General features: G+C 62.0%; 60 protein-coding genes (2 of these 60 running past the window's edge). 22 read left to right on the plus strand and 38 right to left on the minus strand.

The window, feature by feature from the left end; genetic code table 11:
* Positions 1–222, plus strand: partial view of a hypothetical protein gene (locus AAXE93_RS08570; RefSeq protein WP_390129961.1) — the 3' portion only. It extends 210 nt beyond the left edge of the window; the window shows 222 of its 432 coding nt (coding positions 211–432); the start codon falls outside the window, past its left edge; its stop codon occupies positions 220–222.
* Positions 223–682: 460 nt separating this feature from the next.
* On the opposite strand, the gene AAXE93_RS08575 is transcribed toward AAXE93_RS08570, so the two are convergent.
* A complete protein-coding gene (locus AAXE93_RS08575; RefSeq protein WP_390129963.1) occupies positions 683–1,105 on the minus strand; it encodes a glycine zipper 2TM domain-containing protein in 423 nt (140 codons plus the stop codon).
* A 173-nt stretch (positions 1,106–1,278) separates the two neighbouring features.
* The gene (locus tag AAXE93_RS08580; protein WP_390129965.1) at positions 1,279–1,521 is read right to left on the minus strand and encodes a hypothetical protein; all 243 of its coding nucleotides are present in this window, start codon (positions 1,519–1,521) and stop codon (positions 1,279–1,281) included.
* 529 nt (positions 1,522–2,050) lie between these two features.
* On the opposite strand from AAXE93_RS08580, the gene AAXE93_RS08585 reads away from it, so the two are divergent.
* Both AAXE93_RS08585 and AAXE93_RS08590 read left to right on the plus strand, forming a co-directional pair.
* Complete coding sequence (locus AAXE93_RS08585; RefSeq protein ID WP_390129967.1) at positions 2,051–2,710, plus strand: hypothetical protein; 660 nt, start codon at positions 2,051–2,053, stop codon at positions 2,708–2,710.
* Between the two features lie 449 nt (positions 2,711–3,159).
* Complete coding sequence (locus AAXE93_RS08590) at positions 3,160–3,309, plus strand: hypothetical protein (RefSeq protein WP_390129969.1); 150 nt, start codon at positions 3,160–3,162, stop codon at positions 3,307–3,309.
* Positions 3,310–3,812: 503 nt separating this feature from the next.
* Here AAXE93_RS08590 and AAXE93_RS08595 read toward each other — a convergent pair.
* Positions 3,813–4,979 (minus strand): hypothetical protein, encoded by a 1,167-nt coding sequence (locus tag AAXE93_RS08595; protein ID WP_390129971.1) that lies wholly within the window; start codon positions 4,977–4,979, stop codon positions 3,813–3,815.
* Between the two features lie 71 nt (positions 4,980–5,050).
* On the opposite strand from AAXE93_RS08595, the gene AAXE93_RS08600 reads away from it, so the two are divergent.
* Complete coding sequence (locus AAXE93_RS08600; protein WP_390129973.1) at positions 5,051–6,232, plus strand: aminotransferase class V-fold PLP-dependent enzyme; 1,182 nt, start codon at positions 5,051–5,053, stop codon at positions 6,230–6,232.
* 34 nt (positions 6,233–6,266) lie between these two features.
* Here the strand turns inward: AAXE93_RS08600 and AAXE93_RS08605 are convergent, their stop codons facing one another.
* The 3 genes from AAXE93_RS08605 to yidD are packed head-to-tail and all read right to left on the minus strand — an operon-like array spanning position 6,267 to position 8,359.
* A complete protein-coding gene (locus tag AAXE93_RS08605) occupies positions 6,267–7,772 on the minus strand; it encodes a UDP-N-acetylmuramoyl-L-alanyl-D-glutamate--2,6-diaminopimelate ligase (protein WP_390129975.1) in 1,506 nt (501 codons plus the stop codon).
* 36 nt (positions 7,773–7,808) lie between these two features.
* Positions 7,809–8,081, minus strand: a complete 273-nt coding sequence (locus AAXE93_RS08610; protein ID WP_390129977.1) for a glutaredoxin family protein — start codon at positions 8,079–8,081, stop codon at positions 7,809–7,811.
* Complete coding sequence (gene yidD, locus AAXE93_RS08615) at positions 8,081–8,359, minus strand: membrane protein insertion efficiency factor YidD (RefSeq protein WP_390129979.1); 279 nt, start codon at positions 8,357–8,359, stop codon at positions 8,081–8,083. Before yidD ends, AAXE93_RS08610 begins: the two co-directional genes overlap by 1 nt.
* 76 nt (positions 8,360–8,435) lie before the next feature.
* On the opposite strand from yidD, the gene rpsD reads away from it, so the two are divergent.
* Together rpsD and AAXE93_RS08625 are read left to right on the plus strand one after the other, a co-directional pair.
* Complete coding sequence (gene rpsD / locus AAXE93_RS08620) at positions 8,436–9,044, plus strand: 30S ribosomal protein S4 (protein WP_011363781.1); 609 nt, start codon at positions 8,436–8,438, stop codon at positions 9,042–9,044.
* A gap of 61 nt (positions 9,045–9,105) precedes the next feature.
* Positions 9,106–9,726 carry a DUF4079 domain-containing protein gene (locus AAXE93_RS08625; RefSeq protein ID WP_390129981.1) on the plus strand — a complete coding sequence of 207 codons (621 nt, stop codon included), beginning with the start codon at positions 9,106–9,108 and terminating at the stop codon, positions 9,724–9,726.
* Here AAXE93_RS08625 and AAXE93_RS08630 read toward each other — a convergent pair.
* The gene (locus AAXE93_RS08630; protein ID WP_390129984.1) at positions 9,723–10,289 is read right to left on the minus strand and encodes a Maf family protein; all 567 of its coding nucleotides are present in this window, start codon (positions 10,287–10,289) and stop codon (positions 9,723–9,725) included. The genes AAXE93_RS08625 and AAXE93_RS08630 overlap by 4 nt on opposite strands.
* On the opposite strand from AAXE93_RS08630, the gene AAXE93_RS08635 reads away from it, so the two are divergent.
* From AAXE93_RS08635 to AAXE93_RS08650, 4 genes are read left to right on the plus strand one after another with little or no spacing between them, the layout of a single operon-like run.
* Positions 10,288–10,731, plus strand: coding sequence for an Npun_F0494 family protein (locus AAXE93_RS08635; protein ID WP_115008711.1), 444 nt, complete (start codon positions 10,288–10,290; stop codon positions 10,729–10,731). The two genes, AAXE93_RS08630 and AAXE93_RS08635, sit on opposite strands and share 2 nt — an antisense overlap.
* Positions 10,732–10,754: 23 nt before the next feature.
* On the plus strand, positions 10,755–12,224 hold the full coding sequence (locus AAXE93_RS08640; RefSeq protein WP_390130247.1) for a cobyric acid synthase: 1,470 nt from the start codon (positions 10,755–10,757) through the stop codon (positions 12,222–12,224).
* Complete coding sequence (locus AAXE93_RS08645) at positions 12,221–12,460, plus strand: 2Fe-2S iron-sulfur cluster binding domain-containing protein (RefSeq protein WP_115132844.1); 240 nt, start codon at positions 12,221–12,223, stop codon at positions 12,458–12,460. The genes AAXE93_RS08640 and AAXE93_RS08645 overlap by 4 nt, the downstream gene beginning before the upstream one ends.
* Positions 12,457–13,683 (plus strand): chloride channel protein, encoded by a 1,227-nt coding sequence (locus AAXE93_RS08650; RefSeq protein ID WP_390129988.1) that lies wholly within the window; start codon positions 12,457–12,459, stop codon positions 13,681–13,683. Before AAXE93_RS08645 ends, AAXE93_RS08650 begins: the two co-directional genes overlap by 4 nt.
* Here the strand turns inward: AAXE93_RS08650 and cbbX are convergent.
* The 13 genes from cbbX to AAXE93_RS08715 form a co-directional block, all read right to left on the minus strand.
* Positions 13,637–14,542, minus strand: a complete 906-nt coding sequence (cbbX, locus tag AAXE93_RS08655) for a CbbX protein (protein WP_390129990.1) — start codon at positions 14,540–14,542, stop codon at positions 13,637–13,639. The two genes, AAXE93_RS08650 and cbbX, sit on opposite strands and share 47 nt — an antisense overlap.
* Positions 14,526–14,777 carry a 4a-hydroxytetrahydrobiopterin dehydratase gene (locus AAXE93_RS08660; RefSeq protein ID WP_115008707.1) on the minus strand — a complete coding sequence of 84 codons (252 nt, stop codon included), beginning with the start codon at positions 14,775–14,777 and terminating at the stop codon, positions 14,526–14,528. Before AAXE93_RS08660 ends, cbbX begins: the two co-directional genes overlap by 17 nt.
* 34 nt (positions 14,778–14,811) lie before the next feature.
* Positions 14,812–15,951, minus strand: coding sequence for a CO2 hydration protein (locus AAXE93_RS08665; RefSeq protein ID WP_390129993.1), 1,140 nt, complete (start codon positions 15,949–15,951; stop codon positions 14,812–14,814).
* Complete coding sequence (locus AAXE93_RS08670; protein WP_115008705.1) at positions 15,948–17,438, minus strand: NADH-quinone oxidoreductase subunit M; 1,491 nt, start codon at positions 17,436–17,438, stop codon at positions 15,948–15,950. The genes AAXE93_RS08665 and AAXE93_RS08670 overlap by 4 nt, the downstream gene beginning before the upstream one ends.
* Before the next feature lie 10 nt (positions 17,439–17,448).
* On the minus strand, positions 17,449–19,293 hold the full coding sequence (locus AAXE93_RS08675) for an NAD(P)H-quinone oxidoreductase subunit F (RefSeq protein WP_390129995.1): 1,845 nt from the start codon (positions 19,291–19,293) through the stop codon (positions 17,449–17,451).
* A gap of 111 nt (positions 19,294–19,404) precedes the next feature.
* Positions 19,405–19,941: a BMC domain-containing protein gene (locus tag AAXE93_RS08680; protein WP_114988511.1), complete on the minus strand. Its 537-nt coding sequence runs from the start codon at positions 19,939–19,941 to the stop codon at positions 19,405–19,407.
* 53 nt (positions 19,942–19,994) lie between these two features.
* Complete coding sequence (locus tag AAXE93_RS08685) at positions 19,995–20,246, minus strand: carboxysome peptide B (RefSeq protein ID WP_011363752.1); 252 nt, start codon at positions 20,244–20,246, stop codon at positions 19,995–19,997.
* A complete protein-coding gene (locus AAXE93_RS08690; protein WP_006850911.1) occupies positions 20,246–20,557 on the minus strand; it encodes a carboxysome peptide A in 312 nt (103 codons plus the stop codon). The genes AAXE93_RS08685 and AAXE93_RS08690 overlap by 1 nt, the downstream gene beginning before the upstream one ends.
* 2 nt (positions 20,558–20,559) lie before the next feature.
* Positions 20,560–22,305, minus strand: coding sequence for a carboxysome shell carbonic anhydrase (locus AAXE93_RS08695; protein ID WP_390129999.1), 1,746 nt, complete (start codon positions 22,303–22,305; stop codon positions 20,560–20,562).
* 7 nt (positions 22,306–22,312) lie between these two features.
* Entirely contained in the window at positions 22,313–24,673 is a 2,361-nt protein-coding gene (locus AAXE93_RS08700) for a CsoS2 family carboxysome shell protein (RefSeq protein ID WP_390130001.1), read from the minus strand.
* 101 nt (positions 24,674–24,774) lie between these two features.
* A complete protein-coding gene (locus tag AAXE93_RS08705) occupies positions 24,775–25,116 on the minus strand; it encodes a ribulose bisphosphate carboxylase small subunit (RefSeq protein WP_006043651.1) in 342 nt (113 codons plus the stop codon).
* Positions 25,117–25,175: 59 nt separating this feature from the next.
* A complete protein-coding gene (locus AAXE93_RS08710) occupies positions 25,176–26,591 on the minus strand; it encodes a form I ribulose bisphosphate carboxylase large subunit (RefSeq protein ID WP_011363747.1) in 1,416 nt (471 codons plus the stop codon).
* A gap of 71 nt (positions 26,592–26,662) precedes the next feature.
* Entirely contained in the window at positions 26,663–26,974 is a 312-nt protein-coding gene (locus AAXE93_RS08715; RefSeq protein WP_006169870.1) for a BMC domain-containing protein, read from the minus strand.
* A 356-nt stretch (positions 26,975–27,330) separates the two neighbouring features.
* Between AAXE93_RS08715 and AAXE93_RS08720 the strand changes: the two genes are divergently transcribed.
* Positions 27,331–27,912 (plus strand): non-canonical purine NTP pyrophosphatase, encoded by a 582-nt coding sequence (locus AAXE93_RS08720; protein ID WP_390130006.1) that lies wholly within the window; start codon positions 27,331–27,333, stop codon positions 27,910–27,912.
* A gap of 19 nt (positions 27,913–27,931) precedes the next feature.
* Here the strand turns inward: AAXE93_RS08720 and AAXE93_RS08725 are convergent, their stop codons facing one another.
* On the minus strand, positions 27,932–28,717 hold the full coding sequence (locus AAXE93_RS08725) for a BMC domain-containing protein (RefSeq protein ID WP_115008700.1): 786 nt from the start codon (positions 28,715–28,717) through the stop codon (positions 27,932–27,934).
* 118 nt (positions 28,718–28,835) lie between these two features.
* On the opposite strand from AAXE93_RS08725, the gene AAXE93_RS08730 reads away from it, so the two are divergent.
* From AAXE93_RS08730 to bchL, 4 genes are all read left to right on the plus strand, one after another.
* On the plus strand, positions 28,836–29,213 hold the full coding sequence (locus tag AAXE93_RS08730; RefSeq protein ID WP_390130009.1) for a hypothetical protein: 378 nt from the start codon (positions 28,836–28,838) through the stop codon (positions 29,211–29,213).
* 112 nt (positions 29,214–29,325) lie between these two features.
* Positions 29,326–30,603 carry a ferredoxin:protochlorophyllide reductase (ATP-dependent) subunit N gene (locus AAXE93_RS08735; protein WP_114988516.1) on the plus strand — a complete coding sequence of 426 codons (1,278 nt, stop codon included), beginning with the start codon at positions 29,326–29,328 and terminating at the stop codon, positions 30,601–30,603.
* Positions 30,604–30,607: 4 nt separating this feature from the next.
* Complete coding sequence (locus AAXE93_RS08740; RefSeq protein ID WP_390130012.1) at positions 30,608–32,182, plus strand: ferredoxin:protochlorophyllide reductase (ATP-dependent) subunit B; 1,575 nt, start codon at positions 30,608–30,610, stop codon at positions 32,180–32,182.
* A 150-nt stretch (positions 32,183–32,332) separates the two neighbouring features.
* Positions 32,333–33,223: a ferredoxin:protochlorophyllide reductase (ATP-dependent) iron-sulfur ATP-binding protein gene (gene bchL / locus AAXE93_RS08745; protein ID WP_390130014.1), complete on the plus strand. Its 891-nt coding sequence runs from the start codon at positions 32,333–32,335 to the stop codon at positions 33,221–33,223.
* A 74-nt stretch (positions 33,224–33,297) separates the two neighbouring features.
* On the opposite strand, the gene AAXE93_RS08750 is transcribed toward bchL, so the two are convergent.
* The 3 genes from AAXE93_RS08750 to psaM form a co-directional block, all read right to left on the minus strand.
* Positions 33,298–34,248 (minus strand): protochlorophyllide reductase, encoded by a 951-nt coding sequence (locus AAXE93_RS08750; RefSeq protein ID WP_390130017.1) that lies wholly within the window; start codon positions 34,246–34,248, stop codon positions 33,298–33,300.
* Between the two features lie 69 nt (positions 34,249–34,317).
* Positions 34,318–34,620 (minus strand): hypothetical protein, encoded by a 303-nt coding sequence (locus tag AAXE93_RS08755; RefSeq protein WP_115161474.1) that lies wholly within the window; start codon positions 34,618–34,620, stop codon positions 34,318–34,320.
* Positions 34,621–34,759: 139 nt separating this feature from the next.
* Complete coding sequence (psaM, locus tag AAXE93_RS08760; protein ID WP_025362433.1) at positions 34,760–34,864, minus strand: photosystem I reaction center subunit XII; 105 nt, start codon at positions 34,862–34,864, stop codon at positions 34,760–34,762.
* 83 nt (positions 34,865–34,947) lie between these two features.
* On the opposite strand from psaM, the gene AAXE93_RS08765 reads away from it, so the two are divergent.
* Positions 34,948–35,418 carry a CRR6 family NdhI maturation factor gene (locus tag AAXE93_RS08765; protein ID WP_390130020.1) on the plus strand — a complete coding sequence of 157 codons (471 nt, stop codon included), beginning with the start codon at positions 34,948–34,950 and terminating at the stop codon, positions 35,416–35,418.
* A 4-nt stretch (positions 35,419–35,422) separates the two neighbouring features.
* On the opposite strand, the gene AAXE93_RS08770 is transcribed toward AAXE93_RS08765, so the two are convergent.
* A complete protein-coding gene (locus AAXE93_RS08770; RefSeq protein WP_115161370.1) occupies positions 35,423–36,190 on the minus strand; it encodes a sulfite exporter TauE/SafE family protein in 768 nt (255 codons plus the stop codon).
* A gap of 27 nt (positions 36,191–36,217) precedes the next feature.
* On the opposite strand from AAXE93_RS08770, the gene AAXE93_RS08775 reads away from it, so the two are divergent.
* Positions 36,218–36,934: a lipoate--protein ligase family protein gene (locus AAXE93_RS08775; protein WP_390130023.1), complete on the plus strand. Its 717-nt coding sequence runs from the start codon at positions 36,218–36,220 to the stop codon at positions 36,932–36,934.
* On the opposite strand, the gene AAXE93_RS08780 is transcribed toward AAXE93_RS08775, so the two are convergent.
* Entirely contained in the window at positions 36,892–38,142 is a 1,251-nt protein-coding gene (locus AAXE93_RS08780) for a site-2 protease family protein (protein ID WP_390130249.1), read from the minus strand. The two genes, AAXE93_RS08775 and AAXE93_RS08780, sit on opposite strands and share 43 nt — an antisense overlap.
* A gap of 62 nt (positions 38,143–38,204) precedes the next feature.
* Between AAXE93_RS08780 and AAXE93_RS08785 the strand changes: the two genes are divergently transcribed.
* The gene (locus tag AAXE93_RS08785) at positions 38,205–38,879 is read left to right on the plus strand and encodes a phosphoribosylanthranilate isomerase (protein ID WP_390130026.1); all 675 of its coding nucleotides are present in this window, start codon (positions 38,205–38,207) and stop codon (positions 38,877–38,879) included.
* 36 nt (positions 38,880–38,915) lie between these two features.
* On the opposite strand, the gene folE is transcribed toward AAXE93_RS08785, so the two are convergent.
* The 6 genes from folE to AAXE93_RS08815 form a co-directional block, all read right to left on the minus strand.
* Positions 38,916–39,665: a GTP cyclohydrolase I gene (gene folE, locus AAXE93_RS08790; protein ID WP_011363732.1), complete on the minus strand. Its 750-nt coding sequence runs from the start codon at positions 39,663–39,665 to the stop codon at positions 38,916–38,918.
* A gap of 9 nt (positions 39,666–39,674) precedes the next feature.
* Positions 39,675–40,382 carry an SDR family oxidoreductase gene (locus AAXE93_RS08795; protein WP_390130028.1) on the minus strand — a complete coding sequence of 236 codons (708 nt, stop codon included), beginning with the start codon at positions 40,380–40,382 and terminating at the stop codon, positions 39,675–39,677.
* Between the two features lie 24 nt (positions 40,383–40,406).
* Positions 40,407–41,396 carry an acetyl-CoA carboxylase carboxyltransferase subunit alpha gene (locus AAXE93_RS08800; protein ID WP_390130031.1) on the minus strand — a complete coding sequence of 330 codons (990 nt, stop codon included), beginning with the start codon at positions 41,394–41,396 and terminating at the stop codon, positions 40,407–40,409.
* Positions 41,397–41,415: 19 nt separating this feature from the next.
* Entirely contained in the window at positions 41,416–42,456 is a 1,041-nt protein-coding gene (locus tag AAXE93_RS08805) for a long-chain acyl-[acyl-carrier-protein] reductase (protein WP_006850195.1), read from the minus strand.
* A 114-nt stretch (positions 42,457–42,570) separates the two neighbouring features.
* The gene (locus AAXE93_RS08810; RefSeq protein WP_114988527.1) at positions 42,571–43,290 is read right to left on the minus strand and encodes an aldehyde oxygenase (deformylating); all 720 of its coding nucleotides are present in this window, start codon (positions 43,288–43,290) and stop codon (positions 42,571–42,573) included.
* Between the two features lie 76 nt (positions 43,291–43,366).
* Positions 43,367–44,209, minus strand: a complete 843-nt coding sequence (locus tag AAXE93_RS08815; protein WP_390130034.1) for a creatininase family protein — start codon at positions 44,207–44,209, stop codon at positions 43,367–43,369.
* Between the two features lie 74 nt (positions 44,210–44,283).
* Here AAXE93_RS08815 and AAXE93_RS08820 point away from each other — a divergent pair, with 74 nt between their 5' ends.
* The 3 genes from AAXE93_RS08820 to pgeF are packed head-to-tail and all read left to right on the plus strand — an operon-like array spanning position 44,284 to position 47,218.
* Entirely contained in the window at positions 44,284–45,531 is a 1,248-nt protein-coding gene (locus tag AAXE93_RS08820; protein ID WP_390130036.1) for a S1 RNA-binding domain-containing protein, read from the plus strand.
* On the plus strand, positions 45,528–46,412 hold the full coding sequence (locus AAXE93_RS08825) for a Tab2/Atab2 family RNA-binding protein (protein WP_115080706.1): 885 nt from the start codon (positions 45,528–45,530) through the stop codon (positions 46,410–46,412). The genes AAXE93_RS08820 and AAXE93_RS08825 overlap by 4 nt, the downstream gene beginning before the upstream one ends.
* 11 nt (positions 46,413–46,423) lie before the next feature.
* Positions 46,424–47,218 carry a peptidoglycan editing factor PgeF gene (gene pgeF / locus AAXE93_RS08830; protein ID WP_390130038.1) on the plus strand — a complete coding sequence of 265 codons (795 nt, stop codon included), beginning with the start codon at positions 46,424–46,426 and terminating at the stop codon, positions 47,216–47,218.
* A gap of 3 nt (positions 47,219–47,221) precedes the next feature.
* Here pgeF and AAXE93_RS08835 read toward each other — a convergent pair whose 3' ends face one another.
* Genes AAXE93_RS08835 through hemH form a run of 6 tightly spaced genes read right to left on the minus strand, consistent with a single transcriptional unit; the run spans position 47,222 to position 52,776 of the window.
* Entirely contained in the window at positions 47,222–48,883 is a 1,662-nt protein-coding gene (locus AAXE93_RS08835) for an NAD(P)/FAD-dependent oxidoreductase (RefSeq protein WP_390130040.1), read from the minus strand.
* A 22-nt stretch (positions 48,884–48,905) separates the two neighbouring features.
* On the minus strand, positions 48,906–49,136 hold the full coding sequence (locus tag AAXE93_RS08840; RefSeq protein WP_390130042.1) for a hypothetical protein: 231 nt from the start codon (positions 49,134–49,136) through the stop codon (positions 48,906–48,908).
* 47 nt (positions 49,137–49,183) lie between these two features.
* The gene (locus tag AAXE93_RS08845) at positions 49,184–49,420 is read right to left on the minus strand and encodes a GIVxVP protein (RefSeq protein ID WP_390130045.1); all 237 of its coding nucleotides are present in this window, start codon (positions 49,418–49,420) and stop codon (positions 49,184–49,186) included.
* Positions 49,413–49,760, minus strand: coding sequence for a nuclease (locus AAXE93_RS08850; RefSeq protein WP_390130047.1), 348 nt, complete (start codon positions 49,758–49,760; stop codon positions 49,413–49,415). Before AAXE93_RS08850 ends, AAXE93_RS08845 begins: the two co-directional genes overlap by 8 nt.
* On the minus strand, positions 49,757–51,544 hold the full coding sequence (gene ilvB / locus AAXE93_RS08855; protein ID WP_390130049.1) for a biosynthetic-type acetolactate synthase large subunit: 1,788 nt from the start codon (positions 51,542–51,544) through the stop codon (positions 49,757–49,759). The genes AAXE93_RS08850 and ilvB overlap by 4 nt, the downstream gene beginning before the upstream one ends.
* Positions 51,545–51,600: 56 nt before the next feature.
* Positions 51,601–52,776 carry a ferrochelatase gene (gene hemH / locus AAXE93_RS08860; protein ID WP_390130052.1) on the minus strand — a complete coding sequence of 392 codons (1,176 nt, stop codon included), beginning with the start codon at positions 52,774–52,776 and terminating at the stop codon, positions 51,601–51,603.
* A gap of 72 nt (positions 52,777–52,848) precedes the next feature.
* On the opposite strand from hemH, the gene AAXE93_RS08865 reads away from it, so the two are divergent.
* Positions 52,849–53,670: the 5' portion of a site-specific integrase gene (locus tag AAXE93_RS08865; protein ID WP_390130054.1), read on the plus strand. 333 nt of this gene lie beyond the right edge of the window; 822 of the gene's 1,155 nt are visible here — the first part of the coding sequence; it begins with the start codon at positions 52,849–52,851; its stop codon lies off the right edge, out of view.

Below are 53,670 nucleotides of genomic sequence, written 5' to 3' on the forward strand. Positions count from 1 at the left end.
CTTGTCGCATACAATGTCGAGATGGATTCATGGGATCCAGGAATTGATTGGAAAGGTCAAAGCTTGGGCAGCTCTTTTGTGGCTTCTTTTCGCAAAGAGCTTGATAGGGCTGGATGCGCATCTCTGAATGCTCCTAACTATCTTTTTGCTACTGATGGGGACAGCAATGCAGTCACTAAATCTATTCAAAAATCAGTTAAAAGACGTGCTGAAGGCTTCTAAGGGGTCCTTTGCATAGAAATACTTTCGGGTCACCCGAAGTCGCGTTATTTGGCTAGGCACGACCGTTTGAAATTTGTTTGGTCGGGATTAGTGGCTTTTACGCGGTGCTACCTCTACCCCATTCACTTAAGCGGTCATTGAGAAGAGCAAAACTCAATTTAAGTAGCAAGTGATACACAGGGTGCTGGGTCTCCAAAGTTATGACTTCGGTGCTCCAGTTGATTTGCACCTCTGAGAGCGGCGATATCACCTCTGTGTAGGCGGTGGTTTCGCTTGTCAAAAGCTGTGATTCAACATGCAGTGGGTGACGCTGCGGCACGTGATTGAACTGGCTGAGGACAGCTAACGCCCGCGTCGCGCTTTGGCTTTTAAGGCTCGCTTGTTGCGCCATACGGCGAGATAACCACCGAGGCCTAATCCAACCAGCAGGAGAAAAGGACTCATGCGTGTTCAGAGAGCATTAACCACCATCTACCTGACAGCCGACCATTGCTCCTGCTGCAGCTCCAACAGGGACTCCCACCCAACGGCCTTTGTCCCTGGACAGAGCCGCGCCTAATCCTGCTCCAAGCAATCCACCAATCACACTCCCTTGGCTGCAGTCGTTGTTGTCGATATCGACTTCTTGGGATTTCTGCGTAGAGGCCTGAGTCGAGCTGCCAGAGCAGGCAATCTCTACCTTTTCAGTCCAATTCCGTACGTATCCAGGCCTGTCTTTTGTACCAGGTACGTATTCCTCCCTGTACTCGTCCCGAAAACACTTCGTACTACGCGAATAACCAGGCTGGGAAACGGTTTGGGCTTCTGCGCCTACAACGCCAACGAGCGGCGTAGCCGCTGTGCCAATCAGCAGGGACACAAGGAAAGGTTGGAGCGAGGGCATCGTGATTGTTCCTCTACAGAAAAGCTACTCCCATAGAGACGCCAAGCTCAGCTGATTGGAAGACACCGAAATGGGAAGTTATGGAACGCCAATGAGCCAAGTGAAGAAAGCTGCCGAGCGCCTTTCTCATCAACCTTCAGATCTCGACTACTAAACCCAAACGGGATTAAATATTATTTCACCAAATCACTCAAGTGATGTTGCTGGGCTGGCGAACTGCAGCGCTGATGCGCCAAAGACTTGTAGGCGCTCTTCTCAACCCTGCTCAATGATCTCCATCTCCCCTGGTCTAACCATTCTCTTAAAGCCACATCGACGCAGTTTTTATATCCTTCGTCGCGGTCAAACCTCTCCCAAGCAAAAGCAGAGGGAACCAAAACGAGCAGAACGTAAAAGAGCACCAGCAGTCGTTTCACGTAAAGACCTCTGTTCACAGCTCAATGTGGCTACTAATAGCCTAGTCCGAAAAGGGCCACAACTTAGACGAAGCGCCAGAAAACCAGAGGAGAAAAGAATGGCTGAACTCCGAGTAGCAGAAAAAGCTATGTCACTTCAAGTCGAACACAGCAACGGTGCACTAGTAATGGGTAGACATTAGGGACTGCAGCTAGGTTCTGTCCCGCACAATTCACGTCAAGGTGATCCGCTGCAGCTCATAGAGCAGATCACCTGAGCCAAGACCGCCATTTTCCTGGCCATCTCGTCTCACTTACTTTCCTAGCAACGGATCGTGAATCGCGTCTACAACACTGGCCGCAGACGTAGCTCTGCAACCGCAAGCCAGAGAAGATCAATCACTGGATGGAGCAATGGGCGCTACTACTCGAGCACATTGATCCTGCTGAACAAGAGGAGGTCCAGAATGGGTGAAAACAAAGTGATCCGAAAACGCCGATGACGAGTAGTAGGGCCAAAAAATGGGACTGGCGAACGAACAGCAAAGAAATGCTGTCCTGGATTGCCGAGGCTGTCGTTGGTAGTTCATCAGCGTGGGACGAAACTGATGACGACGAGATCGACCCCATCGCAGTTATGGGGAGAACGGATACTCGGTCTGACTGGGTTGGTGCAACTACACAAAAAGGTAACGGTGGGACGAGATCGCCCCACCGTCCCGATCTGGCACGGCGGTACTTCATCAGCCGTGAACAATCGCCTGTAGGCAATTTCTTCGAGAAAAAGAAACCAGAGTGGACGCGCGAACAGCAGATTGATGCATACCGCGACTACGTCTGGGATGAGTGGCTCCAGAAAGGGAACATGCCCGACGGGGCTGACCGTTGGTTACGTGCGCGTGCTGCAGAGGTAATTGCAGGCAAAACCATCGACTTGATTTCCGACTCCCGCGAGTTCAGCCGAAAAAATGGAGGGGGCTTCATCGGAGAAGGAGCTCCTTATGACTGCCACGGCCATGTCGTCCGAGCCTTAATCCTGATCAAGGCAGGACGGATCACGAAAGAGGATTACTTCGCTAGCCAGGCTGAATATCTCCTGAAGATGGAAGGCGATCCGATTGGATTGGCCTGGAAGCAGGAGGCCAAGGAAATCATCGCGGCACGTGAGGCGGCCCAAGAGGAATCCAAATCGGACCCATGGTCTGAGTAAAGCTGCTCTCAAATGATCTTTGTCGGGGCTTACTCGATACGGTTGAGCCCGTTAAGCCGTCCAAGGTTTTGTGACGAACCGAACGTTCTGTCTCGGTCTACTCAGTCAAGACTAATCCTGCTGCCTAGTTATTGGGTCAGCTGGAACCCATGACATGAGAGCAACCAAACTCACCACCGCTCCACAAGGCTTCGAGTACTACAGGGTCTGCGACAAAGAAGGTGTATGCCGCGTAGTCCGTGGGGTGTGGGCAGCCCAGCACCTCATAGAGGACATGCCTCACTTAACCGCCACCAAGACAAAACTCTTTCCAGTGGACTGGAGTTAGCGCTCAAGCAAAGCAACGTGGCATTAGCTAGTGGGTAGAGGCCGTTGCATCCAAAGCCAATTCCCCTTAAAAAGTGATCCACAGCTTCTGAGTCGCAATGGCCCGGGTCAGGTGGGACCAGATGACTGACGAAAGTCAGGCCATGGTTAAGAAGGTCGGACTGATCAGCCTTGGTGGAGTCATCCTGTTGGCCTTCAGCAAGATGATTTTTCCCCTAGTCCTGCTTGGTGGCGGCAGCTATGTCGTCTGGCGAGCCCTATTCAAGAAGTAGGTCATGGCTGATTCCCTGACCTGCTTGCTGAGGGACTGAGCCAAATTTCTTGCATTATACAAATAGCAATTACATATTCACTTAGATTCGGTTTGGGAGTTGTTGCCGCAGGCTCCGCCTGTAGCACTTACTCCGCAAACACGAATCCAATGAATACCTCAAAGAGGACGATTTCACTTGAGTTCATGGTGGTGCCGCTGTGTTAGGGCGTCACGCTGACGGGATCAGATAACGGGTACTACTACAAGCTGCCTGAAGGCTTGTTCTCCCTGGCGTCTGATAACGCGGATGACGACTTACTCCCGAAGGCATTCAGAGTCACCCATTTCTTTTACGTGGCTTCCAAACCACGGGTTTTTTGATCATCTTTTCTTTGATGATAGTGGAAAGCTTTTGGCTTTTCCCTTGTTTTAGGGTCCTATTGCTCAGAGCCGCCCAGAAGAGCCCTCAAGAAGAGATAAGTGTTGTGTGATGGATTAATCGTTCAACCATAAATAGAGGACTTAGAGGAGCTTTACGGCGCGTTTCAGCTCACTCCATGGTACAGCGCCATATGACATTGAAATTGAATTGGGTGTATGCCCAAGCAATGAAACGACAACAGCTTCATTCATATTATTGGACCGCAATACTGTTGCAGCACGGTCTCTAAAACCTTTAGGAGTAATTCCAACTATTTTTCTACATGGCTTTGAAAGGTTGACACCCCAACGCTTGTTTGTTTCCTGATACTGACCTGGCCATAAAAGCCCTTTCTTCGTTCGTAACTCTAGAGCCAAAGCCTCGAGCCTTGGATGAATCGGAATAGACCGTTCAGAGGAAAGGGTTTTAAGAGGCCTCAACTCATTGGGTCGAATAAGAATCCGGTCTTCCAGCAAGTCTTCTGCATGCAAGCCAGCAATCTCGGCAAGACGAGCACCCGTGAAAAACAGGAAATGAAAAATCTCCATCTGATCTCCCGCCACCTCCCACTGCGATGGATCGGTGATGGTGATGTCAGACTTTCTGGACTTGACGACCTTGATTCGTTTATTCAGTCCTCGAAAGACATGCGTGGAATCAGGCCGCAACTCACAAAGAACTGACCAAAGACCGCCCAAAAAAGCGAGTTGCGTTTTGACAGTTGAAGGATTGAGGCGTTCCAACAACCAGGATCGATAAGCAATGGCGTGTTGCTTTGTGGCAGCAGTTGGGTGCGTGATCCCCGCATGCTCCAAGAACCCATCAAGGGCACTCTTCCAACTCATCTCGGTCCGCGCTGCAGGCGACTTAAGGGCCTTGGCCTGCTGGATCAACTCGTCCTTCGAGAGATGTTGTCGAGGCGGCTCCTCTCCCCTCAGAACAGCTCTGTACCTGCTCTCTTGCTGGGGAGTGATCAGACCTTCCTCGACGGCGACACCAGAGCCTTCAAGCAACAGATCGACAATTTCAAAATTTTTGAGGTCAAACCGTTGAGGCAGCGAATCAATCAGCTCCTCCCCCGTGAGCAACACCTCATTTCGAGCCTCAGCAATGAGCCGGTCGGTCTTGGCCGCAAAAGCTGGCGAGAGACGCTGGGCGACCCGATAGGTCGACCCCGCAGCCTCAACCCAAATCGTTTTGCCTATGACTGGCTGAACGTCCTTCGGGACGCCACGCTGCAGCTGGTACCCATTGCGTGCTTTACGCACGTATGTCGGATGCTTCCGGAAGGGCACCTTTAGTCACAGCTTTAGTCACACCCTAGTCAGCCAAAAGCCAGATGGGCACAAACGAGTTGCGATCACTGTGTCCTGCCCTGCAAAACAAGACCTACTTCAATTACGGCGGCCAAGGGCCTTTGCCCAATCCATCCCTGGAGGCGATCACCGCAAGCTGGGCGCGGATTCAGGAGCTTGGGCCGTTCACTGCAGACGTTTGGCCCTACATCGCCAAAGAGGTGAGCAGCACCCGCCGCCTTCTGGCCCAGGGCTGCGGCGTTCCGCCCCACCGGCTTGCCCTCACCGAAAACGTCACCAGCGGCTGCGTGCTGCCGCTCTGGGGGTTGCCGTTTACCGAAGGGGACCGGCTGCTGATCGGCGACTGCGAACACCCCGGCGTTGTGAGTGCCTGCGTGGAACTGGCGCGACGCCAGAACCTGGCCATTGACGTGCTCCCCGTGAAGCACTTGCGGGGTGATCAGACCCAATGCGATGCCGCCGTGGTCGAGGCGATTGAGCGAACCCTCACCCCCCGCACCCGGCTGGTGGTGCTGAGCCATCTGCTCTGGAACACCGGCCAGGTGATGCCGATTGCCGCCGTCGCCAAGCAGCTCAATCAGCACCCCCAACAACCTTTTCTGTTGGTGGATGCAGCCCAAAGCTTCGGACAGATCCCCGTCAAAGACGCCGCTGCTGCTGCAGACATTTACGCCTTCACCGGGCACAAGTGGGCCTGTGGACCAGAAGGCCTGGGGGGCGTGGCGCTTTCAGAGCGTGTGGTGGCCGAGGCGTCTCCAACCGTGATCGGTTGGCGCAGCCTGCGTGATGAAAGCAAGGTGGATCTGAGCAGCACTGATCTGTTTCATCACGACAGCCGCCGCTTGGAAGTAGCCACCAGCTGCGTTCCCCTGATGGCCGGCCTGCGCTGTTCAATGCAACTGCTGGAGAAAGCAGGATCAGCCCAGCAACGCTGGAACCACATCCGAGCCCTCAGCGGCAAGCTCTGGCGGGCACTCCAGGGGCTGGAGGCCGTCAAGCCCCTGCTGGAAGTGCCGCCCGCCAGCGGACTGGTGAGCTTTCAGATCATTGGCGATGTGCCCCCTGGAGAGCATGTGAAGCAGCTGGGGGCACAGGGGCTCTGGATTCGCGATCTGGCAGACCCCAGTTGCTTGAGGGCCTGCACCCATATCACCACCACAGACGACGACATCAACGCTTTGGTGGCCGCGATCAGCGCCCTTTGATCGGCTCAGATCAACCGCCTCAGAGCCACTTGTTTCAAGACAACCTCAAACGCAGGGCGCGTTCCGCCTCCTCGCGATCATCGAAATGCACCTTTTCGGTGCCGAGAATCTGGTAGTCCTCGTGCCCCTTGCCAGCCACCAACACCAGGTCGTTCGGCTCTGCTTCGGCAATGGCTGAGGCAATCGCCTTGGCTCGATCAGCCTCCACAAGCAAATCGCTATCGGCCGGGATCCCCGCCACCACGTCATCCAGGATCTGCTGAGGATCCTCGGTGCGGGGGTTGTCTGAGGTGACCACCACGCGGTCCGCCAGGCGTGCCGCAATCGCCGCCATCTGCGGACGCTTGCCCCGATCCCGATCACCACCGCAACCGAACACGCAGATCAGCCGCCCGGTGCAGAACGGACGCGCTGCTGAAAGCGCATTGTCCAGACCATCGGGAGTGTGGGCGTAATCCACCAGCACCGGCGGCAAATTCGCTTCATCCACCCCGTTCAGGATCACCCGCTCCATGCGGCCGGGCACGCCACCGAAACGGCCGATAGCCTCCAGCAGCACCGGCAAGGGCAGCTGCTGCTGAAGCAGCACCCCCACCGCCTGAAGCAGGTTCATCAGGTTGAAGCGACCCAACAGGGGCGAACGGAAACGACCCTCGCCCACAGGACTGATCAAGCGACCCTCCACCCCAGCAGCCGTCATCTGCAGGTCGCTCATGTACAACTCGGCCGAGGGATCCTCGAGGGAGCTGCGCCAACAGGCGGCCCCAAGCCGTTCGGCCAGGCGCGCCCCCCAGGGGTCATCGCTGTTGACCACCGATCGCACGCCGTCGGCCAGCAGCAAAGGATCTGAAAACAGCGACGCCTTGGCCTCGAAGTAGTCCTCCATCGAGGCGTGGTAATCAAGGTGGTCCTGGGTGAGGTTGGTGAACACGGCGCCCGCGAAGCGGCAGCCCGCCACCCGCTGCTGCGCCAGGGCGTGGGAACTCACCTCCATCGCCGCCAGGCCGCAACCTGCGGAGGCAGCCTCGGCGAGTTGCTCCTGCAGGCGGTCGGCAAAGGCCGTTGTGTGGGAGGCCGTGATGCTGTGGCCCGGCCAGCGGTTCACCAACGTGCCGAACAAGCCCACCGATTGGCCGGCCGAAGCAGCCAGATGCTCGATCAAATGGGTGGTGGTGGTTTTGCCATTGGTGCCGGTCACACCAATCAGGGCCATGCGCCTGCAGGGGTGATCCCAGTACGCCGCGGCGATCTCACCAATCCGACGCGCCACCGGCTCTTGGATCACCACCACGGGGTCGTCAGCAGCTGGCGGTTGCGCAGCAGCGGCTTCAGCTCCAATCACGGCAGCGGCGGCCCCGGCCTCAAGGGCTTGGGCCCAGAAGCTGCCTCCATCCACCCGTTCGCCCGGGAGACCGAGAAACAAAGTTCCAGGGCCGACGCGTCGGGAATCGGTGGTGATGGCCTCCAACCCAGGGTTCACCAGCCCCGGCGGGACTGCGATGCCTGCATCACTCAACAGGGCATGCAACACCTGCGTCATCCCATCTCCCCTGTGCTTGGGGGAGTTTTAAGCCGTTCAGAGAGCCGTGGACAGACAGCGTTGCAACCAATTCAACAGTCCCTCACCCGTGAGCCGCGGGGAAACCCGGGGAAGCTCAGACCCATCGAGCGCGAGCACAGGCACCTCAAGGTCGTAGCGGGCCTTCAGCTCCTGGGGGGTGCCGGGCGCATCGATATCGATCACGGTCAGCTCGATCGAGAGCCCCAGGAGATCGAGGTCGCGCAAGCGGGATTCCAGGCCTTCGCAGAGGCAGCAACCGGTACGGCTGAAGAGGGTGAGCTGCTTCATCAATCGGGCACCGGGTCACAGCCGCAGGGCGTGAAGGGATGACAGCGCAGCAGCCGTTTCACGGTGAGCCAGCCCCCCTTCCACGGTCCATGCTTCTGGATGGCCTCCAGGCCATAGGCGCTGCAGGTGGGCGTGAAGCGGCAGCGAGGCCCGATCATCGGGGAGATGAAGCGCCGATAAAACCCAATCCCTGCCAGGAGAACAGCCGCAAGAGCCTGGTTCAGTGCCTGTCGCAGGTTGGCCATCGGGCCGCCAGATACAGTTGCAGATTCGTGCATCGCGGCAGATGCCTGGAGCTGTTTCGGTTCCAGCATGCCCAACAACCGCACGAACTCAACACACACCTTCCCACCTATGTCTCGTTACCGCGGCCCTCGCCTGAGGATCACGCGGCGCTTGGGAGACCTCCCCGGTCTCACCCGGAAGGCCGCCAAACGGTCCTATCCCCCCGGTCAGCACGGCCAAGCCCGTCGCAAGCGCTCTGAATACGCGATCCGTCTCGAAGAGAAGCAGAAGCTTCGCTTCAACTACGGCGTCTCCGAGCGTCAGCTCGTGCGCTACGTGAAGAAAGCGCGCGCCCAGGAAGGTTCCACCGGAACCAACCTGCTCAAGCTGCTCGAGAACCGTCTCGACAATGTTTGTTTCCGCCTCGGCTTCGGTCCCACCGTGCCCGGCGCCCGTCAACTGGTGAACCACGGCCACGTCACCGTGAACGGTCGTGTGACCGACATCGCCAGCTACCAGTGCAAGCCCGGCGATGTGATCGCCATCCGCGAGCGCAAGTGCAGCAAGAAGCTGGCTGAAGCCAACCTCGAGTTCCCCGGTCTGGCCAACGTGCCCAGCCACCTCGAGCTGGACAAGTCCAAGCTGAGCGCCAAGGTCACCGCCCGTTGCGAACGCGAGTGGGTTGCCCTGGAGATCAACGAACTGCTGGTGGTGGAGTACTACTCCCGCAAGGTCTGATCCAGATCCGCAGTTCACAACCCCACGATGCGCAACCCTGGGTTCAGGGTTGCGTTTTTTTTTGGCTGATCCCCAGGCACTGCAGTCGCTCACCGGCCACGACTGGCTGGGATTGATCCACCCCGTGCTGATGATCCTGTTCGTCTACCCGGTGGTGGGCGCCACGATCCGGCTGGGAATCCTGGCGCGGGAAAAGCGGCTCAAGATCAACCCAATCGCCGACACGGTGCCGGTGGAGCATGCGCAGCATGGGGCCTGGGTGACCGGCGGAGTGCTGGTGGCGGTGCTGATCGGCCTGGGCCACAGTCTCTGGAGCAGTCACCCCCTGGGTCTGATCGTCACCGGCAGCGCTGTGCTGTTCAGCTTCGGGCGCCTGCTAACGACCCGGCTGGTCTGGCAGCGCTTTCTCTGGGCTATAGCCAGTGCAGGCGGCTTGCTTCTGCTGGGGCTGCATCCGGCCGTGGAGCGGTTCAGCGATGTTCCCTGGAGCCCCCTGTTCTGGCAGTCCCATTTCTGGATGGGAATGTTGCTCACCGCCCTGTTGCTGAGCTCAACGGCGCTGCAGCCCTTGATTGGTCATTCCGTGCAGGCCAGGCGCATTCACATCAGCAGCAATCTGCTGGTGGCTTTGCTGCTGGCCATGCAAGCGATCTCGGGAACGCGAAATCTGCTGCTGCACTAAGCCAACGCTGAAAGCTGCTGACGCAACCAGGGAAGGCTCAGGCCGATCACGTTGGAATAACAGCCATCCAAGCCATCGATGCAGAGGCCGCCGCGGCCCTCGAGGGCAAAACCACCAGCGCACTGCAGCGGTTCTCCACTGGCCACATAGGCCTCGATCTCGGCCTGGCTGAGCGGAGCAAAGCGCACCACCGTTTCCACGCAAGCCAACAGCTCAGGTTGTCCGCGACGGATCAGGCAATGGCCCGTCAGCAGAGATCCGCAGCCGCCAGCCATCCGCTGCCAACGCTCGATCGCTTCGCCTGGCCCTGAGGGCTTGCCGAACACCTGCCCTTCAAAACTGAGCACCGAATCACAGCCCAGCACAGCAGTGATCTCGGCATCGCCCACCGGGTCAAGCGTCTGGGCGACAGCTGTGGCCTTGGCCTGAGCCAGCAGTTTCACCAGCTCTGCGGGCTCCGCATGCTGGATCTGGTCTTCATCCACACCGCTGACGCGCACCTGATGCGGGATTCCCGCTTGCTCCAGCAAACGGCGACGCGCCGGCGAGGCGGAAGCAAGCATGAGCACGGGAACACACCGCAGAACAACGCTCCGTAGGCTGCCAGGGACGGAAGGCTTCGCCATCGCTCACCCCACCGACCTGCTGGATCGACGCAGCCGTGACCGGGCCTGCCGGGCCATGGGATGCCTGCCCTTCTCTGAAGCGCTCTATCGGGATCTTCAGCAGCAAGGCTTGGATGCCGGCGACCTCTGGAGCGAACCCAGCCGCTACGGCCGCAAAACACGCTGGTTCCGCAACAGCGAAGCCCTCGAAGACGACCTGCGTTGGCTGATCAGCGTGGGCGTGCTGCGCCGGGAAGTGGATGGGCAAGGGCTGACCAGCCGTTTCAGGCTCACGCCCCTGGGTCGCCAGCTGCTCGATGACGACCCCGCACTCCTGCAGCGTTCGATTCCGGTGTTGGAGCGTCTGCGTCACGGCCTGCGTCGGCACTGGCCGCTGTGACCGGCACCACGCCGCGGCCCCTGATGGTGCTGGGCACCTCCAGCGGTGCCGGCAAATCGCTGATGACGGCGGCGCTGTGCCGGGTGCTCCAACGCCGTGGGGAACAGGCGCTGCCCTTCAAGGGGCAGAACATGAGCAACAACGCCTGGGTGGATGCCGATGGCGGGGAGATGGCCTACTCCCAGGCCATGCAGGCCTGGGCGGCGGGCCTTGAGCCCTGCTGCGCCATGAATCCCGTGCTGCTGAAACCACGGGGAGACAGCACCAGTGAGGTGATCCATGGGGGCCAGAGCGTGGGGATCGCCCGCGCCGAGCACTACTACCGCGACTGGTTCCGCCCCGGTTGGCAGGCGATCCGCACCGGCCTGATGCAGCTCCAGCAGCAATGGCCCCAAGGCCGGCTGGTGCTGGAGGGGGCTGGAAGCCCGGTGGAAGTGAACCTGCAACGCCGCGACCTCACCAACCTGCGCCTGGCCCAGTACCTGCGGGCCAACTGCCTGCTGGTGGCCGACATTGAGCGCGGCGGTGTCTTCGCCCAGATCGTTGGGACGCTCGCTTTGCTGCGCCCGGTGGAGCGCCCGCTGATCAAAGGCATCCTGATCAACCGCTTCCGCGGCCGTCGGGAGCTGTTTGATGAGGGTCGCCAATGGCTGGAAGCCAACACCGGGGTACCGGTGTTGGGGGTGATGCCCTGGCTCAACGAGCTGTTTCCACCCGAAGATTCCCTCGATCTTCTGGAACGCAAACCCACCCGCGGGGCCACCGATCTGGAGATCGCTGTGCTGCGGTTGCCCTCCTTGAGCAACTTCTCCGATCTCGATCCGCTCGAAGCCGAAGCCAGCCTGAAGCTGCGCTGGATTCAACCCGGGGAACCCCTGGGTGAGCCGGATGCGGTGATTCTTCCGGGAAGCAAGCAGACGCTGCGGGATCTCGAAGCGTTGAACAGCTGTGGACTGGCCGATCAACTCAGGGCCTACGCCCAGGCTGGGGGGTCCGTCCTGGGCATCTGCGGCGGCATGCAGATGCTGGGCAAAACGTTGGACGATCCGGAGGGACTGGAGGGCAACGATCAGCGGGGACCCCAGAGCGGCTTGGGCCTCCTGCCCCTGGACACCACCTTCAGCGGCACGAAACGGCTGAGCCAGCGCAGCATCGATGGCCTCTGGCCCATGGAAACACCGCTGAACGGTTTTGAACTGCACTACGGCACCACCACCCCAGGTCCCGGTCTTCAGCCGCTAAGCAGCGACCCTGGTTTGGGGTGGTGGGCTCCCGGGCCCAAGGGTTCGAGCGTGGTGGGCACCTACCTGCACGGCTTGCTCGACAACGGCCCCTGGCGACGGGCCTGGCTCAACCGGCTTCGCGAGCAACGGGGATTGCAACCGCTGGCCAACGATCCCAAGAACCACAGCGCCCACCGTGATCTGTTGCTCGATCGCCTCGCCGATGCCTTCGAGCAACATGTGAACCTTGCTCCATTGCTCCAGCCATGACGTCGATTCCTGTGCGCTGGCCCGATGGGCGCATCACCCACGAAACCATCGGCGAGGACTGGTTGGTGGCCGCCAGTGGAGCGGGCATCAGCATTCCCACCGGTTGCCTGGGGGGCAGCTGCGGGGCCTGCGAGATCGACGTCAACGGCAAGACGGTGCGCGCCTGCATCAGCACCGTTCCGGCGTCGAAATCAGCGAAACTCAGGGTTGAATTCGCCACCGACCCGCACTGGTGACTCGCCTTCGCCTCAGCCTGATGGCCCTGCTCACCGGCACCCTGAGCGGCGCCGGTGTGGCGGTTGTGATGGGCTGGATCGGTGGCTTAAGCCAGCGGCTCTGGGGAGATCCGGTACTCGAGGGCTTGGATCGCAGCCTTCCCCTGGGCTGGTCGCTGCTGATCTGCGGCGGCAGCGGCTTGATCCTCTCGCTTCTGCATCGCCCCGGCCCCACCACATTGCTACCGGAGCTGCTGGACACCCTGAGTGATCTGCGTGATCCCGACCAGGCACCGAAGCGCGATGAAGCTCGCGGTCTCCTCGGAGCGGCGCTGGCCCAGGTTGGGGGAGGTTGCATCGGACCTGAGGCCCTGATGAGCCGCATGGCCGCCCTGGTCAGTCAACAGATCTGGCGTGGTCGTGACCAGAAGCTTCAGGAAGCAACAGTGGCAGGCAGCCTCGCCTTTTTCGGAGCTCCACTGCTGGGGGGTGCTGTGGTGGGCGAGGTCACTCACCCCAAAAACCGCAAGCAGGCCTACCTCGACCGCTGGTTGCCGGGCAGCCTCGGCGGTGTTGCCGGTTTTGCCGCCCTCAATGGCATGGGAACCGCTAGCGGTGGATCGCTGCAACGGCTTCCCTACATCTGGCCCAGCAACCTGGGGGAAGATCTCGGCAGCCTCAGCGCAGGCCTGTTGGGGGGACTCATCGGTTGCGGCCTGGGTTTGTTGTTTCTGCAGTGGCGAGGCTGGCTGGAGCAGCGCCAACTCCTGGCCCAATGGCCCTGGTGGCCGCTGCTGAGCGGCCTGCTGTTGGGGGCCTGCATGCACTGGTTGCCGTTGGTTCCCTTCGCCGGAGAAGAGCAGCTGCGGCCCCTGCTGGAAGGCCAGAACTCAAGTGGGGCCTTGGTTCTGCTCCTCTCCTCGATCGTGAAACTGCTGATGCTTGGCCTTTGCCTGGAAACAGGCTGGCGCGGAGGGGTGTTCTTCCCCTTGTTCCTGGTGGCCTGCGCACTTGGCATGGGACTCCACCTGCTGCTGCCCGATCTGGGCAGCCTGGGCAGCTGGTGCGGCGCCCTCACAGGTGCGTTGTACCGCTGTGTGCTTCCTGCACCCTTGGCGGTTCTGGTGCTCGGGGTTGCCCTCCTGCAGGGTCACGGCACAGCCGGCCTTCTGGTGGGCCTCGGCATGGCGCAGCTGATCAGGCGCCGAGCTGAGCGGGATGGTGGCCCTCCACTTCGCCCTTAAACACACGGCTGGCCCGGATGTCGGCCTCCTCAATCGTGATGAGATCCTGCTTGGTGAGGGCTTCTCCCATCCGCGAAAACAACCGGTTGGCCTGGCGCAGACGGGCCCGATCCAAGGCATTGCGAACCGAGCGCGCGTTGGCGAAGAAAGGCAGCTGACGCCGACGCGAGACGTAGTCGGAGAACGCCGTCTCGGCCTCGGCACTGAACTGGTAGTGCTGGGCCTCGAGGAGCAGGCCTGCAATCGCCATCAGCTCGTCGTCGCTGTAGTCGGGGAAATCGAGATGGTGCGCCACCCTTGAAGAGAGGCCTGGATTGGAGCTGTAGAAGGTCTCCATCCGATCCCTGTAGCCCGCAAAGATCACCACAACGTCGCTGCGCCGGCTCTCCATCTCCTGCAGGAGAATCTCAATCGCTTCGGCGCCGTAATCGCGTTCGTTGTCTGGCTTGTAGAGGTAATAGGCCTCATCGATAAACAGCACGCCACCCTGGGCACGCTTGAGCATCTCCTTGGTTTTTGGGGCGGTGTGACCCACGTACTGACCCACGAGATCGTCGCGGGTGGCCGTCACCACATGACCCTTGCGGAGGTAACCCAGGCGATGCAGGATTTGCGACATCCGCTGCGCCACGGTGGTCTTGCCCGTTCCGGGATGGCCGGTGAACGACATGTGCAAACTGGGCGCGGTGCTGGGCAGCTCCAGTTGCTGCCGCGCCTGATCCACCAGCAGCAGCGCTGCGATCTCCCGAATCCGCGTCTTCACCGGCGCCAGGCCGATCAGTTCACGGTCCAGTTGGTCCAACACCTCAGCCACACCGGAATCGGCGTAAGCCGAAGCCAGATCAACTGAGGAGGGCATCGATCTCTGCGGCAAAGGCACGATCGGCTTCGCTCAGCTGGGCCTCGGGGCCGTCATCCTCGGGCCGGATCGTGATGTTCACGTAGGTGCGCCCAAAGCTGATGTCGGGGAAGCGCTGGGTGGCCTCGCTGTGATCGCCGAGTTTGTCGAGAAAATCCCTGGTGGCGTCGTAGCTCTCAAACTCGAAACGACACTCGAGGCATACGGGTCGTTTCCGCTCCTGCCACTGATTCATCAGAGTCCCCGTTCAGCCTGAACCTGCTGGAAACCTAGAGGAGCGCCACCCGCTGGCAGCCCATCAAGCGCCCAGACCAGGACTCGGCGTAGGCCCGATTGGCGGCCTGCTGCTCGGGGTCATCGGTGTCCAGCGGATGCGGCATCGTGCCGGCGATGGCGGCATTGGTGACGCAGAACATCGACTTCTGGAAGCTGACGCAGATCTGCACGTGCACATCCGTTTGGCCTCGACCGTTGTCGTCGTACCAGAGGCTCAGTTCCTCGGGCAGGTGGCGGTACATGTCCTGCATGCAGAGGCTGGGGGGAATGCCCGCACCCATGCTCGGAATCGGGTCGGCGTAAAGGGCGCCGTACTTGAAATCACTGATGTCCGGTGAAATCTGCCGGGCCTGGGCGTTGTACGACACCGTTCCAAGGAAGGGCATGCCGCGGAAGAAAACGGCCTCCACGTAGGGCACCGCAACATCCACCAGAAAGGTGAGACCCGCCTCAGGGGGAAGCACCCAGATCTCTTCACCACCGATCGTCACCTTGTATTCAATCGGGCTTCCGGCCGCCGCCACCAGGCCATCGCGGATGTGATGCACCACATCGTTGACGCAGGTGACTTCCTTGATCGCGTAGCGACGGGCCAGGTCGACAAAGATGTCGCTCATCACGCGCCAGAACAGACCGAGGCAATAAATCGTGGTGAGCGAACGGATGGCCTCGGGGGCGAAATCGGGATAGAGGCGGTTGTTGAGGGCCAGCAGAGGGTCGCGCGCCGACTTGCGCTTGATGATCCGCTGGCAGGCCTCGGCGAACTCAGGCGTGTCGAGGTAGGCATCCAACCCGCCGGTGCCATGCCAGAACATCGCCTTCTGGCAGTACTCGGCGTACTCAAAGTTGATGCGATCCCCCATCAGATGGGTCCAGAGGCGCTTGAGGTTGAACCCCTCATGGAAGAAGCGGAACATCGGGAAGGGATTGAGCATCTGCTGCTCGCCCTGATCCACCAGGTTCTTGCTGTAGGCATCGAGAACAAGCCCATAGCTCTCGAGCACATTCACCACCTGCAGCAGATGGTCGGGGGTGTCCTTGAGCAGCGGCGTGTCGCTGAGCAAACGACGGATCAACTCCTCCTGATCAGGAAGCACTGGAGGTTGAACAGGGGATGCGGATGTCGGGGTCATGACAGATCTCCAGTGATCAGGCTGAGGCCCGTGGTGGCCGCCTCACTGAGGTTCGACAGCAACTCCGGAGCAAGGCCAAGCACCAGCACACCGAGGCTGAGGGCGATGGCCGGGGCCTGCTCCCGCAGCGCCACGCGGTTGAGGATACGGGGATTCACCACCTCGCCGGGGGCTATCGCCAGGCGACCGAAGAAGGCGCGATTCACCAACAGCAGGAAATACACCGCCGTCAGTCCCGATCCCACCATGGAAAGCAGCGTGGCCAAGGGGAAGGGCTGAAGGCTGCCGCGGAAGATCAGGAATTCGGAAATGAAGCCGGCCATACCGGGGATTCCGGCACTGGCCATCACCCCGATGATCATCAGAGATCCAGTGAGCGGCAGGCCGCGCTGGGGGTTGAGCAGGCCACGCAAGACGTTGAGATCGCGGGTGCCGGTCTGGGCATAAACGACACCCACCACCAGGAACAGCACGCCAGAGATCAGGCCGTGGCTCACCATCTGGAACAGGGCCCCCATCAACCCGAGCGGCGTGGCGGCGGCGGCGGCCAGCAGCACGTAGCCCATGTGGCCCACCGAGCTGTAAGCCACCATGCGCTTCATGTCGGTCTGGGCAATCGCCGCAAGGGATCCGTAGAGCACTGAGATCGCAGCCCAGCCGGCCAGCCAGGGAGCAGCCACCTGCCAGGCGTCGGGGAACAAGCCAAGGCAGAAACGCAGCAGGCCGTAGGTGCCCAACTTGAGCAGCACACCTGCCAAAAGAACCGACACCGGTGTGGAAGCCTCGGTGTGGGCATCCGGCAGCCAGGTGTGGAAGGGGAAGAGGGGGATCTTGATGCCGAAGCCGATCAACAGAGCACCCATCAGCAGCAGCTGGGCGGTCATGCCCAGTTCACCGGAAAGGATCGGCCGCAGACTGAAATCCATGGTTCCTGTGACCAGAGCAATGCCGAGGAAGGCACCCAGGATCAGCACGCCTGAGACGGCGGTGACGATCAGAAACTTCGTGGCGGCGTAGGCCCGGTTGGCACCACCCCATACAGCGATCAGCATCCAGAGGGGGATGAGTTCCAGTTCGTAGAACAGGAAGAAGAGCAGAAGGTTCTGGGCCAGGAAGGCACCATTCACCGCTCCGGAAATCACCAGCAACAGGGCGAAGTAGACCCGGGGGCGGTTTTCGATCGTGCGCGACGCGATCGCCGCCACCAGGCAGAGCACCCCATTCATCAACACCAGCGGCAACGACAAACCGTCCAGCGCCAAGGCGTAATCCAGCCCGATGGCATGCACCCAGCGGGCCTGTTCCACCAACTGCAAACCTGCGTCGGCGGCATCGAAGGGAAGCAGCAGGGCGAAGCTCGCCAAGCACTGCACCACCAGAAGCACGATGGACACATCGCGCAGGCGTGCACTGGACGGGGATCCCGGCCAGAGGATCAGAGCCAGAGCCCCGAGGAAGGGAATCAGAAGCAGGAGGGAAAGAAGCATCTCGGGGCGATCAGGTGAGGAACCAGCTCACCGCGGTGAGGAAAAGAACGATGGCCAGGAGCACCGTCAGCACGTATGTCTGGCTCTGGCCGCTGACGCTGAGCTTGAGGCTGTCGGCACTGGCCAGGGAGAAGCGAGCCACCCCATTGAGAAGACCATCCACCACATTTCGGTCGAACCAGGAGGCCAGGCGAGAGAAGCCAGCCACCACGTTGACGATGGTGAGGCGATAGAAGCGCTCGGTGTAGAAGTCGTAGGCCAGCAGGTCCTGCCACCAGCGCAGCACAGGATTCAGCGAGCGGGACCAGGCCTTGCTCAGGGGAAGAACAGCACCAGCGAGCAGGCCCAGCAGTCCGCTTCCCACCACCAGAGCTGCTGCCCAGAGGGGGAAGGCCAACAAACCATCGAGCGACTCAAGCCGCACCAGCAACAGCGGGGTGATCAGCACGATCACGGTGAGCGCCACCATTGGGAACGCCATCTGCCAGTTCACCTCGGCAGCCCGGCGGGACTTGATCAGGGAATCCCCCATGAACACATGGCGGAACACCCGCACCAGACCCATGGCAGTGAGTGCGTTGGTGAGAAGGAACACCGCCATGAACGGAACCGAGCGCACGCTCAGCAGCTCAATCGATTGGGCCAGGGCCAGGAAGCCACCCAGGGGCAGGAATCCCACGAGACCAGCACCACCCACCAGAAACGCCGTGGTGGTAGCCGGCATGCGGCTGCCCAATCCCCCCAGCTCGGTGATGTCCTGACAGTTGGTGGAGGCAATCACGCCGCCAATGCTCATCGACAGCAGCGCCTTGGACACGGCATGGGTGAACAGCAGCAACAAGGCCAGAACAGGGATCTGCAGCGCAATGGCAATGAAGACAAGGCCCATGTGGGCCGTTGTGGAATACGACAGCGTGCGTTTGATGTCCACCTGAGCCAGGGCCACCAAAGAGCCACCGATCGCACTGATGCTTCCGATCACGAGCATCACGCCGATGGCGATGGGAGAGAGCTGAAGGATGGGCATCACCTTCAGCAGCACGATGGCGCCGCAGGTCACCACCACCGAGTTCCGCAGAATCGAAGCGGGGTTCGGACCCTCCATGGCTTCGTCCAGCCAGAGGTGCATGGGGAACTGGGCGCATTTGCCCGTTGGGCCAGCAACCAGGCCCAAACCCAACAGCGTTGCCGCCAAGGGAGAGAGGGTGTCTTGAGCGGCCCAGGCGTAAAGGTCGTTGAACCCCATCACGCCGGAATAGCTGCAGAGCGCCACCACACCCATCAGCAGCAGCACATCACCAACGCGCTTGGTGAGGAAGGCATCCCGGGCTGCTGTGACCACCAGGGGTTGGGCGTACCAGAAACCCACCAACAAATAAGTGGAGAGCGTCAGCATCTCCAGCAGGAAATAGCTCTGGAACAGGGAGTCGCTGAGCACGACACCACTCATCGCACCCTCGAAAAAACCAAGCAGGGCAAAGAAGCGGGCCAACGCCCATTCCTTGTCCATGTAGCCCAAGGAATACACCTGCGACAGCAAGCTGAGGCCCGTGATCAGTTCCAGGGCCACCAGGTTGGTGAGCGACAGGCTGAAGCTGATGTTCAGCTCCAGATCAGCCACGCTGAGCCAGGGGAAGGCCAGATCCACCGGCCCTGATTGGTACACCTCCTGCAGGATCAGGCTTCCGTGGGCGAAGGCCAGCAGGGTGAGAAGAATGTTGAGGTAGGCCGCCGGTCGATGGGCATCTCGGCGGAACCAGCCACAGGCCCAAGGGAGAGAAACCAGCATCCCGATGAACCCATAGAGCGGGATCAACCAGGCGGTCTGGATGGGAAGCGAAAGCTCCGGGGTCAAAACGGCGAGCGGGATGGTGATCGAGCTGGTCGCTGGTGGGCCGGCGAATCTAGGAGCCGGTCAGGAGCAAAAGGGCTCTTTGTGAACGGCTGTGAGGAGGCTTTTGTGCAATCAGCTGCGGCGAGCTGCACCACTGCCGGCCAACACCGGCTCCACCTCTTTATGAGGACGGGCAATGATGTGAGCTGCGACAAGGCCGTCGCCCACGCGCTCGCAGGCATCGGCACCGGCACGCACAGCGGCATTCACTGCACCGGTTTCGCCACGCACCATCACCGTGACGTAGCCACCACCCACGTACTCACGGCAGATCAGGCTCACCTCAGCAGCCTTGGTCATCGCATCGGCTGCCTCAATGGCAGGAACCATGCCGCGGGTTTCGATCATGCCCAGTGCCACACCGGGAACGATGGGGGAAGGGGTGGCAGCGGGCTTGGTCACGGCTGAGCCGCCTCCGGATCCGGTGTTGGAAGCGCTGCTGCGACGCGTTGTGGTGGACGCGCGACGGGTGGTTGAAGCAGGAGCTGCCTTGGCGGGAGTCGACGCGGGAGCAGGAGTGCTGGCTACAGGCTTCACGTCCACAGTCTTGTTCGCCGCGGCGGTGCTGCGGGTGGTGCGACGACGGGGGGTGGGGGAAGGAGTGGCCATGGATTGGTAGGTGTGGAAGCGGAACGGAAACGGCGGAGGGAAGTGAAGGATCCCTATCCGTCCGGATTCCAGAAATCGATGATGCCACCGATGGTGAGATCGGTGAGAACGGTGTTATCAGGGCAGGCATGCCGGGCAGCCGAACCGCTGGCGGTGAAGACCCAGTTGCCCTCACGGGCACCCACGGGATCAACCGCCACCAGCTTCTTGCCCTTGTTGTTCTTGAGAATGCGCAGGTGCATGTGATCCAGACCGGCAACCCGGTAGGAGCAGACCAGCGTTCCCATCACCTGCATGATCTCCATCAGCTGGCCTTGCCTCCCGCAGGTTTGCTGGGGCTGGGGGACGGAGAGGGAGCGGAGGTCTTCGGGGGGTCGGGTTCCCAGTGGTCAATGATCCCCACAATCGTGAGGTCACTGGGATACGACTTGCTGCCGGCAGCTTCACGGGCGGCCGAGCTGCTGACGCAGATCACCCAGTCCCCAGGTTTTGCACCCACCGCATCGACGGCCACCTTCTTGGTGCTGCCATCCAGCACCACCTGGAGGTGCTTGTGCTCGAAATCGGGAATCCGGTTGGTGGAAACGAGCGGCTTGACGACCTTGACGATGAGCATGATCAGTGAGCCTCCGGAAGTTGCGGGTCGAGCGTGGAACCGACGACCTCGGCCGGAGCCGTCTGGTTGCGGTCGCGAATGGTGAGACAAGTGTGGAGCAGACCCTCATCAACGAGAGCTGCGTAGCGATCGGCGATGGCCTGGTTCACCCGTTGGCAATCAGCGATGGCCCGTTCCCGAGCACCGGGCACACGGCCGGAATAGTCGAAACGCACGACAACCGGAATCGGCAGATCCCGGGACACATTCAGACCCTTGAAAATTTTCACGCCCACATCGAGATCGGGGGCGCCCTCCTCGACCGTGTCGAGGTGGGCGAAATAAGTGAGGTTGCGCAGATGCACCTCTTTAAAACCAATGCCAACGCCAATGAAACGCTCTGCATGCCCGGCATCCGGGTAGGTGCCCCCGTGAAGATCCTGCACGTAGTCGATCTGGGAGAAGTTATTGGCGAGCAAACGGGTCAGGAACGACACCATCCCGGCATCCATGGGGCCAGGAGCAGAGCTCTCAACGGCTTCAGCAATCTGTGCCATCGCTTGATCGGCACTCATCGATGCCGTGGCGGCATGCAGTTCCCTGGCGCAGAGCCAACGGTCGAGCACCATTTCGCTGTCACGGCTTGGGGGATGCACTCGGACTGCATCGGTGTCGGTGTCGAGGCCGATCAGCAGAAGATCAACGGAGGCACCGCAACAGAAGCTGTTTTCAACCGACTCACGGAAATCGAGCAGGCGTTGATGACCCGCCGATGCCGCCAGTTCGTCATTGCTGCCATGGGCAGCGCAGCCCTGATGGGAGGGATCGAGAGAACTGAAGTGGTACGTCACCACCTTCAGGTAACGGGTCGGTTCCGTGGAGGGATTGGGTGAACCTTCGCGGTAGCGACGGTGCTCGGTTTTGACCCAGCGGTTCACCGTGTTCTCCACGTCGAACATGGCGCCAGCGTGGGAACGGCGACGCACAGCGCTGAAGGGAATGCGTAGGGCATAGGCCACGGTGTGAGCCAACCGACCATCGGCACAGGGCGTCAGGTCGAGCAGATGGATCCCACAGTCGAGCAGGAACTGTTCGAACTCCCGGGAGGCAGCACTGCCCGTACCGGCATCCAGGGGATCGTCCTGGAAGAAGCGGTCACTGAACAGCCGGTGGCTTTCGAACACGCACCAGGCGAACAAGGCGCGCATGTCGAGGGGGCGAACCCAGGCCCGCTGCAGGATGTGATCCGGCAGATCAAAGCCGAGTTCGGCCCGGCACAACCGCTGGGCCTGGGGAATGAAATCGGTTTCGTGCTGAAGCGCTGAAACCTGCTGCAGCAGGGGAACGATCCGATCAAAGCGGCCCTTGATCTCCTGCTCGTAGGCCTGGAGACGGGCATTTGCCGCTGCATCCGTCAACGGATGATGCCGGTGGGTGATCGGCAGAGAGCTGCGGCTCAGATTGAAAGGAACCGACCGAGTGGCTGCCTTTTCACGGCGGACCCAGCCTGGCTGAGTGGGTGCGGGACGCTGAACGTCCTTGCTGGAGCGAATCCGACCACCACCAACCGGGGAGCCGCCCAGTTGAGCGGCCTTGCCCGCAGTGGTGAGGGCATGGCGCCGATCCAGAGCGGCCTTGCGGGTGGAGGACTCCACGTCAGACGAGGTCTGAACCGAATCAGAGGTTGTGGCCAGCTGTTGAAGCTGACGTCGGGTGGGTGCCGAGGGGGCCTGAGGTCGCCCGCCACGGAGAGGCTTGGAGCGAACCATCAATGAATCAGCCCCGTGCGCCGCCGGAGACGGTGATCAGGGAACCCTTCTCAGTGTTGCCACTGGAACCGGTCACGCGGCTCACAGGCCATTCGTTCTCCTCGTTGCGCTTGCGCTCGAAGGGAGACATGGCACTCATCGGGCCGGGACGGCTGGGATTACGACGGCGGGCCGAAGCACCCTCAGTACCGGTCACGTGCTCACCACGATCCCAGTCATCACCAGTGATCTTGGTGGAGGAACCCTCGCCGGTCACCCGGGATGCAGGCTTCTCGGAAGGCTCGCTGACCACAGCCACGGTGGGCTGGAACTGGCGCTGCTGACGATTCTGGAACTCTCGGTTGTCGAAGCGGAACTGCTCGGTACCGGTCACCTTGCCACCAGCCATGTCAAAAGGGCCGGTGATGCGATTCCCCTGCTCATAGGAGGTACCCGTCACGCCAGAGGCGGCCTCACGTTGCTGCTGGGCAGCACGGGCGGGAGACACCACGCTGAAGCGGGTCCAGGCAGCACCCTCAGGAGCTTGGCCGTGGGTGTCGGTGCCAGCAGGAGCGTCAGCGCCGCAGGCAGCGGCCAGCTGATCAGCACCCACGTAAGGCGTGCCGGTGACGGCTTCACAAGCACCACGCTTGTCGCCGGTCATAACACCACCCACACCAGGCTGGATGCCGGTCATGGCAGCGGAGGGGGTGCCGACACGCACAGGCGTGCGCTCACGGATGGCCTGAACTGCAGGGGTGCCGCAGTGCTGGCCGGCCTGCTCAAGACCTGCATAGGGGGTGCCGGTGACGGCCTGGCAGCTGCCGGGCTCGTCGCCAGTGACGTTCTCCGAACGGCCCGTACGGGTGCCGCTCACCACCTGGTTGCGGTTGGTGATGCTGAAGCCAACCTTGGCGGCCTCGGGCTCGGGCTTGCCGCCACAGAACGCATTCACCTGCTCAGCACTCACGTACTGATCACCCGTCACGCGGTGGCAGGAGCCGAACTCATCGCCGGTCACCTGAGCGGAACGGCCGACCAAGGTGCCGGTCACGCCAGTGCCGGAGAGGGTTCCGGAGAGACCCACCTTGGCGGCAGGGCGACCTTCGGGCAGAGGATCTGAACCGAGGTACTGATCGCCGGTGAGGCTGCGGTTGGCACCCGCTTCATCACCGGTGACGCTGGCGGAGCGACCCACCATCACACCACTCACAGGACGACCCTGTTCGGTGAGGCTGTGGCCCACCTTGCGAGGGGAAGTCACGCCACCACCGCAGTAGGCAGCGGACTGGTTAGCGGAGATGTACTCGGTGCCGGTCACGCTCTTGCAGGTGCCGGGCTCATCGCCGGTGACCTTTTCGGAACGGCCGACTTCATTACCGGTGACGCGGTTGCCATGGCTGGTGGCGGTGACGCGCACCTTGGCCGGAGTGGTGGCAGCGGGAGCGGTCTGACAGAAGGTCTGGAAGACCTCGGCGCCCAGGTACTCGGTACCGGTGATCGAACGGCAGGTGCTGGCCTCGTTACCGGTGGTTTTCACCGAGCGGTTGGCCTGGGTGCCGGTCACGGTCTGGCCACCGGTGGTGGTGCTTTCACCCACCTTCCAGTGGGCATCAGCGGCAGCGGCTTGCTTGGCGCCGTGGCGGTTGGGACCAGTGGGGCGGGTCACACCAGCGCTTTGCTTGTTGCGGGCACCGGCCTTGGTGCGCAGCTCACGCACATGTTGTGCGAGCTCACGGCTGGTGAGGTCAGGGTTGGCCTGACGGGCAACGGCTGCTGCACTGGTGGGTTGCTTGCCAGCGGTTTTGCCGTGCTTCGACATGGCTTCACGACGGGCCAGCACCAGCGCGCGGCTGGGGTTCTCGATGGCACGACGCTTGGGAGTGGCCGAACGGCGCTCTGTGCGGGCGGACAATTTGGGAGCCGGTGCACTGAGGGAAGCCTTTTCAGCGGCACGCTTGCCACCGCAACCACAGCTCTTGGTGGTTTCAGCGGGTGCAGCAGCAGGAGCGGCTGCCTTGGTTTGACGGGCCACATCAGCGCGGTTGCGATCGCGGCTGGTGTCGGCGGTCTTACCGCGGCGGGACAGGGCATCACGACGGGCGAGCACCAGCTCGCGGCTGGGATCGCGATGGGGCTTGACCTGGGAGCTGAGGTTTGCTGGAGCAGCTGTGAAGGAGGTGGTCCGCTGCGGAGCTACAGCAGCGGGGGTGGCAGGTGCAGAGGCAGGCTCAGCAGCTGCGGCCGCGTTGGTGCGGGTGGGACGGGCATCAGCAACGGTGCGGACACGGTTGGCGCCATCACCAGCCGCTACCGAGGACTTCTTACCGGAAGTGGTCAGCGCCTTGCGGCGTTCAAGTGCGAGTTCGCGACTGGAGAGTCTTGCCATGTCCGCCCGAGGATGTCGTCGTGAAGTGGAAGGGCACTTGCCCCTCCGGAAAAAGCTGGAGCCCTGATCAGGTCAGGGCTCGGAACCAAGGGTTCGAAGGATCAGCGTCCTTCGAAGACCACGAAGCAGGCACCCTGGCTCTGGGTGTAGGCGTCGTAACCGACGATGCGCACGTGGTGGTCGGGGTATGCGCGGTGGCAAGCCTCGAGCTCACTGACAACGACGTTCAGATCCTTCTCACCGAAGAAGGGGAGCTTCCAATACGACCAGTAGGTGGCCATGGAGTTGCTGGGGTGGACGTGCTCGACGAGCGGGCTCCAACCCTGGGCAATGATGTAGGCGATCTGGTCGTAGATCTCGTCCTGGGTCATCGGCGGGAGGAAGCCGAAGGTCTCCAGGGTGGCGACTGTTTGATAGTCACCCACGGTGCTCTGGAAAGGCATGGGGATCCTGGGTGTAAGAAAAAAGGGTGGCCGGTTGCATCAACCGGCCGTTGAGACCATCAGTTCTGGACGTCGAGCTTGTCGACGGTGTCGAACTCGAACTTGATCTCCTTCCAGGTCTCGAGGGCGATGGCCAGCTCGGGGCTGTGCTTCGCGGCTTCCGTGAGGATGTCGCGGCTCTCTTTCTCGAGATGACGGCCGGCGTTGCGTGCCTTGACGCAGGCCTCGAGGGCCACACGGTTGGCAGCAGCACCTGCAGCGGAGCCCCAGGGGTGACCGTGGGTACCACCACCGAACTGAAGAACGGAGTCGTCGCCGAAGATGGTGACCAGGGCGGGCATGTGCCACACGTGGATACCGCCGGAAGCAACGGCGAACACGCCAGGCATGGAACCCCAGTCCTGATCGAAGAAGTTGCCGCGGCTGCGGTCTTCGGGCACGAAGGATTCGCGCAGCTGGTCGATGTAGCCGAGGGTGGTCTGACGATCACCTTCCAGCTTGCCGACCACGGTGCCGGTGTGGAGCTGGTCACCACCGGACAGACGCAGACACTTGGCGAGAACGCGGAAGTGGATGCCGTGCTTGGGGTGACGGTCGATCACCGCGTGCATGGCGCGGTGGATGTGCAGCAACATGCCGTTCTTGCGGCACCACTTCGACAGACCGGTGTTGGCCGTGAAGCCACCGGTGATGAAGTCGTGCATGATGATCGGCATGCCGAGTTCCTTGGCGAACTCAGCGCGCTCGTACATCTCCTCGGGAGTGTTGGCGGTCACGTTGAGGTAGTGACCCTTGCGCTCGCCGGTCTCCTGCTCGGACAGCTTGATGGCTTCCGCAACGAATTCGAAGCGGTTCTGCCAACGCTGGAAGGGCTGGGAGTTGATGTTCTCGTCGTCCTTGGTGAAGTCCAGACCGCCGCGCAGGCACTCATACACAACACGGCCGTAGTTCTTACCGCTCAGGCCGAGCTTCGGCTTGATGGTGCAACCCAGCAGAGGACGGCCGTACTTGTTCATCCGGTCGCGCTCGACCTGGATGCCGTTCGGCGGGCCGTAGCAGCTCTTGATGAACGCCATCGGGAAGCGGATATCTTCCAGACGGAGGTGGCGCAGAGCCTTAAAACCGAACACGTTGCCGACCAGGGAGGTCAGAACGTTGGTGATGGAACCCTCTTCGAACAGGTCGAGGGGGTAGGCGATGAAGGCATAGAAAGACTCCTTGTCACCAGGGACGTCTTCGATGCGGTAGCAACGGCCCTTGTAGAAGTCGAGATCGGTGAGGAGCTCGGACCACACAGTGGACCAGGTGCCGGTGGAGGATTCAGCAGCCACAGCAGCGGCAACTTCTTCCTTGGGCACACCTTCTTGGCCGGTGCACTTGAAGCAGGCCAGCAGGTCGGTGTCGAGGGGGACGTAATCAGGAGTCCAGTAAGTATCCCTGTACTCCTTGACCCCAGCGTCGTACTTCTTGCTCATGGGAAAACTCCGTTAGGTCGGTGAAGAGGTTGAGACGTTCGCGTGCCTCGTCAGAGGCTCAGCGGAAGATCTCAGTCCTTCTGACCCAGGAAGTTGCCGTTGCCCAGAGCAGGCTCCACTTCGCGGTGGGGGCGGGCAATGATGTGAGCGGCGACCAGGCCGTCACCGACGCGCTCGCAAGCGTCAGCGCCAGCGCGCACAGCAGCGTTGACAGCGCCAGTTTCGCCGCGAACCAGAACGGTGACGTAGCCGCCGCCGACGAACTCACGACCGATCAGGCGCACTTCGGCAGCCTTGGTCATGGCATCAGCTGCCTCGATGGCGGGGACCAGACCGCGGGTCTCGATCATGCCGAGGGCGATGCCCATGGTTTCGTTAGCCATTGCCTACCGGGAGAAGGGGTGGAATGTTCGCTGGGGACATTGCTCCGCCAGAACCCTTCCCGTCAAGCGATTTGGACGACTTTCTCGATCACTGTCCATAGTGAACCAAATAAGCCGGGCTTATCACCCTGTGCCTCACTGTTCCGGTCTGCTGTGGTGGTTCGTGTGATCACATCCCCACAAGTCGTTGTCGGCGCTGGTGAAGCTCCATAGGTTCACGTTGCGTCACCTTCCCAAAGCCTTGCTGCGGGGTGGAATGTTCAACCCAAACAGGTGTCGCTGGGTCGAATCCAGAGATTATTAGCTCCTAGTCCCAACCAGCCCGCACAATGGAGGCCCTCTTTTGACGGCCCTCCTTGGCGCTTGAGCTCACCATTGCCACGGGCAACCCGATCAAGGTTGCTGAAATCGAGGCCATGCTGGGACCTCTTCCTCTCGACGTGCAGCGTCAACCTGCCGATCTGGACGTTGAAGAGACGGGGAGCACCTACCGCGAGAACGCTGAGCTGAAAGCCAGCGCTGCCGCCCTGCGCACAGGCAACTGGGCCTTGGCTGACGATTCAGGGCTTGAAGTGGATGCGCTCCAAGGGGCACCGGGTCTGTATTCGGCCCGCTACGCCGAGGGAAACGACGCCAAGGTGCAGCGGATCCTGGAGGAACTGGTGGGATCGCCTTATCGGAGTGCCTGTTTCCGCAGCACGATGGTGTTGTGTGATCCCTCAGGCAACTGTCGTGCCGCGGCTGAGGGAATCTGCTGGGGCGAACTCCTGAGTGCCCCGGCCTACGCCGGCGGCGGATTCGAATCCCTGCTTTGGGTGCGGGAAGCCCGTTGCAGCTATGGCGAACTGAATGCGGCTCAGCTCAGCCGCCTGGGCAGCCGCGGGAAAGCGGCACGAGCTCTGGCTCCACAACTGCGTGAGCTGCTGCACCTGAGCTGATCCGAGCTGGTCTGAGTGCTCAGCGCAGCCTTGCGTTGCTGTTGATGTGGTCGATGGCGCGCATCGCCGCCGCGGCCGCCTCCTCCACATCACCCTCCCGTCCCGCGAGGGTGAGACGTCCGAAGGCACCCACCGCTTTCACGTCCACCAAGGTGATGTTGGAGGCTTTTTCAGCTTCGTTGGCAGCGATCAAAACGTATCCGGCCGGCTCCGTCTCCAGGATGAACATGCTCATCCCGGCTTCGATCATTGAGCCGCGTCGGTTCTGCCGGTTGATCAGCACGGCATGGTCGGGGGTGATCGCCCGGATCACTTCAGTCCAGCTCACATCGGCTGGAGAACGCTGATCGATGGTGCTCCCGATCGCTTCCAGCACCACATCTCCGGAATGGAGCACCGTGCTCTGGTCGCGGTGATAGAGGGCCATCGAGCCGAACGCCCGCTCCACCACCATCTGGCCGAGACGGACGTTGCTGGCCTTCAGGGCGATGTCTGTCACCCGGTGCACCGCCATGCCCGGTGACACCTCCATCCAGAGGCAGGCATCTCCGGGGATGGGCAGAAATCCCTGGCTCACAGAACCCATGTAGGCCGCCAGTTGCGGCTGCAGCGAATCGATGAAGACGTGGGTGCGCAGTTCGATCGACTGCACATGGCTGTTCTGCCGCAACAGCCGAGGCGACTCCGAATCCGTTGTCACAACGCAGCTCGCCCCGCCCTGCTGGGGGGTCACCTCAGTGCCGGTGACGAGAGCACTACCGCCGCGTCGCCGCTCCCGAGCATCGAAGCTGGCAAAACGGGTCATGGCGGGGAGTGTACCGGACCAATTCAGCAGAAACGGGCCAATAAAGAGTTAGAGCCTGCGGTCTTGCGCCTTGAAAAACAGCCGATACCGTCCGGAGAAGCCCTCTAGAGATCTTGCAATGACTGAGCAGTCTTCTTTGAAGCCAGTGGATCTCAACGCTGATCAAGCCCTTGGGATGGTGAGCTTCGGCCTGATGCAACGGCTTGCGCAGGACGGCCAGGTGGATCTGCCCTGGCTGGAGGCATCAGGAAATGCAGACATTGAGCGTCTGCGCCAGCTGCGTCAACGGCTGGAACTGACGTCGTTGGCCATCGAAACCGGTGCTCCACTCACCACCGCGGAGGTGAGCATGCTGCTGGGGGCCCGCCCCGGAACGGAACGGGTGGAACGCGGTGGCCTCGTTGCCCGCCGGGTCAGCCGCAACGTCTGGCGCTTGAGCAAAGCAGAGGAGAGCGATCGCTCCGATCGTTACGACGGATTCCGTCGCCGCCTTTGAGCTCAAGCCGGCTCTGCCTGGCTTGGGCGATCCCAAAGACTTTGGGCGACCTTTCCACTCCTCAGCGGATTTATTCGCAGCTTGGACAGGTTGATCATCAAGGGAGCGGCCGATGGCCGGGCCAACGCTGCTGAAGGAGTCGGGGCCGCGCGAAGTGTTCTGCGGCCTCACCTCGATTGTGTGGCTGCATCGGCGCATGCCCGATGCCTTTTTTCTTGTGGTGGGATCACGCACCTGCGCCCATCTGATCCAGAGCGCCGCAGGGGTGATGATTTTTGCCGAACCCCGTTTCGGCACAGCCATTCTCAGCGAGCGGGATCTGGCTGGCCTCGCCGATGCCCACGACGAACTCGACCGGGTCTGCAGGGAACTGCTGCAACGCCGCCCCGAAATCCGCACGCTATTTCTGGTGGGGTCCTGCCCCAGCGAAGTGATCAAGCTGGATTTGGCCCGGGCCGCCGAACGGCTCAACGAAGAACTGACAGGCCGGGTGCGGGTGGTGAACTACTCCGGCAGCGGCATTGAAACCACGTTCACCCAGGGAGAAGACGGGGCGCTGGCGGCCTTGGTGCCCCTGCTCCCCGCCAGCGATGAACGGCAGTTGCTGCTGGTGGGAACCCTCGCTGATGCCGTGGAAGACCGGCAGATGCACCTGTTCCAGCGGATGGGCATCGAAACGATTCGCAGCCTGCCGCCCCGGCAATCGACTGACCTGCCCGCCGTGGGAGCGGGAACCACGGTGCTGCTGACCCAACCCTTCCTCACGGAAACCGCGCGCCTGCTCAGCGACCGCGGCGCCACGGTGCTCACGGCCCCCTTCCCGTTGGGGGCCGAGGGGAGTCGCCGCTGGATGGAGGCTGCTGCTGCTGCCTTCCATCTTCCTGATGAACGGGTTGCTGCTGTGCTCGACCCGTTGATGGAGCGCGCCCAGAGCGCCTTGGCCCGCCATCGCGCCGTTCTGGAGGGCAAGCGGATCTTCCTACTTCCCGAATCCCAGCTGGAACTGCCCCTGGCCCGGTTTCTGCAACGGGAATGCGGCATGGAACTGGTGGAGGTGGGCACGCCTTATCTGAACCGCGAACAGATGGCTGCCGAGCTGGCCTTACTACCCGATGACGTCCCGGTGATGGAGGGGCAACACGTGGAGCAGCAACTGGACCGGGTTCGCGCCAGCCAGCCCGACCTGGTGGTGTGCGGGATGGGCCTGGCCAATCCGCTGGAGGCCGAAGGCATCGCCACCAAATGGTCGATCGAACTGGTGTTCAGCCCGATCCACGGCATCGACCAGGCCGGCGACCTGGCGGAACTGTTTTCGCGGCCGTTGCGTCGCCGGCAACTGATTCGACCTGGCCTCCACCCCAGCAGCCCCGACCCAACCGTGCACGCCTGATCCCATGCAACTCACGCTCTGGACCTACGAAGGGCCACCCCATGTGGGGGCCATGCGCATTGCCGCCTCCATGCGCGGCGTTCATTACGTGCTCCATGCCCCCCAGGGAGACACCTATGCCGATCTGCTGTTCACGATGATTGAGCGGCGCGGACAGCGTCCGCCCGTCACCTACACCACCTTTCAGGCCCGGGATCTCGGCGGGGACACCGCCGAACTGGTGAAACGGCATGTGCGTGAAGCGGTGGATCGCTTCCAACCCGATGCCCTGCTGGTGGGGGAAAGCTGCACCGCGGAGTTGATTCAGGATCAGCCCGGTGCCCTGGCCCAGGGCATGGAGCTCACCATGCCGGTGGTGAGTTTGGAGCTACCGGCCTACAGCAAAAAAGAGAACTGGGGAGCCGCGGAAACCTTCTACCAACTGGTGCGCAACCTGCTGAAGGAGAAGGCGCCAGCCAACAGCCAGCACGACCCCAGGGCATGGCAACACCAGGGCCGCCGGCCCCGGGTGAACCTGTTGGGCCCCTCCCTGCTGGGCTTCCGCTGCCGCGACGACGTGCTGGAGGTGCAGAAACTGCTCACCCTGCACGGCATCGATGTAGGTGTGGTAGCGCCCCTCGGGGCAGGCGTGGAGGATCTGCAGCGGATCCCCGATGCCGATCTCAACGTCTGCCTTTATCCAGAGGTGGCGGAATCCAGCTGCAGCTGGCTGGAGCGCAATTTCGGCATGCCCTTCAGCCGAACGGTGCCGATTGGCGTGGGCGCCACCCACGATTTCCTCGTCGAAGTGCACGAAATGCTGGGGATGGAGCCCCCCGCCCCCGACGAGGGCTACCGGCGCTCACGCCTGCCCTGGTATTCGGAATCCGTGGACTCCACGTACCTCACGGGCAAGCGGGTGTTCATCTTTGGCGACGGCAGTCACGCCCTCGCCGCAGCCCGGATCTGCAGCGAAGAACTGGGTTTCACGGTGGTGGGGCTGGGCACCTACAGCCGGGAGATGGCCCGGCCCGTGCGGGCCGCCGCCAAAGCCCTGGACCTGGAGGCCATGATCAGTGACGACTACCTGGCGGTGGAAGCGGCCATGGCCGAAGCGGCACCGGAACTGGTGCTGGGAACCCAGATGGAGCGCCACAGCGCCAAGCGGCTGGGGATTCCCTGCGCGGTGATCAGCACGCCAATGCACGTGCAGGACGTGCCCGCCCGAATGAGCCCCCAGATGGGCTGGGAAGGAGCAAACGTGATCTTCGACGACTGGGTGCACCCGCTGATGATGGGCCTGGAGGAACACCTGATCGGCATGTTCCGCCACGACTTCGAATTCGTGGATGGCCACCAGAGCCACCTGGGCCATGCCGGTGGTGCCGGCGCCGCCGACAGTTCCGGCTTGAGTGACATCCCAGGGGAGGGCGATGGCGCTCTGCAGTGGACGGCCGATGGGGAAGCCGAGCTGAAGAAGATCCCCTTCTTCGTAAGGGGAAAGGTGCGACGCAACACGGAGGCTTACGCGCGCGATGTGGGCTGCAGAGAGATCAGCAGCGAAACGCTGTATGACGCAAAAGCCCACTTCAAGGCATGAGTATTTGCACTCATTTCTTTTTATTTAATTGAAAGAAATTCTGCTCTTGCAACTCAAGCAAGAGCCAGATCTTTCATTTCTTGGTGAAAACCAACCACTGCACATCTGCTGCTGTTGAATGAAATCGACTTCTCTCGCACAGGTCGCTGCATGACCACAACCCTGACGCGACCGGCAGACGGTGAAGGCAGCGTGCAGGTCCACCAGGACCCAGCACTGAACATCCAGGAAGAAACCCTGGTGATCGCGGTCTATGGCAAAGGCGGGATCGGCAAATCCACCACCTCCTCGAACCTGTCAGCCGCCTTCTCGAAGCTGGGCAAGCGGGTGCTTCAGATCGGCTGCGACCCCAAGCACGACAGCACCTTCACCCTTACCCACAAGATGGTGCCGACGGTGATCGACATCCTTGAGGAGGTGGACTTCCACAGCGAAGAGCTGCGGCCTGAGGATTTCGTCTTCACCGGCTTCAACGGCGTGCAGTGCGTCGAGAGCGGCGGCCCACCGGCGGGCACGGGCTGCGGCGGATACGTGACCGGGCAGACCGTGAAGCTGCTCAAGGAGCACCATCTGCTGGAAGACACCGATGTGGTGATCTTCGACGTGCTCGGCGATGTGGTGTGTGGTGGTTTCGCCGCCCCGCTGCAGCACGCCAACTATTGCCTGATTGTGACCGCCAACGATTTCGATTCGATCTTCGCGATGAATCGCATCGTTCAGGCGATTCAGGCGAAAGCCAAGAACTACAAGGTGCGGCTTGGCGGCGTTGTTGCGAACCGCTCGGCAGACACCGATCAGATCGACAAGTTCAACGATCGCACCGGCCTGCGCACCATGGCCCACTTCAGGGATGTGGATGCCATCCGGCGATCCCGACTCAAGAAATGCACCATCTTTGAGATGGATGATGCCGATGAGGCTGTGCAAGCGGTGCAGACCGAATATCTGCGGCTGGCCCAGAACATGCTCGACAAGGTGGAGCCGCTCGAGGCCACATCCCTCAAAGACCGCGAAATCTTCGACCTGCTGGGATTCGATTGATCCTCACTTGATCAACAAAGCCATCGACAAAGCCCCGGACGCTGCAACCGGGGCCTTGTTGTGATGAGCTCGGCTCAAAGGCCAACGAGTTTCATCGACAGCTCCCACACCCGGCGGGCTGTTTCTGGATCCGTGGCCTTGTCGGAGAGTTCCTGGCTGAACTGCTGTCCATCCTTCTTCTGGCGGTTGCCCCAGCTCCAGTGCACCCCGGATTCAGCGAAGTCGGGATTGGCCACCACATCAGCCACCCGTTCCCCCGCCAGGGCCTGGGAGACATAGCCGCCGGTGATGTTTTTCTGAAACCAGGGGAAGATCGTCTGGAAGGCCTTGGGGGTGTTGCGGAACAACGGTGTGTCCGCCACACAGCCCGGGTAGAGCGACGTGAAGGTGATCCCCGTGTCCCCGTGCAGACGGCGATGCAGCTCCTGGGTGGTGATCATGTTGCAGAGCTTGCTGTCTTTGTAGGCCTTGCCGGGCTTGAACGGCTTGCCACTGGCCATGGCAACGGGGTCTTTGAACCCGGCTTCAAAACCTGAGAGGTCCCCCAGATCTGCCGGCGCAGGGATCGGAATCTTGCCCCCCAGCTCTTTGGAGTTCGCCGTCACAGTGCCCAGGATCACCACCCGCTTGGAGGGGTGCGTGGAGGTCTTGAGCCGACCCAAGAGCAGCTGCACCAGCAGGAAATGGCCGAAATGGTTGGTGGCCATCGAGATTTCATAGCCCTGGGGCGAACGCTCCGGCTGCTTCAGTTTCGGCTTGTACACGGCTGCATTGCAGACCACGGCATCCACGCGCTCGGGCAAGGCATCCACCGCCCGACGCACACTGTCGAGATCACCCATATCCATCAACACGTGCTTGAGACGCTCCTTGGGGAGGTCCATATCGTCAGCAGCTGCCGCGGCACGCTGCGGGCTGCGGTTCGCCGTGATCACCGTCCAACCCCGCTTCACCAAGGCGCAGGTGGCATTCAGGCCCACACCGGAGGTGGTGCCGGTGATCAGAACGGTGCCGGGCGTGGACATCAAGACAGGGCCAGGAAGGCTGCCAGTCTGCCGGTCAGCACTCAATCCCAACGCCGCTGGTCACGAATCTCAGCGCCAGATCACGCGCAGACGGTTGGGGGCGATCCACTGATCCTGCTCGCTGATCAGACGCTTCTCTCCACCGATGCTGAACAGACGATCGAAGCGTTGTTGCAGCGTTTCCAATTTCGCCGACTCAATCGACACGACCGCCGCGATTTCACTGTGGCGATCCATGCGTTCCTGATAGGCCACGGACAGACGGATCAGGCTGACAGCGCCCAACAGAACAAGCCCCGCCTTGGCCGCCAAGGCGAGAAGGCTGCACTGCAGTTCCTGTTGGTCGGTCTGCCGCTGAATCGCCGCAGCCATGCTGGCTGCATCCGTGCGGGGAGCTGATCTTTGAAACTGACTGGCGGTCACCGCATCAGCACGAACATCCGCTTGTAACGCAATCCGTTCGCAGTGCCAAGACCAGCTCTACGCCCGTTGATCTGGGCTGCCTTTGAAATCAGGCCTCGTAAAGGCTGATGGAGAGACGCAGGGCCAGAACAGCGGCATGGGCAGCCACCACGAGAGCGATGAACACCTCAGGTGCAGACAGAACGGTTTCCATGGGAGCCATGCATCAAACGGTCCCATTCTTCTCTGAGGGAAGGGCTGCAGGCCATCATTCGCAAAGGCCTGTCACACCAGCCCATGGATCCGGTTCTGATCGATGCCCCTGCCATCCGCGCCTTGGATCTACGGCCGCTGGAGATCTGGAGCACTCAGCCGCTGGATGCACTGCTGAGCCAGGGGCCAGTGCTCGAGCTTCGTTTCGATTGGCCCCGGGCGCAGGATGACCCACGCGAACTGCCGGAATGCCCCGAGCCTCGGCTCTGGGCCCTGCGGGCCGATGCGCGCTACCCCTGGCTGCCGCTCTTGCTTGAACGTGACCAGGGGAGCCTGATTCGCCATGTGGCCCTGGTGGTGCCCCACAGTTTCAGCCGCAGCGAAGGCCTGCGTTTTGACCCGGAAGCCTTGGAGCTCTGGGTGACGCATCGATTGATGCTGTTGGACGACCTCTGTCAGCGAGAGCTCGGACGCCCGATGCGGGGCAACCTGTCCCAGATGGCCGCAGCCCTGGGCTATGAGCTGGATTCGGGATTTTGGAACCTGTTGGGCTGACCAGTCAGCCCAGCCAAAGCTGCAGGGCCCGCCTGGAGCTGTCGATTGCCAGGATGATGGCGAGCCCCCGCAGACAGCGCACCAGCAGGGCCGCATCAAACTGATCGAGCCGGCTGGCCGTCCACTGCGCAGCGATCGCAGCCACAGCCCCCAGCAGCAGGCCCATCAGAGGAACGCCGCGTCCTTCATGCAGGAACTGGAGGGATGCTGCGCTGGCCGAGCAGAGCACCGCCACCGTGCTCAGCCGCACGGCCTGATGAATCGGCACAGACATCGGACCGCTCATCAGGGGCACCATCACCAGCCCCCCGCCCAGGCCCAACATCCCAGCGGTCCAGCCGGCGATGCAGCCCACACCCGCCAACTGCGGAGCGCTGCCGTCATCAACGTCATCATTGGCATCCGCCTCGGGCCGTTCGCGAACGCAGAACGCCAGCACGATGTACATCAGCGTCTGCATCGCCAGCAGAATCCAGCCCGCTGCCAAACCGGCCAAACCACCGAACAGCAGTGCCGAGCCAAAGGCCGCCAAGCCGATGGCGAGTCCCGGCCGGGTCGGCAGCCGGCCCTGGCGCAGATGGGTGATGGTGCCCGCCAATGCCGTGGGCACAATGGCGAAACTGCTGGTGGCCAGGGCCTGATGGGGCGGGAGATCAAGCCAGAGCAGGAGCGGGGCAAAGATCAAGCCACCGCCGATTCCCAACAACCCGGCCAGCCCCCCCGCCAGCAGGCCCAGGGCGATCAGGATCGGCACATCCCACCAGGGCACCATGGCGTGCGATCGATGCTTCCCTCCAGCATGCCCGCAACCGGGCGTTTGCTCCCCACCCAGCAAGCGGATGGACACACCCAGATGGCTTTGGATGCCTGGCTTCTGAAGCGCAGCAATGGTCCGGTTCTGCGTTTTTACCGCTGGGATGGGCCCTGGCTCTCGCTGGGACGCCATCAACGCCACTGGCCTGAACACTGGAATGAGCTGGCCCGCCGCGGCCGCATCAGCCTGGTGCGACGCCCGAGCGGAGGTCGGGCCGTGCTTCATGCCAGCGGTCTCACATATGCCTTGATCTGGCCGGATGCACCCCGGCGACGCCAGGAGGCCTACCGCCAGGCCTGTCAGTGGTTGATCGATGGCTTCGAGGATCTCGGGCTAGCGCTGCACTTCGGCTCGGACCCTGCTGGTAGGGAGGCCAACAACTGTTTCGCCTCGGCAACGGTGGCCGACCTGGTGGATCCGTCCGGCATCAAACGGGTCGGTAGCGCCCAGCGCTGGCAGAACGGTCGCCTGCTTCAACACGGTGAAATCCTGCTGGATCCCCCTGCTGCGCTCTGGGAAGAGGTGTTTGAGGAAGCGGCTCCAGCAGCGGCTCCAGCCCGGATCAACCGGCTGGAGCTGGATCAGCGACTGCGCCAGAGCCTGATTCAATCCTGGAGCCGTTGCCCGTGGCAGATGCAGCCTCTGAAGGCTGAGGAAGTTCAGGAGTTGGAGGTCGAGCTGGCGTCCGGCTCTGCGCTCTGAGCCTGCATCGACTGCACCATCTGGGGAAGCATCGCCAAACCCAGGGGGTATCCATTGCGCTTGCGCGCCTCATCGAGGATCGCGGCGGGCAGGGTCACCCCGAGCCGCTTCAGCACCGCATCGCCCACATCCATGCGGTCAAGGGTGCCGGAAGGCAGGCCCGCAGCACTCATCACCAACAGGCGTCCCTGGGAGGCCGCCTCCAGGGCCGGCACCGCCTCCACCAGGGGAGCCGAACTGGCGATGGACGGCAGTTCAGTGAGGGGGCGCAGATGATCCTCGAGGCGCTGTTGGTCCCATTGCTGCACCGGCAGCAGTTTCAAGGGCTGATCATCAATCCAACCCACCCAACGACCGCTCTTGCAGACGAGCACCCAATCGGCAGGTCCCTCCGCCTCGCTGGCGGTCAGCCGCAGCTGACTGAGGCGCCGCAAGGTTTGATCCGCCTCCAGCACGCGGAAACGTTTGCCTGCCGCTGCCTCCACCTTCAACTCCCGCAGCACCGTCTGCAACTGCAGCATCTGGGTCTGACTGCGGTTGGCACTCAGGCCGAACCAACCGATCAACATCAGCAGGAGGCCGTTGAGCCCCCAGCCCTGCCAGAGCAGAACACCACCCAACAGGATCATCAACATCGACAAAGCCCGTCCGGACGCCGATGCCACCTGAACGCCTTTCTGCTGACTGCCGCTCAGCTGCCAGACCAGGGCCTTGAGGATCAGCCCGCCATCGAGGGGCAGCCCTGGCAGGAGATTGAACAAGCCGAGCATCAAGTTGAGCAAACCCACCTGGCTTAACAACTGCGTGGCCAAGGGCTGGGTGTCCGATAGCGCTGCAGCCCCCGCCAGCATTCCGAAGGCCAACACCAAACTCACGATCGGGCCAGCCGCCGCAATGCGCAGATTGCCCATGGCGGTGGGGCATTCCTTCTCCACCCGCGCGATGCCGCCCAGATGAAACAGGGTGATGCTCAACACCTTCACCCCTTCTCGCAGGGCCATCAGGGCATGGCCCAATTCATGCAGCAGCACGGAGCTGAACAGCAACAAGGTGGTCAGCAATCCCAGCCCCCAACTCGCCGTTACCGAGGCCGTGGTCGCGTAGCGGGACTGAAACAACGTGGTGAAGATCGCCACGGCAAACAACCAGCTGGGCTGAAGCCGCAGGGGAATTCCGCCAATCTTGAGCACCTGCCAGCCCTCTCCCACCGCCAATCCCGTCGTGTGCCGCTGCTGCGGACTGTCATCCACGATCCTAGGGAGAGCAACCCATGCAGCCCTTGCGTGATCCCCGCCCCACTCCAGACCTCAAGATCTGTGGGATCACCGACCCCGAACAGGCTCAAGCCATCGCACAGATGGGGGTGCAGGCGATTGGCGTGATCGGCGTTCCCGCTACCCCACGCTTTGTGGAACCAGCCCAGCGCAGGGCCTTGTTCCAGCTGCTAGAACATCAGCACCCCCAGCTGCATCGCGTTTGGGTGGTGGCCGATCCCGACGATGCCGCCCTCGAGGAAGCGCTCAACGGTGCTGGGCAGCCCTCCGTGGTGCAGCTGCACGGCAGCGAGTCAGACCAACGCTGCCAACACCTGAAACAGCGCTACCCCAGGCAGCAGTGGTGGAAAGCGTTGCGGGTGCGTGAACCCGACGATCTCAAGCAGCTCGAGCAGTACGCGCCCCATGTGGACGCTCTGCTGCTCGATGCCTGGAGCGCCGATCAACTGGGCGGCACCGGACACCGGATCCCCCTTGATTGGCTGGCCGAAACCGAGCTTTCGGTGCCGTGGTGGCTGGCAGGGGGAGTGAGTGCGGAGTGGGTTCCAGAACTGCTCAGTCGCGTCACTCCCCAGGGGCTCGATGCCTCCAGTCGGCTGGAGGAACGACCGGGATGGAAAAACCTCGACAAGGTTCAAGCCCTTGTCGAGGCTGTGAGGTCGAGACTGTGAAGTCGAGGAGTTGAAAGAGCGTTGAATCGCGGCTGATCAGGTGCTGAGCAGCGCTTCCTGCTGACGCACGAGCTCAAAGAACTCCTGCTTGAGGCTGGGGTCGTGGCGGAAATCGCCGCGCACCACGGAGTTCACCATGCTGGTTTGGGGCTCTTTCACTCCACGCCACTTCATGCAGTAGTGCTGCGCCTTGATGATGATGCCGAGACCCTGGGGCTCACAGAGCTTCTCGATTTCATCGGCAAGGATCATCACAGCCTCTTCCTGGATGTGAGGGCGGGAGAAGACCCAGTCAGCCACGCGGGTGAATTTGGAGAGACCGATCACCCGGGCACCAGGTTTGATCCCGATCCAGCAGTTGCCCATGATCGGCACCAGGTGGTGTGAACAGGCGGAACGAACCGTGATCGGGCCAACGGTGTAGATCTCATCCAGCTGTTTCACATTGGGGAAGCTGGCCACCTTGGGCTGCTGGTGGTAGCGCCCCTTGAACACCTCTTGGAGGTACATCTTGGCGACGCGCTCCGCCGTCTCATGGGTGTTGTGGTCGTTATCGATATCGATCACCAGGCTGCGCAGCAGGTCGCGAACCTTGTCTGCAACTTCAACCTGAAGCTGATCCAGCTCACCCGGCTGGAGGTGATCAGCAATGTTGTCGTTCGCCAGGAAAGAAGCACCCGCTTCCCTCAGGCGCTCACGGATGCGCGCAGAAATCTGGGGATTCAGGCTGCCATTGCCGTTGCCGTTGGCGACGCCGTTGGAAACGAAAGGGACTGTGGAGGTCATGGTGTTCGTTCAGAAGGCGCCGGCGGCCGGCATAAGGGTGAGGTCTTCGATCAACTGGTTGCTGGGTTGCAACGCCAGATTCGCCAGTGTTTCTGCCGCCTGATCGACAGAGAGCATGGCACGACGATCGAAATCGCTTTGTACGGTTTCCGCGTCCCACAGTGGTGTGTTCACGGCCCCAAGAGTGAGGGTGCAGGCACGAATGCCATTGCTCCGTTCCTCTTCCGCCAGGCAGCGGGTGAAGCTGGCCAGGGCAGCTTTACTGACGCAATACGCCCCCCATTGAGGGAAGGCATTGCGGGCGGCGTGGCTGCTGATGTTGATCACCAGTCCGCCGTTCTCACGCATGGCGGGAACAACAGCAGAACAAACCTGCATCACGCTGGTGACGTTCAGCTGTAGCAGCCATTGCCAACGCTCAATCGGCATGGCCAATAGATCGCCGGTGTAGGCCGCACCCGCGTTGTTGATCAACACGGAAGGGGTCTCACCCTGCTGCAACAAGCCAGCCATCGCAGCTGCGATGGCATCGGGTTGCGTCAGGTCGATGGCGGCAGAGGCCACAGAAACAGCTTTGGTGCTGAGCTGAGCACTCAGCTGCTCCAGTTGATCAGCGCTGCGGGCGGTGAGCAGCAAATCCCATCCTTGATGAGCCAGAAGCTCAGCAGTTCGGCGACCTATGCCTCGGCTCGCACCTGTGATTAGAGCCGTTGGCAAAAACCGTTAGCAAACCGCGACACTTTAAGCGGCTTTGTCGACATCCTGTGACGTTTTTTCGAGGAACCGTCCCATGGCTCTGAATTTGGAGTAGCGGGCCTCGCGCAGTTGCTGTTCCGTAAGGCTCAGCAGTTGATCGAGGTGACGCTCGATTGCCGCCCGCAGGTTTTCTCCGGCCTCCAATGGTGCCCAGTTGTTGCCGCCGGAGGGCTCCTCAAGCACCTCATCCACCACCCCAAGCTCCAGCAAGTCGCGGCCGGTGATCCTCAAGGCTGCCGCCGCATCAGGCGCTTTGGCCGCATCACGCCAGAGGATGGAGGCGCAGGCCTCAGGGCTGGCCACCGTGTAGACGCTGTGCTCGAACATCAGCAAGCGATCGGCCACCCCGATGCCCAAGGCACCGCCGGATCCACCTTCACCGATCACGGTGGCGATCACCGGAACACGCAAGCGGAACATCTCCCGCAGGTTGACGGCGATCGCTTCACCCTGGCCCTGCTCTTCAGCCTCAAGGCCGGCATAGGCCCCGGGGGTATCGATGAACGTGAGAATCGGCAAGCGGAAGCGATCGGCATGATCCATCAACCGCATGGCTTTGCGGTATCCACCCGGAGCGGCCATCCCGAAATTGCGGGCGACGTTCTCTTTGGTGTCGCGGCCTTTCTGATGGCCGATCAACATCACAGGGCGATCGCCCACCCGGCCGACACCGCCGATCAAGGCCTGATCGTCATTACCACGACGATCTCCGTGCAGTTCAACCCAGTCGTCGCAGAACATCTGGATGAAATCCAGCGTGCTTGGACGCTGCGGATGACGGGCGACCTGAATTTTCTGAGCGGGAGTCAGCCCCTGAAAGATCTCCTGACGGCGACGGGCCGCGAGGCTTTCCAGTTGCTGCAGTTGCTGCGAGACGTCAACTTCCGAATCTCTGGCCAGCTGACGGATCTGCTCAATCTGCTGCTCCAGCTCGACGAGCGGTTTTTCGAACTCAAGCAGGGGGCGACGGGGCATGGCTCTGGCTCTTCGAAGGTCAGGCAGCAGTGGCCTGCAGGTTGGGTTGAAGGTTCAAGGTGCTAAACCCATGGCGCACCGATGCCGCGCCGATGAAATCCATCTTCTCGAGGGTGATGTTGTTGCGCCCCCAGCTGAAGTTGGTATGGCAGCGCTCAAACTCGAGCAGCATGGCTTCGGCAAAGCAGGCAAACATCTGGCGCTGCGGCCGCTCCATCTCGGCGATGGCCATCATCGACCAGCCGATGTCGCGGCAGAACTCAACGATTCCACCCTTGAGAACGTGGATGCCACCACCGGCAACCTTCGTATCAAGGTTCTTGGGGTAGCCCCCATCAATCATCAGACAGGGCTTCTTGAGGCTGTCTTGATCGATCTCAAGGGTGCGGGGCATGCTTGCCACCCAGACGACCACATCGGCCTCAGGCAGGGCCTCATCGAGCGACAGAATCCGGCCACCGCCCAGTTCCTGCTGAAGATCAAGCAGCGGTTGCTGCTGACGCGCCACCAGCAGGAGCTCACCAACTCCGGTGCGTGCCTGCAGCCAACGGCAGACGGCAGAGCCGATATCGCCAGTGGCACCAACAACGGCCACCTTGGCTTTGCTGAGATCAATCCCAAGACTTGGAGCGTTGTTCTCCACCTGACGGCAGATGACCCAGGCCGTGTGGGTGTTTCCGGTGGTGAACCGCTGCCAATCCAGGGTGGTGCTCCGCACCGTCTGGTGCTGGAGCAGGTTGAAATTCTCGAAAATGATCGAGGTGAAGCCACCAAGGGCCGTGATGTTGATGCCCTTCTTCTGAGCGAGTTCCATGGCGTTGAGAACCTTGCGCCGGGCCGTCTTGAAGCGGCTCAGCATCTCGGGAACGAAGCAGGAGTCGATGTAGGCACCCTCGATGGTCGTGCCCACGGGACTGGTGACTTCCACGTGCTCAACGAGCTGCGGAGGTGCACTGCACCAAACATCCAGATCACCGTCGGCGATGTGATCGAACCCGAGTTCCATCGCCTTGCGGCGAGCAGCCTCAAAACTCGTTGAATGTCCGATCAGACCAAACATGTCTTACTGCTGACGTCTCAAAGAACACCTCGAACAATCATGCTCCCATGGCAACCGGTATCGACGGCAACGTGCCTGTCGATAAACCGGCGTTGGATCAAGACCTGAAACGGGTCAAACAGCAAGCGCTGCTGCGGCCATGCGGGCGATGTCGCGGGAAGTGAAACCGATTTCACCCAAAGCTTCCTGGTAAGCGATCAGGAAGTCCTCGATCAGGTCTTCCTTCTCCATGTGGAGGACGGCCGCATCAGCAGCCACGTCTTCCAGCATCGAGCGGATGAGGGGCAGGTTGGCTTTGTTGGCCTCGAACAGCTCGTCCTTGCTGGCCTCGAAGTTGGCCTTCAGCCATTCCTGGCCGTAGTTGAGATGGGTGTATTCGTCCTTCACCACACCCTCAGTGATTTTGCGGGCGAAGGGATCGGCCACAGGGATATAGATGTGATAGGCCGAAATGGCGAATGCTTCGATCAGCAAGGCCTGAATCAGCAGGCAGGTGACCACCTTGCCCTCCTTGAGAGCGGCCTGAAAATTGCCGTGAAGGGGTTCGAAAAACTTCTTGGCGAAGGGAAGATCGGCTTCAACCCCAAGGTTGCGTCCGCAGGAGGTGAAGCCCTTCATGTGCTTCATTTCCATCCGCGCCAGACGCTTGAGTTCCTCGGCCTGTTCGGGGATCAGCGTGCCCAGGGAGATGTAGTTGTCGTGGGCTTCCTGTTCGCCCTCGATCACGATGGCGTTGATCCGGCTGTAGGCGTCTTTGTAGGCCTCGGTTGTGAAATCGGGCAGTGCGTCCTGGCCCTCCAGCACGGGTGCTTCAGGTGCATTGAGGGTCGTCATAGGACGCTGTCCACCACGTTTAGTGGGACTGACAATAACCAGTGCCCCAAGAGTTGGTGACACATGCGTCCAAGGTTCAGGACTTGGGCGTGTTGTTGGACGGTTTGGAGAGAAGGCTTTGCGTGGGTGGCCAGTCACTGGTCAAAAGGGCCTGAAAACGCTCCTGCCAGTGGTTGATCAAGCGATCTTGCAGGCAACGTCCCAGATCAGCGGAGGCCTGGCGCGCATCACCGATCACTCCCGTCGCGCTGAGGTCGTCGGTGAGCCAAGCGCAGGGCGCCGCCCCCTCGAGACTCCAGCCCGCTGGAGGATCCTGCGCGGATCCTGGTGCTGGACGTCCATCAACCGGGCGGGCGGATCCAACCAGCTCTGGGGCCATCTGCAGCATCAAGCTGGTTTCGGCTTGGCCGGCATGAAGTCCATGGGCCAACTCCTGCTCAGGCAACAGATCCGCCAGCCCCTCCACGCCACTCCAGAGGAAGCAGGGCAGAACGGCCAACGACGGACAGCGAGCGCGCAGCTGTCGGGCTGCCACCTGCAGCAAACCGATCTGGCCGCCATGCGCGTTAAACAGAACCAGGCGCTGCACCCCCATCGCCGCCAGCTGCGTGCCCACCTGGTCGACCAGATCCAGAAGCAGAGGAGCTGAAAGGCTGAGGGTGCCGGGAAAGTTCTGGTGCTCAGGCGAAAAGCCGATGGCCTGACACGGCAGTCGCCAAATCGGCAGAGCTGGCTCAAGCCCGCGCAACACGGAATCGAGGATTCCCTCAGCAAAAACAGCGTCCGTCGAAAGCGGCAGTTGGGGGCCGTGTTGCTCACAGGCTCCGAACGGCCAGATCACCGTGGCACCAGGTTGGCTGGCAGCACAGCTGGCCTCGGGCCAGGTCAGCTGATCAAATCGCTTGCGGAGCTGGTCCATGGCGTTGCACAGGAACGGGGGTGCTGATCCCAACCCAGCCTGTCAAAATGAGCGATCGACAAGCCCAATGGTCCATGCCCGCAGCCGGCAGTCCGCAGCCCAACCGCCCCAAGGCACCCAAGCCGGCAGCGACGAAACCGCTGCAGGTGATGCAGATCAACCGCCGCGAGGAGCAGGAAAAGCTGGCTCGTGAAGCGGCTGAAGCACGGGCAGCAGCAGAGGCTGCGGCGGAAAAGGCACGCATCCTTGAGGAACGGGCGGGTCTCGCTACACCACCGCGACCGGTCCAGCAGGACTCCACCTCGTCTCCAGACACGGATGACGACGCTCTGTTCGACATGGGCGGCATGGAAGGCATGACCATGGCCGACCTGATGGGCGCGCCGGATCAACAACCCAAGAAGGAGCAGCGCAATCAGCCGCGCAGCGTGGACGACTTCGATTTCGATGAAGAAGCCTTCCTCGCCGCCCTGGACGAGAACGCTCCGGTGGGCACCACCGGTGAGGTGATCAAGGGCACGGTGATCGGCATCGAAAGCGATGGCGTGTACGTGGATATCGGCGGCAAAGCCCCCGGCTACATGCCCAAGAGCGAGGCGGGCCTGGGCGTGGTGACCAACTTCCGGGAGCGCTTCCCCAAGGGGCTGGAGGTTGAAGTTCTGGTGACCCGTGAGCAGAACGCTGATGGGATGGTCACGATCAGCTGTCGCGCCCTTGAGCTGCGCAAGAGCTGGGACCGGGTGAAGGAACTGGAGAAACAGGGGAAAGTGGTTCAAGTCATCGTCAATGGCTTCAACCGCGGCGGTGTCACCTGCGATCTCGAAGGGCTGCGCGGCTTCATTCCCCGCTCTCAACTCCAAAACGGTGAAAACCACCAGGAGCTCGTGAGCAAGACCCTGGGGGTGGCCTTCATCGAGGTGAATTCGGAGACGCGCAAGCTGGTGCTGTCCGAAAAACGAGCCGCCGTGGCCGAACGCTTCCAAGATCTGGAAGTGGGCCAATTGGTGGAAGGGCAGGTTGCTGCGGTGAAGCCCTACGGCCTGTTCATCGACCTTGGTGGCATCAGCGGACTGCTGCACCAATCAGCCATCACCAATGGCAGCCTGCGCTCGATCCGTGAGGTGTTCGACCAGGGCGACCGCGTTTCGGCCCTGATCACGGAACTGGACCCGGGCCGCGGACGGATCGGCCTCAACACAGCCCTGCTGGAGGGGCCTCCTGGAGAGCTGCTGATCGAAAAAGACAAAGTGATGGCTGAAGCCGCCGATCGCGCCAGCCGCGCCCAAAACACCCTGAAACAGCAGGAGCAATCGGCCGGATGAGCACTGCTGCCCTGACAGCCGCCGAAGACTGGGAACTCGACTTCTACTCCCGACCCATCCTTGAGGCCGATGGCCGCAAGCGTTGGGAACTGCTGATCACCTCCACCCCCGCCGCAACTGGGGATGCAGAGCCATTTCGCTTCGCCAAGGTCTGCCCCTCTGGTGAGGTGAACTCGCTCTGGTTGAGCCAAGCTCTGGCTGAAGCCAAACAGGCATCCGCCAGCGGGGGCTGGGGTTCACCCGTGCGCCTGCGCTGCTGGCGCAGTTCGATGCGCACGATGGTGCAGCGCGCCGCAGCCGAACAAGACCTCGAGGTGATTCCAAGTCGACGCACCTTCGCCCTGCTCGACTGGCTTCAGCAGCGCGAAAGAGAGGTGTATCCCGAGGAGGAGGGCTTCATGGCGGGCCCGCTGGCACCACCGCCGGCGCCTGTTCCAACCCCTCCAGTGCCCCTGCCGGAGGAAGTTCAAGGAGACGCCTGGAGCTGGGCCGCCCTGCCGGCGAGCCTGCTGCTGGAGGCATCGGAATGGCCGATGAGTTTCAGCGGGCTGCTGCCGGTGCCCGATGGCATCGACCCCGAGGCCTCTGTGCCGGGTCTGCGCCTGTTCAGCCAGAGCCGCTCCCTCGCCATGGCGGGCTGGTTGGGGGGTCTGGAACCGGTGCGGATGATCGTTGAAGACCGCCAGCTGGTGCTGGAGGCTGGTCAGGATGACCGCTGGTTGGTGAGCGACCTGGAGCCAGGCGTCGCCGCTGAAATCTCCGAGGCCCTGGCCACTTCGCAGCAGCAGGTGCGGGGCCTGCAATTCATCGCCATCCAGTCCAGCCCCGAAGAACAGACCTTCGGCGGCTTCTGGATGCTGCGGGACATCCCCATGGCCTGATTGCAGGGCTGATGAAAGACGGGCCGTTTGATCGACCAGACAGCCGCTTCAACACGTTGAAGGGCTGGACCTGGATCGGTTGTTACGGGGGCTATTACCTCCAGAGCGATCTGCTGCATGGGCAGGGTTTCGAGCACGGCTTCTTCACCCGGCTCTGGCACGGCCGTGGTCCTGATGAACTGGCGGGGTACGTCAGCGCCGGCATCAGCGTCCACAGGCCCCAGCAGATCCACAGTGGGATCGTGCTGAACGCCAGCGACGCCCCTCAGGATCCCTGGCCTGAGGCCGATGGCCTGGTGAGTGATCGCGGGGGCCAGAGCCTCTGGGTGTGCGGTGCCGACTGCACACCGGTTCTTATCGCGGATCCCGGCACCGGGCATGCCGCGGCCTGTCATGCCGGTTGGCGGGGGGTGGCGGCTGGAATCCTGATCACGGCCCTGGATCGGTTGGTGGAGAGGGGGGCCCGGCGGGAGGATCTGGTGGTTGCCTTGGGCCCGGCCGTCAGCGGCCCCTGCTACCAGGTGGGCGATGAGGTGGTGAAGGCCGTCAGGGCCGCGCTCCCCAACAAGGCTTCCCTGTCCGATGCAGGGGCCCTGCTGCCGGATGAGCAACAGGGGCGGCATCGCCTGGACATTCGAACCGCCGCCAGAGTGCAGCTCCAGGGCGCAGGAATTGCCAGCGAACGGATCGCCCACTGCCCGCTGTGCACCGTCAGTGAGCCCGAGCTGTTCCATTCCTGGCGACGGGATCAGGTGAAAGCCGTTCAGTGGAGCGGAATCGTGGCGCAAGCCCCCGTCTGCAGCTGAAACTCAAACAGGCTTGCTCCCCAGGATCTGAATGGCCAAGGCTTCAGCAGCTCGAATGCCATCGATTCCGGCCGAGAGGATGCCGCCGGCATAGCCCGCCCCTTCACCCGCGGGCACCAGCCCCTTCACATTGAGCGATTCCAACGCCTCATCCCTGGGGATCCGCACGGGCGATGACGTGCGGGTTTCCACGCCGGTGAGCACCGCATCGGGATGGTCATACCCCTTCAACTTGCGGGCAAAGGCCGGCAACGCCTCCCGCAAGGCCTCAACGATGGCAGCAGGGAGCAGGTCATCCAGATCGGCGGGATGCACACCCGGCTGATACGACGCGGCGATGCCACCCAGACGGGTGGAGGGACGGGCCGCCAGGAAATCCTCCAACCGCTGCGCCGGTGCGGCGTAACTGCTCCCTCCAAGCCTGAAGGCGCGCTCCTCCAGCTCCCGTTGCAGAGCAATCCCCGACAGCGGATCCCCGGGGAAGCGTTCAAACGGTGCCAGGTCATCGGCGTCCAGAGCCACAACCAAACCGCTGTTGGCGTTGCGCTCGTTGCGGGAGTGCTGGCTCATGCCATTGGTCACCACCCGGCCTTCCTCCGAGGTGGCACCCACCACAAATCCTCCGGGACACATGCAGAAGCTGTAGACGCAGCGGCCGTTTTCAGCATGGTGAACCAGCTTGTACTCGGCGGCCCCGAGACGCGGATGGCCCGCCGCCTCTCCCCAGCGAGCTGCGTCAATCAGATGCTGCGGATGCTCAATCCGCACACCCACGGAAAACGGTTTGCGCTGCAGCTGCACACCGATCTGCTCCAGCATTTCGAAGCAGTCGCGCGCGGAATGACCGGGAGCCAGCACCAGATGGCGGCAGGGAATCTCCGTTCCATCGGCCAGCACCAAGCCATCGAGTTGATGCGGCTTCCCAGCGCTGCTGTCGCTGAGCTGAAGGCGTGTCACGCGACTGTTGAAACGAACCTCACCGCCTAGGGCTTCAATCCGTGCCCGCAGGCCACGCACCACGGTGGCGAGCTTGAAGGTGCCGATGTGGGGGCGGTGCAGCGTGAGGATCTCCTCGCTGGCACCACAGGCCACCAGCTCCTCCAGCACCTTGCGGCCGTAGTGCTCGGGATCGCTCACCTGGCTGTAGAGCTTGCCGTCGGAGAAGGTGCCGGCTCCGCCCTCACCGAATTGGGCATTGGATTCCGGGTTGAAGGGGCTGGTGCCCCGCCAGAAGCCAAAGGTGTCAGCGGTGCGTTGCTTCACGGCCTGACCCCGTTCCAGCAACAGCGGTCGGAACCCCATCTGTGCCAACAGCAGAGCAGCGAAATAACCGCAGGGACCTGCCCCCACCACCACAGGCCGATCGGCCGCATCCAAGGGGAAGCCATCGGGGGCATGACCCACAGACCGGTAGCGGGTGTCTGGAGCCAGACGCACCCGGCCTTTGTTGCCGATGCGCCGTAACAGGGCGGCTTCACCCTTCACCTGCACATCCACGCTGTAAATCAGCTGAATCCGGTCGCGACGCCGCGCATCAACACTGCGCTTCACCAGGGTCTGACCCAGAAGACGATCCGGCGGAATCCTCAAACGCTTGAGCACCGCCTCCTGCAGCGCTTCCTCCCCATGGTCGAGGGGCAGCTTCAGTTCACTCAGGCGCAGCATCTCGAGGTCGTGTCCCCAGACCTCATTCGATCAGACCGGCCATGGCCTGGCCCGATGGTGCCAGGCCAGCACGAAAGCGGGAATCACTGGCCACTGCCTTCAGACGCAGACGCTCCCCGCGGCGACGCTGATCAAAGGCCTGGCAAATCGGAACGACCTCCTTCTGATCAGGGTCCAACCAACCCATCGCATCGATGTCCCCGTCAGCAGACAACGGCAAGGGTGCTGCATCGGCCAAGGCCAACGTCGCCACTCAGGCTTCGACATGGGATCGGAGGGAAGCAACCCGATCCCCGCAAATTAGGGAGAGGGGTCGGACTCGTCTGGTTTTGTCACAGAGGTCTCAGGCTCACCCTCTGAGCCGCCACCCAACTGGGAGAGCCAACCCGCCAACAGCAAGCCAACACCGATGCCGATGGCCAGGGTGCGGTTCTCAGCTGCGGCGCCCTGCCCCCAGGCCGCTGTGGCCAGAAAGGCACCCCCCAGCAGCAGACAGGGCACCAAGACAATGCCCCGGGCAATGCGGTTATCAGCCATCGACCCCACAGCTGTTGCTGGCCAAACCCGCTGCAATCAAGCCGGTGCTGAGGTCACGCTCAGCACCGATCGGGGTCACCCTGGCCATCAGTTGCCCCTCGCTGGAGCCGACCGGCCGCAGATTGACCTTGCGACGGCGCGGCAGTTCCTGACGCAGCCATGCAGTGGCCTCGGCCTCTTGGCTTGCCTCAACGGCGGAACAGGCCAGGGCAACGGTGTAAGTGCGGTTGTGATCTCCCACCTGCAGCAGGGAACTGCTGCGCACCTGAAGCACCTCTGCTGCCTGCACCGGCACGGCCCAAAGCAGCAGCAGAACGCCGATTAAGACAAGACGAATCAAGAGGTCGGGGCGTTGAGAACCGGCATGGGAGCCGGAAGGCCCACCATTTCAGCATTGCTTTTGCCCGGGGGAACCATCGGATAGCAGTTCTCACCACGACGCACGTGGATGTCGATCAACATCGGGCCGGGGGCCTTGAGGGCCGCCTCGAGATCACGCTTCAACGAGTCCCGCTCGCGGATGTGCACGCCGTCCACACCGAAGGAGCGGGCGAGAGCCACGAAGTCCGGCATGCCATTGAGCATGTCGGAGGCGGAATAACGCTCCTCGTAGAAGCTCTCCTGCCACTGACGCACCATGCCCTGCCAGTGGTTATTGACGATCACCACCTTCACCGGAAGGCCATAGGCCGCCAGGGTTCCCAACTCCTGGATGTTCATCAGGATGCTGGCGTCACCCGCGATGCACACCACCTGACGATCGGGGCACGCCACCTGGGCGCCCATGGCGGCCGGCATGCCGAAGCCCATGGTGCCTAGGCCTGCACTGCTGATCCAGCCCCGGGGCCCATTGCGCAGGTACTGGGCCGCCCACATCTGGTGCTGGCCCACGTCCGTGGTGACGATGGCATTCGGTGCCAGCTCGCGAACGGCCAGCAGCACCTCCTGGGGGAAGAGGGGGCCTTCGGTAGGAGGCACGGTGAGGGGATAGGTCTGTTTCCACTCGGCGATGCGCGCCAACCAAGGGGCCGTGCGGGGTTGCACCTGCTGCTGCAGGCACAGCTCCACCAAGCGCGCCACGCTCAGGCCCAGATCACCCAGCACCGCCACATCGGGGCGACGGGTCTTGCCGATTTCGGCCGGGTCAATCTCAAAGTGGATCACCCGGGCCCGGGGGGCGAAGGTGTCGAGCTTTCCAGTCACCCGATCATCAAAACGGGCGCCAACAGCAATCAGCAGATCGCATTCGGTGACGGCGAAGTTGGCATAGGCCGTGCCGTGCATGCCGAGCATGCCCACCGAGAGAGGGTCGTTTTCATCGAAGGCACCCTTGCCCATCAAGGTGGTGGTGACAGGGATCTGATAGCGCTCAGCGATCACCCGCAGGCTGTCGTGAGCACCGGCTGAGATCGCACCACCGCCCACGTAGAGCAGCGGACGCTCCGCCTCGGCGATCAGCTCAAGCGCCGAGAGGATCGGTTCATCCCGGGGGGGCTGAGGCTTGCGGAAGCCTTTGGGAACAATCGATCCGGGCTCAACCGGCACGTAATCGAACATCTCCTGGCCAACATCCTTCGGGATGTCGATCAGCACGGGGCCCGGACGACCACTGGCTGCTATCAGGAAGGCCTGGGCAACGATGGAGGCGAGATCAGCCGGATCGCGCACCACCCAGGAATGTTTCACGATCGGCAGGGTGATGCCGAAGATGTCGGTCTCCTGGAATGCATCGGTGCCAATCGCCGGACGCGGCACCTGACCGGTGATCACCACCATGGGCACCGAGTCCATCTGGGCGGTGGCAATGCCGGTCACCAGATTGGTGGCACCCGGCCCCGACGTGCCGAAGCAAACGCCCACCTTGCCGGTGGCACGCGCGTAGGCATCGGCCGCGTGGGTGCCGGCCTGCTCATGCCGCACCAGGATGTGCTTCACCCAACCCTCGCTCTCGGCGATGTGGAGTGCGTCGTAGATCGGGAGAATCGCGCCGCCGGGGTAGCCGAAAATCGTGTCGACGCCATGGCGCCGCAACGCATCCATCAGGGCTGTCGCCCCAGACATTCTCTGGCCACCGTGACCGGCCTGCTGCCCAGTGACGGCCGAAGACGCTGAGGTGAGAGTCACAGAGGCGACGGGTCAATGACCCCCAAGGTTAAGGGCCCGCAGCTCCCCTGGCTTGGTCAGAGCAGGCCGAGGGCATGCAGCGGCCCTTGACCACTGATCAGCTCGAGCAAAAAGGCTGAAAAACCAACCATGGCCAGACGGCCGTTCCAGACCTCGGAACTGTTGTTCCAACCCCATTCCCACTTCTCCTGGGGATAGAGCTTGACCTTGTTGGGCAGCTCCGCCGCCGCATCGAGACTCACCTCAGGGCCCTGCAGGCTGGTGGCCACGAGATCCGCCAATCCCTCGATGAAGGGGGCATAGGTGTCGAGAGCACGCACCCGACGGAAATTAACCACACCGGCTTCTGTGGCCAACTCCCGGTATTCGATGTCGATTTCCTCAAGCGTCTCGATGTGTTCGCTGACGAAGCTGATCGGCACCACCACCAGATCGTTGGTCTTGGCTTGCCCCAATTCCTCAAGGGCCTCCTCGGTGTAAGGCTTGAGCCACTCCACCGGACCCACACGGCTTTGGTAGGCCAGGGTGAAGGGGTTCTCGTAGCCCATCTGAACGGCCAGCTCCTTCATGATCAAACCGGTGCAGGTTTCGATCTCCTTTTGATAAGGGTCGCCCGCCTCTTCGACGTAGCTCTTCGGCACACCGTGAGCACTGAAGAAGACGTGGGCCTTCGTGGGGTCGTCGCTGTTGCGGACCTCTGCCGCGATCAGCTCGGCCATGGCCTTCACATAGCCCGGGTGATCAAACCAGCTGCGGATGCAGCGAATCGGCAACTTCTCAAAGGCCGGATCCGCCTGACGCAGGCGCTGCAGCTCACGGAAACTGGATCCACTGGTGCTGATCGAGAAATGAGGGTAGAGGGGGAGCACCACCACCTCATCCATGCCATCGGCCTTGATGTCCGCCACAGCGGATTCGGTGAACGGATGCCAGTAGCGCATGGCCACATAGCTGGTGGCATCGATGCCGCGCTGGCGCAGCAAGCTCTGGAGTTCACGGGCCTGCTGCTCGGTGATGCGCCGCAGCGGTGATCCGCCACCGATGGATCGATAGGCCTCCTGCGACTTGCCACTGCGCAGGGTGCTGATCAACCAAGCCAGCGGCTTCTGCAGCGCCGGACTGGGAAGCCGAATGATCTCCGGATCGGCGAACAGGTTGTAGAGAAACGGGCCAACGTCCTGGATCCGCTCCGGGCCACCCAGGTTCAGCAGGACGACACCGACGCGAGACATACCGATCAGAACGGTTTTCGGGGGTTGAGCGTAGCCGCCACGGACGCGATCCTTGGTTCCAACGACACATTTATGGAGCTCAAAAGTGCGCTGGAGACCGCCAATGCGCAGCTGGCGGCACAGGGGTCAGGCCTGCGCATCGAACAGCGGGGTCGGCGGCTGAACCTGCGAGGGTCTCTGCCCTTGCGCGGAGATCCGAGCCGGAACGGCCTGCAACGGATCAGCCTGGGGCTGATGGCCGATGCAGCCGGACTCAATCAGGCCCTCAGCACCGCTGCCCTGGTGCAGTTGCAACTCGAGCAGCGCAGTTTTGATTGGACGCTCTGGTCGGCCTCCTCCTCTGCAGCCACGGCCAGAGGGCGTTCGATCGGAATCCAGGCCGCCATCGAGGGCTTCGAAGCAGCCTTTTTTGCCGACCCGCGCCGACGCCGTTCACCGGCGAGCAGTCGCACCACCTGGACCAGTGCCTACTTGCCCTACCTCCGGCGACTGGCGCGTCAGTGCGGTGATCAGCCGCTGGAGCCAGCGCTGCTGATGCAGACGCTGACCAGTTACGACGACGGCAGCCGCAGCCGGCAGCAATGCGCCACAGCCCTGGCCGCCCTGGCCAAGCACCTGGAGATGCCCTTGCCGGAGGACTGGCGCCAGGAGGCCGGCGGCTATGGCCTGCACCGGGCCCGGTTTCGCCAGCTGCCCACCGATCCGCAGATCCTCGAGGCCGCAGGCCGCATCCCCAATCCACAGTGGCGCCTGGCCTTTGCCCTGATGGCCACCTACGGCCTGCGAAACCACGAGGTGTTCTTCTGCGATTGCTCCTCCCTGGCACCGGGCGGAGATCAGGTGCTGCGGGTGCTGCCCACCACCAAAACCGGTGAGCACCAGAGTTGGCCGTTC

Origin of the sequence: Synechococcus sp. HIMB2401 (assembly GCF_042883245.1) — a bacterium.
GTDB lineage: Bacteria > Cyanobacteriota > Cyanobacteriia > PCC-6307 > Cyanobiaceae > Parasynechococcus.

What these genes read in the sequence shown, in the direction of transcription:
- AAXE93_RS08630 (WP_390129984.1), bottom strand. Translation starts at nt 10,289, where the DNA reads ATGCTTGCTTCCGCCTCGCCGGCGCGTCGCCGTTTGCTGGAGCAAGCG.
- AAXE93_RS08845 (WP_390130045.1), bottom strand. Translation starts at nt 49,420, where the DNA reads ATGGCTGATAACCGCATTGCCCGGGGCATTGTCTTGGTGCCCTGTCTG.
- AAXE93_RS08735 (WP_114988516.1), top strand. Translation starts at nt 29,326, where the DNA reads ATGGCCGGGCCAACGCTGCTGAAGGAGTCGGGGCCGCGCGAAGTGTTC.
- AAXE93_RS08805 (WP_006850195.1), bottom strand. Translation starts at nt 42,456, where the DNA reads ATGTTTGGTCTGATCGGACATTCAACGAGTTTTGAGGCTGCTCGCCGC.
- AAXE93_RS08800 (WP_390130031.1), bottom strand. Translation starts at nt 41,396, where the DNA reads ATGCCCCGTCGCCCCCTGCTTGAGTTCGAAAAACCGCTCGTCGAGCTG.
- AAXE93_RS08750 (WP_390130017.1), bottom strand. Translation starts at nt 34,248, where the DNA reads ATGTCCACGCCCGGCACCGTTCTGATCACCGGCACCACCTCCGGTGTG.
- AAXE93_RS08685 (WP_011363752.1), bottom strand. Translation starts at nt 20,246, where the DNA reads ATGGAGATCATGCAGGTGATGGGAACGCTGGTCTGCTCCTACCGGGTT.
- AAXE93_RS08820 (WP_390130036.1), top strand. Translation starts at nt 44,284, where the DNA reads ATGCCCGCAGCCGGCAGTCCGCAGCCCAACCGCCCCAAGGCACCCAAG.
- AAXE93_RS08730 (WP_390130009.1), top strand. Translation starts at nt 28,836, where the DNA reads ATGACTGAGCAGTCTTCTTTGAAGCCAGTGGATCTCAACGCTGATCAA.
- bchL (WP_390130014.1), top strand. Translation starts at nt 32,333, where the DNA reads ATGACCACAACCCTGACGCGACCGGCAGACGGTGAAGGCAGCGTGCAG.
- AAXE93_RS08740 (WP_390130012.1), top strand. Translation starts at nt 30,608, where the DNA reads ATGCAACTCACGCTCTGGACCTACGAAGGGCCACCCCATGTGGGGGCC.
- AAXE93_RS08640 (WP_390130247.1), top strand. Translation starts at nt 10,755, where the DNA reads ATGGTGCTGGGCACCTCCAGCGGTGCCGGCAAATCGCTGATGACGGCG.
- yidD (WP_390129979.1), bottom strand. Translation starts at nt 8,359, where the DNA reads ATGCACGAATCTGCAACTGTATCTGGCGGCCCGATGGCCAACCTGCGA.
- AAXE93_RS08810 (WP_114988527.1), bottom strand. Translation starts at nt 43,290, where the DNA reads ATGACGACCCTCAATGCACCTGAAGCACCCGTGCTGGAGGGCCAGGAC.
- AAXE93_RS08690 (WP_006850911.1), bottom strand. Translation starts at nt 20,557, where the DNA reads ATGCTCATCGTCAAGGTCGTCAAGCCGCTCGTTTCCACCAACCGGATT.
- AAXE93_RS08725 (WP_115008700.1), bottom strand. Translation starts at nt 28,717, where the DNA reads ATGACCCGTTTTGCCAGCTTCGATGCTCGGGAGCGGCGACGCGGCGGT.
- AAXE93_RS08590 (WP_390129969.1), top strand. Translation starts at nt 3,160, where the DNA reads ATGACTGACGAAAGTCAGGCCATGGTTAAGAAGGTCGGACTGATCAGC.
- AAXE93_RS08755 (WP_115161474.1), bottom strand. Translation starts at nt 34,620, where the DNA reads ATGGCTGCGGCGATTCAGCGGCAGACCGACCAACAGGAACTGCAGTGC.
- AAXE93_RS08670 (WP_115008705.1), bottom strand. Translation starts at nt 17,438, where the DNA reads ATGCTTCTTTCCCTCCTGCTTCTGATTCCCTTCCTCGGGGCTCTGGCT.
- AAXE93_RS08695 (WP_390129999.1), bottom strand. Translation starts at nt 22,305, where the DNA reads ATGGTTCGCTCCAAGCCTCTCCGTGGCGGGCGACCTCAGGCCCCCTCG.
- AAXE93_RS08635 (WP_115008711.1), top strand. Translation starts at nt 10,288, where the DNA reads ATGAGCACGGGAACACACCGCAGAACAACGCTCCGTAGGCTGCCAGGG.
- cbbX (WP_390129990.1), bottom strand. Translation starts at nt 14,542, where the DNA reads ATGCCCTCCTCAGTTGATCTGGCTTCGGCTTACGCCGATTCCGGTGTG.
- AAXE93_RS08775 (WP_390130023.1), top strand. Translation starts at nt 36,218, where the DNA reads ATGCCCGCAACCGGGCGTTTGCTCCCCACCCAGCAAGCGGATGGACAC.
- AAXE93_RS08680 (WP_114988511.1), bottom strand. Translation starts at nt 19,941, where the DNA reads ATGGCCACTCCTTCCCCCACCCCCCGTCGTCGCACCACCCGCAGCACC.
- folE (WP_011363732.1), bottom strand. Translation starts at nt 39,665, where the DNA reads ATGACCTCCACAGTCCCTTTCGTTTCCAACGGCGTCGCCAACGGCAAC.
- psaM (WP_025362433.1), bottom strand. Translation starts at nt 34,864, where the DNA reads ATGGAAACCGTTCTGTCTGCACCTGAGGTGTTCATCGCTCTCGTGGTG.
- AAXE93_RS08665 (WP_390129993.1), bottom strand. Translation starts at nt 15,951, where the DNA reads ATGACCCCGACATCCGCATCCCCTGTTCAACCTCCAGTGCTTCCTGAT.
- AAXE93_RS08610 (WP_390129977.1), bottom strand. Translation starts at nt 8,081, where the DNA reads ATGAAGCAGCTCACCCTCTTCAGCCGTACCGGTTGCTGCCTCTGCGAA.
- rpsD (WP_011363781.1), top strand. Translation starts at nt 8,436, where the DNA reads ATGTCTCGTTACCGCGGCCCTCGCCTGAGGATCACGCGGCGCTTGGGA.
- AAXE93_RS08785 (WP_390130026.1), top strand. Translation starts at nt 38,205, where the DNA reads ATGCAGCCCTTGCGTGATCCCCGCCCCACTCCAGACCTCAAGATCTGT.
- AAXE93_RS08585 (WP_390129967.1), top strand. Translation starts at nt 2,051, where the DNA reads ATGCTGTCCTGGATTGCCGAGGCTGTCGTTGGTAGTTCATCAGCGTGG.
- AAXE93_RS08710 (WP_011363747.1), bottom strand. Translation starts at nt 26,591, where the DNA reads ATGAGCAAGAAGTACGACGCTGGGGTCAAGGAGTACAGGGATACTTAC.
- AAXE93_RS08715 (WP_006169870.1), bottom strand. Translation starts at nt 26,974, where the DNA reads ATGGCTAACGAAACCATGGGCATCGCCCTCGGCATGATCGAGACCCGC.
- AAXE93_RS08605 (WP_390129975.1), bottom strand. Translation starts at nt 7,772, where the DNA reads ATGACGCAGGTGTTGCATGCCCTGTTGAGTGATGCAGGCATCGCAGTC.
- AAXE93_RS08765 (WP_390130020.1), top strand. Translation starts at nt 34,948, where the DNA reads ATGGATCCGGTTCTGATCGATGCCCCTGCCATCCGCGCCTTGGATCTA.
- AAXE93_RS08600 (WP_390129973.1), top strand. Translation starts at nt 5,051, where the DNA reads ATGGGCACAAACGAGTTGCGATCACTGTGTCCTGCCCTGCAAAACAAG.
- AAXE93_RS08815 (WP_390130034.1), bottom strand. Translation starts at nt 44,209, where the DNA reads ATGGACCAGCTCCGCAAGCGATTTGATCAGCTGACCTGGCCCGAGGCC.
- AAXE93_RS08575 (WP_390129963.1), bottom strand. Translation starts at nt 1,105, where the DNA reads ATGCCCTCGCTCCAACCTTTCCTTGTGTCCCTGCTGATTGGCACAGCG.
- AAXE93_RS08660 (WP_115008707.1), bottom strand. Translation starts at nt 14,777, where the DNA reads ATGAATCAGTGGCAGGAGCGGAAACGACCCGTATGCCTCGAGTGTCGT.
- AAXE93_RS08645 (WP_115132844.1), top strand. Translation starts at nt 12,221, where the DNA reads ATGACGTCGATTCCTGTGCGCTGGCCCGATGGGCGCATCACCCACGAA.
- AAXE93_RS08825 (WP_115080706.1), top strand. Translation starts at nt 45,528, where the DNA reads ATGAGCACTGCTGCCCTGACAGCCGCCGAAGACTGGGAACTCGACTTC.
- pgeF (WP_390130038.1), top strand. Translation starts at nt 46,424, where the DNA reads ATGAAAGACGGGCCGTTTGATCGACCAGACAGCCGCTTCAACACGTTG.
- AAXE93_RS08705 (WP_006043651.1), bottom strand. Translation starts at nt 25,116, where the DNA reads ATGCCTTTCCAGAGCACCGTGGGTGACTATCAAACAGTCGCCACCCTG.
- hemH (WP_390130052.1), bottom strand. Translation starts at nt 52,776, where the DNA reads ATGTCTCGCGTCGGTGTCGTCCTGCTGAACCTGGGTGGCCCGGAGCGG.
- AAXE93_RS08700 (WP_390130001.1), bottom strand. Translation starts at nt 24,673, where the DNA reads ATGGCAAGACTCTCCAGTCGCGAACTCGCACTTGAACGCCGCAAGGCG.
- AAXE93_RS08770 (WP_115161370.1), bottom strand. Translation starts at nt 36,190, where the DNA reads ATGGTGCCCTGGTGGGATGTGCCGATCCTGATCGCCCTGGGCCTGCTG.
- AAXE93_RS08835 (WP_390130040.1), bottom strand. Translation starts at nt 48,883, where the DNA reads ATGCTGCGCCTGAGTGAACTGAAGCTGCCCCTCGACCATGGGGAGGAA.